Genomic DNA, 46,637 nt, shown 5'->3' with positions numbered 1-46,637 from the left:
TTCTATATAAAAAAGATTTTGGGGCCTTAGCTCAGCTGGGAGAGCGCCTGCCTTGCACGCAGGAGGTCAGCGGTTCGATCCCGCTAGGCTCCACCATACATATAAACGTATAACCTTTAAGCAATTTGCTTAAAGGTTTTTTTGTGCAGTTTCTACAAATTAGAATTGTATATATATTCAAAAAAGTGTCGAGTTGAGCCATCGCTCATTTAGCCGTTACAATAAGAGAGTAGCAACATTTGTGATGGGGGGACATATTATGAATAAGCTTTCAATTATTGGAGTACCAATGGATTTAGGTCAAACTCGCCGTGGGGTCGATATGGGGCCAAGTGCGATACGATATGCAGGTGTTATTGAACGCATCGAGAATATTGGCTATAGTGTAGAAGATAAAGGGAATATTGAAATTGCCTTAGCTGAACGAGTACATAGTGATGAAAATACAAACTTAAAGAATTTAAAAGCTGTAGCAGATGCTAGCGAGAGGCTTGCTCAGACCGTAAGTGATGTTATTACAAATAAAAGGTTTCCTTTAGTGCTAGGGGGAGATCACAGCATCGCTATCGGAACACTAGCAGGAGTAAGTCGTCATTATCAAAACTTGGGCGTGATTTGGTATGATGCACACGGAGATTTGAATACAGCAGATACGTCTCCTTCAGGAAATATTCACGGTATGCCATTGGCGGCAAGTATAGGTATAGGAGACGACGCATTGACTCGAATTGGCGGTTATACACCTAAAGTCAAGCCGAAAAATATTGTGATTATCGGAGCACGTTCTTTAGATGAAGGAGAAAAAGAGCTAATAAAGGAAAAAGGGATTAAAGTGTATACGATGCATGAGATAGATCGAATGGGTATGACAAAAGTAATGGAAGAAACAATTTTATATTTGCGTGATAAAACAGATGGGGTTCATCTATCACTCGATTTAGATGGACTAGATCCACATGATGCACCTGGAGTAGGAACGCCAGTGATTGGTGGAATAAGCTACAGAGAAAGTCATTTAGCTATGGAGATGTTGGCAGAATCTCAGCTAATCACTTCTGCGGAGTTTGTGGAAGTGAATCCTATTTTAGATGAACGGAATAAAACAGCTACTGTAGCTGTTGCATTAATGGGCTCACTTTTAGGAGAAAAATTAGTATAAAACATTAGTACCTACCAAAAGGTACATCAAACATATATGAAGATAAAAAAAAGAAGCTCTTAGTTCGGATTCGAGAGCTTCTTTATATAGAGAAAAACTTTTCATATTCATTTAATAAACCATCTAACTCTGAACTTACTCTTACCACTGTTAGTGATGATAAAGGGTTTTCTGCTGCAAGAGTGACCATGTTATTTCTGCATTCTTCAATTTGATTCAAAAGGTTCTCTTTTGTATGAGTCAAGCTTTCCACTCCTCTTCTTTTCATCTATACTAATTACATAACCTACGTACGATCTTTTTAAACATATTTGACAAATTTTTGTTAAAATAATTAAGCATAAGTGAAACTTTATGATAAAGTACACGTATATATACTATCCCGCAATGGGCGGAGGTAACCGTTACATGGATTTATTATTAAAAAGGAAAATAAAAAAAGTAAAAAAAGGTGACCAGGATGCGTTTGCTGACATAGTAGAATATCACAAGGATAAACTTTTTCATCTATGTTATCGAATGTTAGGAAACCGGGAAGAAGCGCAAGACGCTGCACAAGAGGCGTTTATTCGAGCCTATGTAAATATTCATAGCTATGACACGAGTAAAAAATTTTCCACCTGGTTATATCGAATTGCTACAAATCTTTGTATTGATCGAATTCGTAAAAAAAAGCCAGACTATTATTTAGATGCAGAAGTAGCCGGGACCGACGGGTTAAATATGTACTCTCAAATAGCTGCCGATCAGGCCTTACCAGAGGAAGAACTAGAGCAAGTAGAATTGCAAGAATTCATTCAGTCGGAAATATTAAAGCTACCTGAGAAATATCGAACTGTCATTGTCCTAAAATATATAGATGAGCTGTCGTTAAAAGAAATCAGCGATATTTTAGACCTGCCGCTTGGTACGGTAAAGACTAGAATTCACAGAGGACGTGAAGCTTTAAGAAATCGACTTCGCCACTTGTAAGGAGTGAACTAAGAATGAAATGTCCAAAAATGTATGTAAATCTCATTCATGAACATTTGGATGGAGATATTACAAAAGAAAATGAACTATTATTAAAAGAGCATTTGCATCAATGCAAAGGTTGTCAGCAGCATATGCATCAGTTAAAAAGAACCATTGCATTTGTGCAAAGCACTTCTCATATAGAATTACCTATGAACTTTACAGCAGGTGTTATGGCTGGGTTACCACGTGAGAAGAATCGAATTCGAATGAATAGATGGTTTACAAACCACCCGATTCTTAGTGCAGCCGCTGTATTTGTGCTGTTAATGTCCGGCACGGTGTTTTCAGCTTGGGAAACGGATGAAGACTTTTCTGTTTCAAAGCAGCCGAACTTGGTCATTCACGATAAAACAGTCGTTGTACCAAAAGGTGAGACCGTCGAAGGTGATATTACTGTGAGAAATGGCGATATTAAAATTGAAGGAAAAGTAGATGGAAATGTTACTGTTATACATGGTGATAAGTACCTAGCTTCTGCAGGAGAAGTGACAGGCAATATTGAAGAGTTAGACAAGATTTTTGACTGGGTGTGGTATAACGTCAAAACTCATGCCAAACAAGCTGTTGACTTTTAATAGTTGAAACATACAACCGTCCGCTTATCTTGTTAGAGAGGAATAGTGGACGGTTTTATTTATATAAAAAGAAGGCTACATTATATAGGAACAAGGATTTAAAAATAAGATGTAATTTACAGTGTAATTTTGTTTTATGGTATAATAAAACGGTTATGTTATCTTTATTACATATATAGAGGAAGTGAGAAGATGCCTATTGGAGACCTGCCAATCCTCTCATATTTAGGAAAAATTGTTGATGTTCTCCTGGTATGGTTCGTCATATATAAATTAATTATGGTCATAAGAGGTACAAAAGCAGTACAGCTTTTAAAAGGAATCACGGTGATTTTAGTTGTCCGCTTTATAAGTAACTTCCTTGGACTAAATACGCTCCAATGGTTAATGGACCAAGCGTTAACGTATGGGTTTTTAGCTATCATTATTATCTTCCAGCCAGAGCTGCGCCGAGCGCTTGAACAGCTTGGGAGAGGACGTTTGTTTTCACGCAGCAATTTGCCTGAAGAAGATGAACGTACCGTTACGATTGAGGCGATTATAAAAGCAACGCATTATATGGCTAAAAGACGCATAGGTGCATTGATCTCAATCGAAAGAGAGACGGGTATGGGTGACTATATTGAAACAGGTATACCGCTCAACTCTAATATTTCTTCTGAATTATTAATCAACTTATTTATACCGAATACACCACTTCATGATGGAGCGGTTATTTTACAGCGGGATCAAGTAGCCGCTGCAGCATGTTACTTACCTTTATCTGAAAGTCCTTTTATTTCAAAAGAATTAGGTACTCGCCATCGTGCTGCTGTAGGAATAAGTGAAGTAACGGATAGTGTGACTGTCATTGTATCTGAAGAAACTGGAGGCATTTCCGTTACCAAAAATGGTGAATTGTATCGTGAATTGACAATTGATACATTGAGAGAAATGCTCGAAAAAGAATTAGTCACAATTTCTAAAGCAACTTCTTCCACTCGTTGGCAATGGAGGTTGAAGAAGAATGGATAAATTGATGAATCGATCGTGGGTTATGAAAATTATCGCGTTGCTATTAGCCTTCATGTTATATTTATCTGTTAATTTAGATGATGGTGCCAGTTCATCAAATAAGTTTCTGAACCGAAGCAGTTCTGCCAACACCGGAGTAGAAACATTAACAGATGTTCCAGTTCAAGTATCCTATAATGAGAAGAACAGAATTGTAAGAGGTGTTCCGGATACGGTTATTATGACACTGGAAGGTCCTAAAAATATTTTGGCTCAAACAAAGCTACAAAAAGATTATCAAGCTTATATTGACCTTGATAATTTAAGCTTAGGGCAGCATAGAGTCAAGGTTCAGTATCGAAATATCTCTGATAATTTAAACGTAGTGGTTAAGCCTGATATTGTAAACGTAACAATTGAAGAACGCGATTCAAAGCAATTTTCCGTAGAGGCAAGCTATGATAAAAACAAAGTCAAGAATGGATATGAAGCAGGGGAAGCAATCGTTAGTCCAAGAGCCGTCACGGTAACGGGCGCATCAAGTCAATTAGACCAAGTTGCTTATGTGAAAGCTATTATTGATTTAGATAATGCTTCAAAAACAGTCACGAAACAAGCAACTGTTGTCGCACTAGACAAGAATTTAAATAAATTGAATTTAACAGTTCAACCAGAAACGGTCAATGTAACAATTCCAGTGAAAAATATTAGTAAAAAAGTGCCGATCGATGTGATTCAAGAAGGCACGCCAGGCGACGGTGTCAACATTACGAAGCTAGAGCCTAAAACAGATACAGTGAAAATTATCGGTCCATCTGATTCTTTAGAAAAAATCGATAAAATTGATAATATTCCAGTCGATGTTACCGGTATTACGAAATCTAAAGATATTAAGGTGAACGTCCCTGTTCCAGACGGAATAGATAGTGTAAGTCCTAAACAAATTACCGTTCATGTGGAAGTAGACAAACAAGGTGATGAGCAAGACGCAGAAGAAACGGACGCAAGTGCAGCTGAGACTAAGTCATTTAAGAATTTACCAGTTTCTTTAACTGGTCAATCCTCAAAGTACACGTATGAACTGCTTTCCCCTACTTCAGTAGATGCGGATGTAAAAGGACCAAAATCTGATTTAGATAAGTTAACGAAAAGCGGCATTACCTTGTCAGCGAATGTAGGGAATTTATCTGCCGGGGAGCACACGGTTCCTATTATAATAAATAGTCCCGACTCTGTTACATCAACTCTATCGACTAAACAGGCAAAAGTTCGTGTAACAGCGAAAAAACAATCAGAGACAAATGATGAGCAAACAGATAAAGAAACAAGTGGAAGCACGAGCGGTAAAGAAACAAAGCCAGACACGGGAACTGGATCAGGAACAGGAACAGGAACAAATCCTGGGACGGGAAATTCAGGTGATTCAGCTGATAAACCAAGCGAAGAGACCGATACACCTGAAGATAATACAGATACACCAACAGATAGTACAGAAACTGGTGACGACAGTAGTAATCAAAGTGATGAAAATTCTACACCCGTAGATGGACAGACAGATAATACATCAGGAAACTAAATGTTTTGACATAAAGGAGAGAAAATTAATGGGTAAGTATTTTGGAACAGACGGAGTACGAGGAGTTGCCAATAGTGAATTAACTCCTGAGCTTGCTTTTAAAATTGGACGCTTAGGTGGTTACGTTCTAACAAAAGATTCAGAGCGACCAAAAGTATTAATCGGACGCGATACACGCGTTTCTGGTCATATGTTAGAAGGAGCGCTTGTTGCAGGATTGCTTTCAATTGGAGCAGAAGTTATGCGACTAGGCGTTATTTCAACTCCAGGGGTAGCGTATTTAACAAAAGCACTTGGCGCACAAGCAGGAGTCATGATCTCTGCTTCGCATAACCCAGTTCAAGATAACGGAATTAAATTCTTTGGTCCAGATGGATTTAAACTTTCAGATGCCCAAGAGAATGAAATTGAAGCGTTAATGGATAGTGAAACAGATCAATTACCAAGACCTGTTGGGGGAGACTTAGGTCAGGTAAATGACTACTTTGAAGGTGGACAAAAATATCTTCAATACTTAAAACAAACGGTTGATGAAGACTTCTCAGGTATTCATGTAGCATTAGACTGTGCGCACGGGGCAACGTCATCGTTAGCAGCACATTTATTTGCGGATTTAGATGCAGATATCTCTACAATGGGAGCATCTCCAAACGGATTAAACATCAATGACGGTGTAGGATCTACACATCCGGAAGCATTAAGTGCCTTCTTAAAAGAAAAAGGAGCGGATGTTGGATTAGCATTTGATGGAGACGGAGATCGTTTAATCGCAATCGATGAAAAAGGCGAGATTGTAGACGGTGATCAAATTATGTTCATTTGTGCAAAATACTTATATGAACAAGGACGTTTAAAGAAAAACACGCTTGTTTCTACCGTTATGAGTAACTTAGGCTTCTATAAAGCACTAGAAGCTAGCGGGATTGAAAGTGCACAAACTGGTGTAGGAGACCGTTACGTAGTAGAAGAAATGAAAGCTAATCAATATAACCTAGGTGGAGAACAGTCAGGTCATATTATTTTCTTAGATTACAACACAACAGGTGACGGTATGCTTTCAGCTATTCAGCTTGTAAACATTATGCAAGCAACGAAAAAGCCTTTATCAGAACTAGCAGCTGAAATGAAGAAATATCCTCAGCTTCTTGTAAATGTAAAAGTAACAGATAAGCATCATGTTACAGATAACGAGAAGGTAAAAGTGGTTATTGAAGAAGTGGAAAAAGAAATGAACGGTAATGGCCGAGTACTTGTACGCCCTTCAGGAACAGAGCCGTTAGTACGTGTTATGGTTGAAGCACAAACACAAGAAGAATGTGAAACTTATGTAACACGTATCGTAGAAGTAGTAAAAGAAGAAATGGGCTTAGAGTAATTCATTAATTATATGCATAAGCGGTGACGTTTCAAGCTGCTTATGCATATTTTTATATTGTTGAGAAAAATTCTTGGAAATTATCTAATGCTAAAGGCTGTTTTTACAGATAGTAAAGAAGATAATTGACGTTTTCTCACTTCTTATTGTAATATTAAATCTGTTCGTCTCTTAATTTATGTAAAGGAGTGAACAATCTATTTTAAAAGTGAATACAAAGCGCCTGAACTAAGTAAAGGGACGGAAACGACTTAGTTGACGAGGAGGAGGTTTATCGAAGTATCGGCGGATGCCTCCCGGTTGTTGATTATCACGGCCGAAAACTTGATGTGAAAAACAATGAGGTGACTTATTGGACAAAAGCATTGAGATGATAATCATTGATGATGAAAAGAGACTCTCTTTTCATACATGAAGGAGGATTTTATCTATGTGCGGAATTGTAGGATATATTGGAACAGAAGATTCGAAAGAAATTTTATTACGTGGTCTTGAAAAGTTAGAATATCGTGGCTATGACTCAGCGGGTATTGCAGTTGTTAACAATGAAGGCGTACACGTATTCAAAGAAAAAGGCCGTATTGCAGAATTGCGTCAGGCAGTAGATCACAGTGTTGTAGCACCAGCAGGTATCGGTCATACGCGTTGGGCAACTCATGGTGTACCAAGCCAAGAAAATGCTCACCCGCATCAAAGTACATCTGGACGCTTCACACTTGTGCATAACGGTGTAATTGAAAACTATGCTATTTTGAAACGTGAATATTTACAAGATGTAACGTTCAAAAGCGAAACGGATACAGAAGTAATCGTTCAGTTAATTGAAAAAATCGCAGCAGAAGGCTTAGATGTAGAAGAAGCGTTCCGTAAGACAGTAAGCTTGCTTCACGGTTCTTATGCACTAGCTCTTGTTGATAACGAAGATAAAAATACAATCTACGTAGCTAAAAACAAAAGCCCGCTTCTTGTAGGTGTTGGCGAAGGATTTAACGTTGTAGCGAGTGATGCTATGGCAATGCTTCAAGTAACAGATCAGTACGTAGAATTAATGGATAAAGAAACAGTAATTGTGACAAAAGAAGGCGTAACAATTAAAACGCTTGATGGTGAAGTGGTAGAAAGAGCACCTTATACAGCAGAGCTTGATGCAAGTGATATTGAAAAAGGTACGTACCCTCACTATATGTTAAAAGAAATTGATGAGCAGCCTTTAGTTGTTCGTAAAATCATTCAAGAGTACCAAAATGAGAACAATGAACTGCACATTGATGCAGACATTTTAGGAGCAATGGATGAAGCAGACCGCATCTATATCGTAGCATGTGGAACAAGCTATCATGCAGGCCTAGTAGGTAAACAATTCATTGAAACGTGGGCGAAGGTTCCAGTAGAAGTGCACGTAGCAAGTGAATTCTCTTATAACATGCCGCTTTTATCTGAAAAGCCATTGTTTATCTTTATCTCTCAAAGTGGAGAAACAGCTGACAGCCGTGCAGTATTAGTTCAAATTAAAGAACTAGGTTACAAAGCGTTAACAATCACAAACGTTCCGGGATCAACATTATCTCGTGAATCTGATTATACGTTATTACTTCATGCAGGTCCGGAAATTGCTGTAGCATCAACAAAGGCTTATACAGCTCAATTAGCAGTCCTATCAATTCTAGCGGCTGTAACAGCAAAAAAACGCGGCATTGAATTAGAATTTGATTTAGTTCAAGAGTTAGCAATCGTAGCAAACACAATGGAAGTACTTTGCGACGACAAAGAAGAAATGGAAAGCATTGCTCTTCAATTCTTAGCAACAACTCGCAACGCATTCTTTATTGGACGTTCTGTTGATTATTATGTAGGTTTAGAAGGTGCGTTAAAACTAAAAGAAATCTCTTACATCCAAGCAGAAGGATTTGCTGGAGGAGAGCTTAAGCACGGAACAATCGCTTTAATTGAAAACAATACGCCAATTATTGCATTAGCAACACAAGAACATGTAAACTTAAGCATCCGTGGTAACGTAAAAGAAGTAGTAGCACGTGGAGCTAATCCTTGTATCATTTCAATGAAAGGATTAGAAACAGAAGAAGATCGCTACGTGATTCCGAAAGTTCATGAAACACTTTCACCACTAGCAGCGGTTATTCCTTTACAATTAATCTCTTACTACGCTGCATTGCACCGCGATTGCGATGTAGATAAACCACGTAACTTAGCAAAATCAGTTACTGTAGAATAATAAGGTTCTAGACACCCTTCTATTATAGAAGGGTGTTTTTGTATATAATTCTCATTGAGCTAAAAAATATATTTGCTTGCTCAATTTATTTTATATAATAGAGTAGGTAAATGAACGAAACTCACTTATAAAAAAGGAAGTGAAAAGTATTAGTGGAGTAGCTCAAAGTATAAAGTACGTGTTGCGAGGCATCTTTTTTGTCTTGTACTTTCCCTTTTATTTTGTATTTCAAATTTTGTGTAAGCTATGGATATATTTTATCGCTAAGCCCCTCATGTGGATAGGAACAAGAATTATTCAACCTGTCATTGATTTCATTTGGAGATACATTATACGTTTCTTGTTCTTTTATCCTATTTCTTGGCTATGGAGTGTCCTCATCTATCCTTTTATTCTCTTCGTTTGGAAACGATGTTTTTTGCCTATAACTAGATTTATATGGAAGTACGTTTTATACCCTGTGTTGTATCTAGTTTGTTACCCTTGTTATCTTTTCTGGAAATATGTTGTGCTGCCATTTTACAATGAAATTGTTATTCCTGTGGTTTCATTTTGTCAGCGTATATTCCTCTGTTTCTGGAAAGGAGTTAAGTGGATCGTAATTCATATGATCTACTATCCTTTACGGTGGATTTGGATGAGATGTATATACAAACCGCTTAAAAATGCATATACAAAAATCATTCAGCCGGTTATCAAATGGTTTTCTCATTTATTTAATTAATGAAATATACCAAAAGATTGCTTTTCTTTTTTAAGTATTAAACTCGAAAGATAAGAGGGAATTGATGTATAATAAAGACGGATATATCATTGCCTATTTATTTTATTAGATTCAATTTTGAAAGAGAGTGAAACAATATGGGCCGTAAGTGGAACAATATTAAAGAAAAGAAAGCGTCAAAAGATGCTAATACAAGTCGTATATATGCCAAGTTTGGCCGTGAGATTTACGTGGCTGCGAAACAAGGCGAGCCAGATCCAGAATCAAACCAAGCGTTAAAAGTTGTATTAGAACGCGCGAAAACATACAATGTGCCAAAAGCAATTATTGACCGTGCGATTGAAAAAGCAAAAGGCGGATCAGAAGAAAATTACGATAATCTTCGTTACGAAGGTTTTGGACCGAATGGCTCAATGGTTATCGTAGATGCTCTTACGAATAACGTAAACAGAACAGCTTCAGACGTGCGTGCTGCTTTTGGTAAAAACGGCGGTAATATGGGAGTAAGCGGATCAGTAGCGTACATGTTTGATCCAACAGCTGTTATTGGTGTAGAAGGTAAGGATGAAGAAGAGACGCTAGAACTGTTAATGGAAGCAGATGTAGACGTGCGTGACATTTTAGAGGAAGAAGATTCTGTAATTGTTTATGCTGATCCGGATCAATTCCATGCGGTACAAAAAGTGTTCAACGATGCTGGTATTACGGAATTTACAGTAGCTGAGCAAACGATGCTTGCTCAAAATGATGTAACTCTTCCTGAAGATGCACAAGCTCAGTTTGAAAAAATGATTGATGCATTAGAGGACCTAGAAGATGTGCAGCAAGTATATCACAACGTTGATTTAGGATAATAGTGAAAGAGGCAGACCTATCAAAGAGGTCTGTCTTTTTTTATAGGCCGTGTGAAAAGCATCTATTGACCCTTTCCCTTCGTTTGGAATATGGTAAGATAATGAATTAAGAATAGAAAATAGTAGAATTTTATAAGAGATAAATGGAGGGAAAGCAGTTGAAAAAATTAATGGTGGGGATGGCGTTAACAGCTACACTTGCAACGGCTGTAACGCCTGGCTTTGGCTCAATTGGGGGAAATCAAGAAAAGGCATATGCAGCGACGGTTACATATAAAGTGACGGCAAGCAAGCTAAATGTGAGAAGCGGAGCGGGAACGACTTACGGAATTATCGGCAGCGTAGTGAAAGGTCAAACGCTATCTGTGATGAGCAAAAGCGGAAGCTGGTACAAAATTAACTATAACGGTCGCACGGGCTATGTAAGCAGCGATTATGTACAAGCATCAGGAACAGCAACTCCACCAGCAGAAAGCACAACGTACACAGTAACGGCAAGCAAGCTGAATGTAAGAAGCGGAGCAGGTACCAATTATGCATCCATAGGAAGTGTGACAAAAGGCCAGAAGCTGTCTGTGGTGAGCAAAAGCGGAAGCTGGTACAAAATTAACTATAACGGCCGCACAGGCTATGTAAGCAGCGATTATGTACAAGCATCAGGAACAACAACGGCCCCAACAACGCCGCCAGCAGAAAGCACAACGTATACAGTAACGGCAAGCACGCTGAATGTAAGAAGCGGAGCAGGTACCAATTATGCATCCATAGGAAGTGTGACAAAAGGCCAGAAGCTGTCTGTGGTGAGCAAAAGCGGAAGCTGGTACAAAATTAACTATAACGGCCGCATAGGCTATGTAAGCAGTGACTATGTACAAGCATCAGGAACAACAACGGCCCCAACAACGCCACCAGCAGAAAGCACAACGTACATAGTAACGGCAAGCACGCTGAATGTAAGAAGCGGAGCAGGTACCAATTATACATCCATAGGAAGTGTGACAAAAGGCCAGAAGCTGTCTGTGGTGAGCAAAAGCGGAAGCTGGTACAAAATCAACTATAACGGCCGCACGGGCTACGTAAGCAGTGACTATGTACAGGCTTCAGCTACAGCTTCTCCAAAGCTCGTAGTCGATTCTTTTAAAACGTTAGGTAACGCTCAGCAAGTCATCTTGGTTACAGCAGATAACTACGATACGAAGTCTGCTAAAATTCAAACGTTTGAAAAAGTTGATGGGAAATGGAAGCAAGTTTTAACCGCGAACGGTGTACTTGGACAAAAAGGATTCGCTTTATCGAAAAAAGAAGGAGATATGGAATCTCCGACAGGGAAATATACAGTTGGCACAGCATTCGGACGCTATGAAAATCCTGGAACTAAGCTTCCATATCGAAAGATTACAGCAAATGATGTGTGGGTAGACGATTCAAAAAGCTCTCTATATAATACGTGGCAGCAAAAGCCGGCGAATGGCCGCTGGACGAGCGCTGAGAACATGGACATCCCCGCTTACGATTATGGGTTTGTCATTAATTATAATGAATCTAGAACGCCAGGAAAGGGAAGTGCAATCTTCTTCCATGTAGGAACAAATTATACCGCAGGATGTACGGCTACTTCTAAAGAACAAGTTGTCTCTATTTTAAAATGGTTAAATCCAGAGAAAAATCCGGTTATTATTCAATCTCCAGTAAGTGAATTAGATAAATATTAAGTTAGAAAGCAGCTGAACTTTTACAGTTCAGCTGCTTTTTTATGTAATTAAAAGCTTTGTCTGTCTGTGGTACGACAAAGTTAGTTTTCCTATTCATTGAATGAAAGCGTTTAATCTCTTACGATTAAAGTATCATCACGTAGAGAAAGGAAGAGAGCAAATGGCTCAATCTAATATAAAAGTAGCTGTACAAAAGTTTGGGAACTTTCTAAGTTCAATGGTTATGCCAAATATCGGAGCATTTATTGCATGGGGACTTATTACTGCTTTATTTATTCCAACAGGCTTTTTTCCAAATGAAAGCCTTGCCAAACTAGTGGATCCAATGGTCAAGTATTTGCTTCCGCTGCTAATCGGCTACACAGGAGGAAAGCTTGTACACGATCAGCGTGGAGGCGTTGTAGGTGCTATCGCGACCATGGGCGTCATCGTTGGATCTGATATTCCGATGTTTCTAGGCGCTATGATTATGGGACCGCTTGGCGGTTACATCATCAAGAAGTTTGATCAGTTTATTGAAGGTAAAGTCAAAACAGGATTCGAGATGTTAATTAATAACTTCTCAGCAGGTATTCTTGGAGGAATTCTATCAATTCTAGCCTTTTTAGGCGTTAGTCCAGCCGTGGACGGATTTACAGGCGCGCTTGTAGTGGGTGTAGATTGGATGGTTGCACATGGCCTTCTTCCTCTTACAAGTATTCTAATTGAGCCTGCTAAAATTTTATTCTTAAACAATGCTATTAATCACGGTATCTTATCTCCGATCGGAGCAGAACAAATTCGAACAAACGGACAGTCCATTCTATTGTTATTAGAAACAAATCCTGGTCCGGGATTAGGAATTTTGTTAGCGTATTGCTTCTTTGGAAAAGGAACAGCAAAACAGTCAGCGCCGGGAGCGGCCATCATTCATTTTATTGGCGGAATTCACGAAATTTACTTCCCTTACGTTTTAATGCGTCCGCTTCTAATCATTGCGGCTATTTTAGGAGGAATGAGCGGCGTATTTACATTTGTTCTTTTAGGCGGAGGCTTACAAGCGGTTGCTTCACCAGGAAGTATTTTGGCTATTTTAGCTGCTACACCAGGTAATACAGGCAGCTATGTTGCAAATATCTCCGGTGTTCTCGTTGCAGCCGTCGTATCGTTTATTGTAGGTTCGTTAATTTTAAAAACGGGCAAGCAAACAGAAGATTTGGATGAAGCAGCTCGCAAAATGCAAGAGATGAAAGGCAAGAAGAGCTCTGTAGCAGGAAGCTTTACAAAACAGCAAGGAGAAGTACCAGCAAGCGTTCAGAAAATTGTTTTTGCCTGTGACGCAGGTATGGGATCGAGTGCGATGGGCGCTTCTCTTCTTCGCAAGAAAGTTAAACAAGCAGATTTAAATATTTCGGTAACGAATACAGCCATCAGTAATATTCCAAGTGATGCTCAAATCGTTATTACGCAAGAAGAGCTAACGCCAAGAGCTCAAAACAAAGTTCCAGATGCGTATCATATCTCGGTTGATAATTTTCTATCTAGTCCGGAATATGACAAACTAATTGATCAACTAAAAAATGATCATACTACTTCTAAAGCCGAAGAAGAAAAAAGAGTATCTGCAGAAAATAATACAGATAGTAATGATGGTTTATTAAAAGAAGAAAACGTTTTCTTGAATCAGCACTTTTCTTCTAAGGAAGAAGCAATTCGATTTGCAGGGAGTGTGTTAGTAAAAGGCGGATATGTAGAAGAAAACTACGTTGAAGCGATGATTGATCGCGACAATATGACTTCTACTTATATGGGAAATGACGTAGCGATTCCGCACGGTACGGAAGAAGCGAAAAAGAACGTTTTAAGATCCGGTTTTACAGTGATTCAAGTGCCAGAAGGCGTTGATTTTGATGGTGAGAAAGTTCGTTTGATTTTTGGAATTGCCGGAAAAGACGGCACCCATTTAGAAATTTTATCTGGTATCGCCATTACATGTTCTGATATGGACAATATTGAAAAAATGGTTCATGCCAAATCAGCTAAAGAATTAATGGCTATTATTCAAAGTAACTAACGGGATAGAAAGGCATGGAGGTGCCTTTTTATCCTTTGTTTATAAATAAGAAAAGAGTTGATGTTCTTGTTTATTACTTCAAGAGAAAAATCAATCATTGAGTTAATTATTAAAACGGCAGGAAAACATACAGCCCTTACACTTGCTACTTTTTTGAATGTAAGTGTAAGAACTGTTCACCGAGATTTGAAGGCAATTGAATCAATACTTGAAAAATTTGATTTGAAGCTGATTCGTACACAAGATGAAGGACTAATGATTGAAGGTAAAAATGAACAAATTTTTCGTCTTATCCAAGAGCTGATGAAGATTAAAACGACGGATCAGTCTCCACAGGAAAGAAAATTAATTCTTTTAATTCTTCTTCTAGAAGAAGGAGATTCATTTAAATTACAAACGCTGGCTAAAGACTTAGAAGTAAGTATTACTACACTAACTGCTTATTTAGATGAATTAACAGAGTGGTTAACCACATTTGACGTTTTCCTTCATCGAAAAAGAGGCGTGGGAGTAGAAGTTCAAGCTACTGAAGCCAATAAACGGAAAGCATTAGCTAATTATTTTCTTGTTCACTTTAATGAAGAATTAATTGAGTGCTTGTTTTTAGCGGAAAATCAGCAGCATACGGATGAAACGATTTTGCATTATTTTTATCCGGATTATTTAGCAGAAGTAGACCGAATTGTACATCAAGCGATTAATCAGCATCATTCTAAGCTGGCTGACAGCGATTATATAGGGCTCATTGTTCATATTTGCATTATGATACAGCGAACGAAAAAGCAAATGTATCTAGAAGACGACGGCGGCCAAACGGAAGAACTGGCGAGTGAAATGTTCTTAATGAAGGATATTTGCCGCGAAATTGAACGGGTATTTTCTCTTTCTTTTACAGAAAAAGATATTCATTTCTTAGCAGTGCGGCTACGTGCAGCAAAGTTCCAAACTACTAGAGACGTATATTACGACAGCGTAGTAGTTGGGCAGATCATTAAGAATATGATTGCTCACGTTTCTGTTCAGCTTAACACCGACTTAACCGGTGATTTTTCCCTTTACCAGGGGCTGCTTGCTCATATGGAGCCGGCAATTTTTCGTCTTAAGCAAAAAATGGAGCTTTTTAATCCATTAACAGAAGAGATTAAGAAAAAGTACCCGGTTTTATTTATGGCTGTGAGAAACAGTATCGATCAAGCGCTGCCGGATTTAGTTTTTCCAGATGATGAAGTAGCATATCTTGTTTTGCATTTCGGTTCCACGCTAGTGCTAAAAGAAGAAGTCATGGAAATTCAAGCACTGATTGTCTGTCCAACTGGAATTGGCACCTCGAAAATGTTAGCTAGCCGTATTCGTAAAGAGATTCCGGAGATTAATTCAGTTGTCATTAAATCGGTAAAAGAAATCAAAGAAGCCGCGCTTGAAGGGTATGACGTAGTGATTTCAACAGTAAGACTGCCTTTTTTAAATGTCGATTACATTTTAGTCAACCCACTCTTAACCGAAGAGGATATTCAATCCGTCCAGAATTTTTTACAGAAAAACATTCAAAAGTTAACCAAAGATAAGGACTATCGCTCGTTCCAATATAAAAATAAGACCGCTTCTACAGAAAAAATGTCTTTTGAGGAAACGATGAAGCAAATTAAAGACGTGCATGGAAGTATCGAATCAATTCTTCAAAACCTTAGAATGTATCGATTTTCGGATGCAGTGAGTCACGATCAAGTGATTTCGCACGTAGTAAAAGCTGCTGAAAAAGAACGTTTAATAACCAATGCCAGCTTCGTTATTCATCAGCTTAAGGAACGAGAAAACAAAGGCGGTTTAGGCATTCCGCAAACGAGCATGGCACTGTTCCATTGCCGTGAACATCACGTGAACGAGCTGATATTTCAGGTTTCACATTTAGAACAGCCTTGCACAGTTAAAGGTATGGACGGAACAAATATGCAGGCGCGTAACCTTCTATTAATGCTCGCACCTGAAGAGTTAAGTGAAGCACAACAAGAAATTTTAAGTTTAATTAGTACCAGTTTAATTGAAGACCATGAAGCAATGATGATTTTTTCGTCCTCGAATGAAGAGATAATTCGCAAAAAGCTAGAGGATACGTTTCATGAGTACCTTCGAAATAATTTGATAAAGGAATGATTTTTGTGAAACAAGCAGTTCATTTTGGAGCAGGCAATATCGGTCGAGGATTCATTGGGGCATTGTTTTCTCAAAGCAACTATCACGTCACATTCGTAGATATTGCTGAAAAGATTATTAATCAGTTAAACACTGATGAAGGGTATAACGTAGTGACAGCTGCAGAGCATCCGGAGACATTAGCTGTTCAAAACGTATCTGGTTTAAATAATCTAACACAAGAACAAGCGGTCATTAAAGCGATTAAAGAAGCAACGTACATTACGACGGCCATCGGACCGAACGTTCTGCCTCGCATTGCTCCTTTAATTGCTAAAGGTTTGACTGAACGCGTAAAAACAAGCGACGAAAATGTATATGTGATTGCATGTGAAAATCAAATCTCTGCGACAGATTTATTAAAAGGCTATATTTTTGACGCGCTGGATGAAGAGACAAAAGCTCATGTGATAAATAAGGTCTTTTTCTTTAATTCAGCTGTAGATCGTATCGTGCCTATTCAGCATAACCAAGGTTCGCTTGATGTTTTAGTAGAATCCTATTATGAATGGGTAGTAGAGGCACCTGAAGATATTCCTTTTGTAGAAGGAATGACGATTGTGCCTGACCTTGCCCCTTTTATTGAAAGAAAGTTATTTACAGTGAATACGGGACATGCGGTGATTGCATATTTTGGTTATTTAAAAGGAAAAGAAACGATTGATCAAACGTTAAGAGATTCAGATATTTATGAACAAGTACAGCAAACGCTACAAGAAACAGGAAACTATCTAATTAAAAGATATGACTTAGATAGAGAGGAACACGAAGCCTATATTACTAAAATCATTGAACGCTTTAAAAATCCTCATTTAAATGATTCAGTTAAAAGGGTAGGAAGAGCGCCAATTCGCAAGCTGGGACCTCAGGATCGCTTGATTCGTCCAGCGCTAGAAGCAAAAAAAGTGGGCCTTTCTTATACCTACTTAGCAAAGGCTATTGCCGCTGCGCTTTTATTTGACCCGAAAGAAGATAAAGAGGCTATGAAGCTTCAAGCGAATATTCATGAGTATGGTATTGAGTATGTCTTAAAAGAGATTAGTGGTTTAGAGGCAAGTGATGATTTAACAAAAGAAATCATTGCTCAATACAATGCTTTAAAGGCGTGAATGAATTTAGTCTGTGTAAACAGTCCATTTTAAATGGGCTGTTTTTCTTTTAGCAGAAAGGGAATGTTTGTGTATAGGAGGGTGATAAAATGGTAGCTATTACGCACGTTGGATTAGCTGTGCCTGATGTAGAAAAAGCCGTGCAGTGGTATGAAAAAGTTTTAGGTTTTAAGCTGATTGCCGGACCCTATACGTTTAATGCGGAGGAAGAACAAGCTGAAAATATGACTCAAGATTTACTGGGGTCTCATATCAAAAAAATGAAAAATGCTCACATGACAGCTGACAACCAGGTAGGCATTGAACTGTTTGAATTTAATAAGCCGCAAATGCCGCTTGTCTTAAAAGACAGCGATGAGCAGTATCAAAGTTATTTTCATATGTGTTTAATAGCCGATGACGTGGAAAAATTAGCGGATAAAATTGAACAATCAGGCGGTAAAAAGCGCAGCCAAGTATGGAATACAAGACCTGGAAAACCTTATTACTTAATTTATTGCGAAGATCCGTTTGGGAATATTATTGAGCTATATTCACACAGTACGGAGCTCATGTATGGGAATAGAGAAGAATAAAAGCTTATCCAAGAAATCTGGATAAGCTTTTATTTTTTCATGGCTGCCCGTAGCCGTATACTTTTGTCAGCTCTTCAAAGGTTTTTGATGAATACGTAATAGTTACAGATGTTCCTACTTCCACTTTACTGAATAATTCTTCGACATCCGCATTATGCATTCGTACGCAGCCGTGACTTACATATTTGCCGATGCTATCTTCTGAGTTATTGCCGTGAATAGCGTATGTGTCGCCGGTTGTGCCGTTTGCATTAAGCCCTAGCCAGCGAGAGCCAAGAGGGTTATTAAAAGCTCCTCCTGCAATATGCCCTGTATAGTAAGGGCGGTTTTTAATTTTGTTAACAATCTTGAAAAAGCCTACCGGCGTATCGCTCCATGTTTTTCCCGTAGCTACTGAATACGTCTTTTCTAACTTTCCATTATGAAAATAAGCAAGCTGATTTGTTTTTTTATTAATAATAATTAAATCTCCACTTGCTTCGTTTTCACTTGCATTCGTCGCACTGGCTGTATAAGAAATGCTGATAATAGCTGCGAGGCATAAAGCAGCTGCTCGCAGTATAATTTTTCTCACGTTCTAGCCATCTCCTCTATTGTTCATTTACATATTTGATGAATTACATGCTATTAGTGTATAAAAGAAAAATGGACTGAATATGAATCTTTCCTGAATGAAAACTGAAAGTGCATTTTATTTATAAGCGAATATAAAGTAAAAATCTGGGCAGAAATACAACTAAAGGTCTGGTACATATCTCATGAAAAAGAGAAAAGTGAAAATGCACCTTGTCTGTTTAATTTAGGATGTATTATCATGAAAGTTTGAAATGAAGGGCAGGAGGTGGAACAAACAGATGCTTAAAGAATTTAAAGAGTTTGCTTTGCGTGGAAATGTATTGGATTTAGCTGTCGGTGTTATTATTGGAGCGGCATTTGGGAAAATTGTAACGTCTCTTGTAAATGATATTATTATGCCGCTGATTGGTTTGTTGTTAGCAGGGATAGACTTTAAAGATTTATCCTTCACGGTTGGAGATGCTACGGTATTATATGGATCTTTTATTCAAACAATTGTTGATTTCTTAATTGTCGCATTCTCGATTTTCTTATTTATTCGTTTCTTTAATCGTTTTAAGAGAAAAGAAGAAGAGAAAGTAGAGGAAGAAGTGGCTGTTCTGTCAAAAGAAGAAGAGATTTTAACAGAAATTCGTGATTTGCTAAAAGCACAAGCAGTGAAAGAGCGTTCATAACAGCAATTTTTTACATACGTATAAAACGGCTAAGAGGCCCGTCTTTTCATAAGAAAAGCGGGCTTTTTTCGTGTGAAATTTCTCGGGAAATGTTAGTGGTATGATTATGGGAAAATTAGGCATGAAAGCGAGAGAGATAGGAATGTTAAAATCATATTAAAAGTGTTAAGATATTGTAAATAGGAGGCTTAAGGTTATGTTTAAACATTTGTATCGTTCTTTGCCAATGCTGGCAGCGTATGGCCTGCTTAGCGTTTTTTTATACAGTGTTGTTATGTTTAATGTGTCAAATGACACAAAAATGTTGTTTGATTGGGCCCAAATCCATACAGCTGGTTTCGTAGTATTAATAGGAGGATGTTCACTTGTTTTATGGGCGCTCACTTTCTATTTGCTGCTTCGATTTAATCACATAGAGAGAATACAAGATTCGCAGTGGTATGCCATTTTTACGGCAATTGTGTTTTCAATTGCCGTAGCAGCCGTTTCTGCTATGGTTTTTGTTATCTATCATATTGATATACATAATCCAGGCAAAACAATAGAGTGGATGCAAGCATATCCCGAACGCTATCTTTTTACGGTATTTTTACTTTCGCTGTTAACACTAGCGATCATTATGCTAGTAGGGGAAGCTTATTTAGGAGCTGGAATTACCTTTGTTCTGTATTTTATTTTAGCTCTTGTAAACTATTATAAAAAAATCTTTCGAAATGAACCATTGTTCCCGAATGATTTTATTCAGGCGAGTCAGTTAAAAGAAGTTATTCCGATGATTAAAGACTCGATTTCAATTCCTATTGTAATAGGAGTTATTGGATCCATTCTCGTACTGGTCGCTCTTTGGTTTTTCTTGCCGAAAATTAAAATTCGATGGTTTCTTCGAATTATTATGATTCTGCCGCTCATCTTTTTAATGAAATCATTTTTATTCTTTGAACACTCGTTTGCTCAACAATATTATGATCAATATGCTGCGCTGATGCCTTGGAATCAGCAAAACAATTATTACTATAATGGACCTGTTATTGGCATGATTTCAAATGTTAAAACAGATGTGCTGCAAGAGCCGGATGACTACTCAGAAGAAGCTATGGCAAAAGTGGCAAAGCGTATTCAGTCAAAGGAAGAGAAAACACAAGAAAGCAAGACTGAAGTCAAACCAAACGTTGTGTTTGTGATGAACGAAACATTTTGGGACCCAACAAAGCTTAACGTGACGTTCTCTGAAGATCCAATGAAAAATACAAGAGAACTTCAAAAGAAATATCCTTCCGGATGGTCTTTAAGTCCTTCGTTTGGCGGGGAAACAGCTAATGTGGAGTTCGAAGCGCTGACGAGCTACTCTTTGTCTTTCTTTAACCCTGGAGGCCTTCCTTATCAGCATGTATTGAGTAAAAAAGAATATCCGTCTTTTGTTTCTTATTTAGAAAAGCAAGGCTATGCTACAACAGCTATGCATCCAAACAGCGGCATGCTTTATATGAGACAAAATGTATATCCAAACTTGGGATTTGATCAAGTGAAGTTTATTGATGAAATGAAGCATACACAAAAAGATAACAAAGAGTTTGTTTCTGATGAAGCGGTAGTGGATGAAGTACTCGATACGCTTCGTCAGTCGAAAAAGCCTGCATTTGTGCATGCTGTAACGATTGCAAATCATCTTCCTTATTCAGCGGATAAATATAATGGTCAGGAAACCATTAAAGTAACCGGTAAAGGGCTATCACCGGAAATGCAAAAGGAAATTGAAATTTATGCTGAAGGAATTAAACGTTCAGATGCTGCTTTAAAACGATTGAACGATGAAATTCAAAAGCTGGACGAGCCGACCATTGTAGTATTTTGGGGAGATCATTTGCCCGCGCTTGGACAAAACCTTCAAGCTTACAAAGAAACGGGTTTTGGAAACGAGAAAACGCAGCAAACATCTCAAAAATTTTATGAGACGCCGCTCTTATTTTTATCTAATTACGATACGAAAATAGATAAAAATCTCGGTACGATGAGTCCCATTTATATTGCTCCGACACTTGTTCAATCTCTTGGTTACAAAAGTAATCTGTTCTACGATCAGTTGAATCAAATGAAAACAGAAGTGCCGGCTTTTCGTTCAAATATGTATATAGATTCAAAAGGAAAGCTAGTAGATGATCAAGCAGCGCTCTCTAAAAAAGCCGCAAAAGACCTTCAAGATTACCATGAAGTTGAGTTTGATACATTATCCGGGAAACAGTACGAAACGCATAAGTTGTATAAATAAAAATAAAAACTCCTTTTAAATAAAAGGAGTTTTTATTTTTTAAGTGTTTAAGGTTGTACTAAAAAATAATTCATGTATAATATTTTAAGGTTAAAAGTAAACTTTAAGTTAAGTAAAACAAAACTTGAGTTTGGAACAGCATGAACAATCATTCATGCTGTTTGCTAATTTTAAATACAGTTGAGGATCGAGAGTATGGAAATAGGAAAGAAAATTAAAAATTTACGATTAAAAAAAGGTTTAACACAAGAAGAGCTAGGAGAACGTACTGATTTAAGCAAAGGCTATATTTCGCAGCTAGAGCGCGATTTAAGTTCACCGTCTTTAGAAACATTTTTTAGTATTTTGGAAGTGCTAGGGTGCGAACCGAAAGAATTCTTCGAAATTGATACGCATGTTCAAAAGGTTGTATACAGAGAGGAAGACTACACGAGTTATTGCGAAGATGAAAAAGGTTACCATATTCAGTGGCTTGTGCATGAATCAAATGAAAAAGAAATGGAGCCAATTCGTCTTATTCTTCATGAAAAAGGCGCATTTAAGAGATTTGAGCCTTCCCTTTCAGAAACGTTTGGCTACATTTTGCGCGGGTGTGTGAAGGTAAAGCTTGGAGGCAGAATATATGAAGCCAAACAAGGAGAAACCATCTATTTTCAAGCTTCTGAAGAACATCAGATTTTAAATGCTCATGACGGAATAACAGAGTTAATTATCGTGGCGACAGAGTCTTATTTATAGAACAAAAGAGGTGAAGTGAAATGACATCTACGAATACAATTATTCAATTTGAAAATGTGACCAAGCAATATGATAATGATTCAGTTGTATTGGATCATGTAAGCTTTGAAATTGAAAAAGGGAAATTTTATACCCTCTTAGGTCCATCGGGATGTGGAAAGACAACGATTTTACGATTAATTGCAGGCTTTACGGAAGCCTCAAGCGGAACGATTTATTTTAATGGGAAAAGAATTAATGATGTCCCGGCTAACAAACGACAGGTTAATACGGTTTTTCAAGACTACGCGCTTTTCCCCCATTTGAATGTATTTGAAAATGTAGCATTTGGTCTTCGAATCAAGAAGATGAAAAATGCTGATATTGCAATAAAAGTTAAAGAAGCCCTTCGTTTTGTTAACTTAGAAGGATATGAAAACAGAGAAATAAAGGAAATGTCGGGCGGCCAAAGACAGCGTGTAGCAATTGCACGAGCAATTGTAAACCAGCCCGAAGTCATTTTGCTGGACGAGCCGCTTTCAGCTCTTGATCTAAAATTGCGTACAGAAATGCAATACGAGTTAAGGGAATTACAGCGTCGTCTAGGTATTACGTTCATTTTTGTTACGCACGATCAAGAAGAAGCGCTTGCGATGTCCGATGAAATCTTTGTTTTGAACAAAGGAAGAATTCAGCAGAGCGGGGAACCTACAGATATTTATGATGAGCCAATTAATCGTTTTGTTGCCGATTTTATTGGTGAATCAAATATTGTACCAGGTAAAATGATTGCTGACTTTTTAGTGGAGTTTGGCGGCCAGCAATTTGAATGTGTCGATCAAGGATTAAACCAAAATGAGCAGGTTGAAATTGTGATTCGCCCTGAAGATTTAGCCATTACAAGCTCCGATCAAGGAAAGCTGCAAGTTCGTGTAGATTCACAGCTGTTTAGAGGAGTCCATTATGAAATTTTAGGCTATGACCATGCAGGGAATGAGTGGCTCGTTCACTCTACGAAAAAGGCAACGGTTGGAGAAGAAATTGGCTTGTACTTTGAACCTGAAGCTATTCATGTTATGCGATTTAACGAAACGGAAGAAGAATTCGATAAGCGACTCGAAGGTTACGAAGAGGATTACGATGCAAACTAAATCAAGAAATATTTACTTAGTCCCGTACGTGTTATGGATTTTGCTTTTTGTAGTTGCTCCCATTGTATTAGTTGTCTATTATTCTTTTTTCAACATCGATAATGAGCTGACGCTTGAAAACTATAAGAAATTTTTCACCCCAGTTTATTTACAGATGACGCTGAGTTCATTTTGGTATGCCTTTTTAATTACGTTATTTTCCTTGGTTTTTTCTTATCCTACAGCTTATTTACTAACGAAGCTTAAGCACAAGCAGCTTTGGCTTCTACTGATTATTTTACCGACGTGGATTAACCTATTATTAAAAGCTTATGCTTTTTTAGGTATATTTGGCACGTATGGTACGGTTAATAAGTTTACTGAATTTCTAGGACTTGGTACTCATCAAATTTTATTTACTGACTTTAGTTTTGTATTTGTATCGGTGTATATTTTTATCCCCTTTATGATTTTGCCGATCTTTAACTCTTTAGAAGAACTTAATCCCTCGCTTATCTACGCTTCGCGAGACTTGGGGGCATCTTCATGGGTGACATTTAAGCGCGTGGTATTTCCGCTAACGCTAGAAGGGGTTAAATCAGGTTGTCAGGCTGTTTTTATTCCAGCACTATCACTCTTTATGATTACGCGTTTAATTGCTGGAAACCGCGTCATTACACTGGGAACAGCGATTGAACAACATTTTTTAGTGACGCAGGATTGGGGCATGGGCGCCACCATAGCCGTCTTTTTAATTATTGCGATGGCCGTTATGATGCTCATAACAGGCACTGGAAAGAGAGGTGTGTAAAATGAAGAGAAAGTGGAAGTTCAGCCACCTTTATTTATTTTTTGTATTTTTCATTTTATACGCGCCCATTTTTTATTTAATGTATTACTCTTTTAACAGCGGAGGAAACATGCGTGAATTTGAAGGGTTTACGTTAGATTGGTACAAAGAAGTGTTTCAAGACACGCGTTTGCTTATTATTGTCTTGAATACCCTTATTATTGCTCTACTGTCTTCAGGTATTTCAACTATTATCGGCGTGATAGGGGCACTTGCTATCGTATACGTGAAGCGCAGACGTGTTCAAAATACGCTGTTAACATTTAATAATGTGTTAATTGTGAGTCCAGATGTTATTATTGGCGCCTCTTTTTTAATTCTATTTACCATTATCGGTGTAAAGCTCGGGTTTATATCCGTATTATTAGCGCATATTGCATTCAGTGTACCGATTGTGGTCATCATGGTTCTGCCTAAGCTGCAGGAAATGAGTCCGACACTGCTCGATGCAGCCCGTGATTTGGGCGCAAGCCGCTTTGAAGTACTTTCGAAAGTGGTATTGCCATTTATTCGTCCGGGTATCTTTGCAGGCTTTTTTATGGCTTTAACTTACTCTTTGGATGACTTTGCGGTTACGTTCTTTGTGACCGGGAACGGTTTTTCCACGCTTTCAGTAGAAATTTACTCATTAGCAAGAAGAGGGGTCTCGCTGAAAATTAATGCTCTTTCTACGCTTATTTTCATGTTTACCGTGCTGATTGTAATTGGTTATTACTTTATCAGTCAGCGATATAGCAATAAAGTGAAAGGGGTGGCGACTGGAAAATGAAGCAATTAGCAAAGCCGTTTATCTTCATCGTCATCCTTTCTTTCGTTCTCATGTATGTGGTTCATCATTTGAACAATGCCGAAGGATACTCTGGAGGAAATACGCTGACCGTCTATAATTGGGGAGATTATATTGATCCTGATTTAGTGAATCAGTTTGAAAAAGAAACCGGAATTAAAGTCATTTATCAGACCTTTGATTCGAATGAAGCAATGATGACCAAAATTGAACAAGGCGGTACGACATTTGATATTGCTGTGCCTTCTGAGTACGCGATTAGCAAGATGCATGAAGAAAATTTACTATTGCCAATTGATCGTTCGAAGCTGCCTAATTTAAAATACATTAATCCGCGTTTTTTAGACTTATCCTTTGATCCTGGCAATAAGTACTCTATTCCTTATTTTTGGGGAACTGTGGGTATTGTATATAACTCTGATATGATTCATGGCAAGAAGATAAAAAGTTGGAATGATTTATGGGATCCTAAGCTGAAAAATCAAATTTTACTTGCAGATGGCGCTAGAGAAGTGATGGGAATGGGACTAAACAGCTTAAATTATTCATTAAATGATACGAATAAGGCCCATCTTCAAGAAGCAAAAAGAAAGCTTGATACATTAACACCAAATGTCAAAGCCATTGTAGGAGACGAGATTAAGATGCTTCTAGCAAATGAAGAAGCGGCAATTGGCGTTGTTTGGTCAGGCGATGCTTCTGAGATTATGAGCGAAAACGATAAGCTGAATTACGTTGTTCCAGAAGAAGGTTCGAATTTATGGTTTGATAACATGGTTATTCCAAAAACGGCTAAAAACGTAGAAGGCGCACATAAATTCATGAATTTTATGCTAGATCCTAAACACGCTGCTCAAAATGCGGAATATGTAGGGTATTCTACGCCTAATAAAAAAGCGTTAGATTATTTGCCGAAAGAAGTAGCGGAAGATGAACGTTTTTACCCAGAGGAAGAACTAACAAAAAAGCTTGAAGTATATAATAACTTAGGCAAACGAATGCTTGCTTATTACAATGAGTTATTTTTAGAATTTAAAATGCACCGTAAATAAAAGGAACTTAATTAGGTCTTTATACGTAAGTTCTTTATGGTTTTTGTAAATTCAGTTGCATGATAACAAGAGGAAAGATAAAATACAAACGAGTAAAGCTAATAACATTTATTTTATGTTATTAGCTTTTTTATTTGTAAAACGGGAAAGATAAGAGAAAATTGAATGTTCTACTATTCATCTAGAATTCATATTTCACATTATATAGGAGAGAAAAAGTGAAGCAAAAACAAAAGCAACATATTCAATCCATTTACTTTTTACGATTATTCGCTATGATGATGGTTGTGCTCGTACATGTAACAGCAGCATATGCAACGGTACTGCCATTTGCAAGCGAAGCTTATCAGAAATATCATTTTCTTAACCGAATCGTTCGAATTGAAGCAGGAATCTTCATTGTGATCACAGGTTTAGTTTTCTTTTATAGTTATATTAACAAGCCGTTAACAAAGACTTTATGGAAAACATATTATGCTCGAAGAGTGACATATATTTTGGTTCCCTATATTATTTGGGCACTTATTTATGAATTTTATTCGTACTATGTAGGAGCAACAGAATTGAATGCATCTGATATTGTGAAACGTATTTTACGTGGAGAGTCCTACTATCAGCTTCATTTTATCTTTTTAATTGTACAAGTCTATCTCGTGCTGCCGGTTTTTGTATGGCTAGCACAAAAAGTAACCATTTTTAAAAAATACATGTGGCTGTTTGGCATTATCATTCAGCTTGGTTATTTAATGCTTAACAATACGTATCATATCACTTCATTTAATTTATTTTTAAATACAATGGCTACGTTTTTACTCGGCGGTTGGATTGGCATTTATTATCGCGAGCAAGTGGATAAAAAGTACAGTCGTTCGAATATTGTATTATTTCTAGTGACGCTCGGATCGGGAATAGCTATTTCACTGTTAAATTATCACTTGTACACAATGAAGACAATCCAAATTTCAGGCTTTACGTATGAGGCTGTTAATACGCTTTATTTGGTTGCTGGAAGTTATTTCTTCTTCCGGATTGCAGAGATATTAGCTGAAAAGCTTTCTGTGAAGTCCGTGACGATTGTTAAAAATATTGCCATGTACTCGTTTGGATTTTACTTGATTCACCCAATGGTTTTAAACTTTGTGGCAAAAGCAGTACCAATACAAGGCAACTACATGTTTCACGTTGAAATCTTGGCACGCTATATTCTAACATTAGCGGGCTGTTACCTCATCATTTGGGGATGTCATCGTCTTTTACCGTTTGCTAGCTTTTTGTTTGGTAAACTGCCAAAAGAAGCGGTGTTCATTTACCGACGTCCTGATCATAAATAGCGTTTAGTTAAAAGTTATGTCTGCTTGCAGGCATAACTTTTTTTATAAAGTATAAGAAAAGCTGATTTTAAATAATAAAGGTAAGCGATGGAATTCCTTTCACAAGCCTAGCTATTTTGACATACGTAATAATAGTTAATATTTCTGTTTACTATCTAAACGTGCATGATAAAATAGAAAAGATGAATATGTGTTAGGAGGAACATCAGTGAAAATTAAGCTTGGCCTTTTATACGGAGGAAAATCCGCTGAACATAAAGTATCTTTACAAACAGCTCTAGCAGTTTCAAAAGCAATTAATCACGATAAATATGAAGTGCATCCAATTTACATTACAGAAACAGGAAAGTGGATTCGCGGCACACAGCTGACTGGTCCGCTTGAAACAGTTGCTCAATTAGAAATTCAAGATGACGGAACAGCTATTTCACCAGTTTCATTAAATACGGAAATGTTTGCATTAACAGATTCAAAAACAGAGGATCAGCTAGATGTTATTTTCCCACTTCTTCATGGTCCAAATGGAGAAGATGGTACGGTACAAGGATTATTAGAATTATTAAATATTCCTTATGTTGGAAACGGTGTATTAGCTTCAGCAGCTGGTATGGATAAAGTTGTAATGAAGCAGCTGTTTGCACAGGCAGGTCTGCCTCAAGTAGAGTACGTATCATTTATCCGCCGCGAGTGGGAAGCAGATCGAACGGCTGCTTATGAAAAAGTAGAAACACTTGGATACCCTTGCTTTGTTAAACCGGCAAACTTAGGTTCAAGCGTTGGGATTAGCAAATGTGATAACCGCGAAGAGCTAGAAGCGGCATTTGTTGAAGCTTTCTTATTCGATCGGAAAATCATTGTAGAAGCAGCAGCAGTTGGTCGTGAAGTTGAAATTGGTGTGTTAGGGAATGATGAAGCAGCTTGTTCAGTAGTTGGAGAAATCTTACCTAAAAAAGCGTTTTACGATTACAAAGCCAAATATGAAGACGGCGATACAGGTCTTATTATTCCAGCTGAAATTACAGAAGAACAGCATCAAGAAATGTCAGCACTAGCAATCAAAGCATTTAAAGCAATTGATGGATCTGGTCTTGTACGTGCAGATTTCTTCTTAACATCAGAAGGTAAATTCATTATTAATGAAGTGAATACGATGCCTGGTTTTACACCTTTCAGTATGTTCCCGTTATTGTGGAAACACGCGGGCGTTGAATATCCAGATTTAATCGAAAAACTTGTATCACTAGCAATTGAACGTCATACCGAAAAGCAGCAAATTAAACACACAATGTAACTCACACAACACTATTCATCATGAATAGTGTTTCTGTGTTTAGTTTCAATTAAATAGGATCCATAGTTTACTTTATATCGAGAGGAGCAAACCAACAATGATTAAACGTACGCTTACACAGCTAGCTGCAATGATTCCAGGAAGTGTATTTCATAGCGGGGACAAAGCAGATGTAATTGAGGGAGTCTCAATTGATACGAGAACCATTCAGCAAGGCAATTTATATATCCCAATTAAAGGGGAACGTTTTAACGGGCATACATTTGTTCATAAAGCAATTGAAAACGGAGCGGTCGCTACTCTGTGGAACAAAGATGAAGAAAACCCACCGACAGACATTAGTGTTATTTTAGTCGATGATACGCTAGAAGCTCTTCAGCAATTAGCGAAATCCTATCGTCACGAGTTAGATATTAAAGTAGTGGGCATTACAGGAAGTAACGGAAAGACAACGGCAAAAGACATGGTAAAAGCTGTGCTTGATACAACTTACCGTGTTCTGAAAACAGATGGAAACTTTAATAATCATATTGGCATGCCGCTTACTATTTTGCGTTTAGATGAAACTCATGATATTGCAGTTTTAGAAATGGGCATGAGCAGCCGAGGGGAAATTGAGTTTCTTTCTAATTTAGCGGAGCCTGATGTGGCCATTATTACAAATATCGGAGAATCGCACCTTCAAGACTTAGGAAGCCGTGATGGAATTGCGGAGGCAAAATTAGAAATTACAAGCGGCTTAGCTCCAACAGGTCAGCTGGTCTATAACGGTGATGAGCCACTTTTAACGTCGCGCGTTGTTAATCCAGTATTTGAAACGGTGACATTTGGCAGCTCAGAACAAAACGATTTGTATCCAAGTGCTATTTCAGCTGAAGAATTAGGCACCACATTCACTGTTTCACGTGAAACAACATATTCATTCTTTATCCCGGTATTAGGTAAACATAATGTTCACAATGCGCTTTCTGCTATTGCGGTAGGTCATTATTTTGGACTAGACAATGAAACAATCGCTAAGGGATTAAAAGAATTAAAGCTAACCAATATGCGTATGGAGCTCGTGAAACGAACAGATGGCCTGACCTTCATTAATGACGCATATAACGCAAGCCCAACGTCTGTTAAAGCTGCTATTACGTTGATGCATGATTTAGAAGGCTATAAGCAAAAAATTCTTGTTCTTGGGGATATGCTTGAATTAGGCGACCAGGAAAAAGAGTTCCACAAAGAAGTGGGAGAGTTTATTCAAGCAGAAAAAATTGATTATGTTCTAACATACGGTCCCTTATCTGTTGAAATCGAGCAAGGAGCAAAAAATAATTTTGCAGAAGATAAGGTAATACACTTTGAGGAGAAAGATGAGCTTGTTAAAAAATTAACAGCGATTACAACAAGAGAAGATGTGGTTTTAGTGAAAGCATCTCGAGGGATGAAGCTTGAGGAAGTTATCTCAAAAATGATGCATAAATTACCGTGATATTAAAAAGAGTATAAGTAAGCTCTATTGCAAACGGAAAGCCATAGTGTTATGATGTAGTCTGAGTGTCTTGAGGCGCTTATACTCTAAACGTTGAATTTATTGAAGTAGTCGTTTAGAGCATTTTCCGTTTCCTCGGAGAATGCTTTTTTTTGTAAAATATAGATAGTCTAAATATAAAAGGAGTTTGAAAAACTTGGCATTATTTCAAGATTTAGGATTAAGTCAACAGCTTAACAAAGCTGTGAGTAAAATGGGTTTTGAAGAAGCAACACCAATTCAATCAGAAACTATCCCATTAGCACTAGAAGGTCACGATTTGATCGGACAAGCACAAACAGGAACAGGGAAAACAGCGGCATTTGGTATTCCTCTTATTGAAAAAGTTGATGTAAACGTAGATGCAATTCAAGGGTTAATTATTGCTCCTACTCGTGAACTTGCTGTACAGGTATCTGAAGAACTTTACAAAATTGGTCAAACAAAGCGCGTACGCGTGCTATCAATTTACGGTGGTCAAGATATCAGTCGTCAAATTCGTGCATTGAAAAAGCACCCTCATATCATCGTAGGGACACCAGGGCGTATGCTAGATCATATTAATCGTCGTACACTTCGTCTACAAGATGTTCATACGGTTATTTTAGATGAAGCAGATGAAATGTTAAACATGGGATTCATCGAAGACATTGAAAAAATCTTATCAAACGTACCTGAGAACCACCAAACACTTTTATTCTCAGCAACAATGCCTACTCCAATCCGTCGCATTGCTGAAAAATTCATGAACGAACCAAAAGTGGTAAAAGTACAAGCAAAAGAAGTAACGATGCCAAACATTACGCAGTATTATTTAGAAGTACAAGAAAAGCGTAAATTTGATATCCTTACTCGTCTTTTAGATATGCAATCACCTGAATTAGCTATCATCTTTGGTCGTACAAAGCGCCGTGTTGATGAGTTATCAGAAGCATTAAATATGCGCGGTTATTCTGCGCAAGGTATCCATGGTGACTTGACGCAATCGAAACGTCTATCTGTACTACGTCAATTTAAAGAAGGTTCTATTGATGTATTAGTTGCAACGGACGTAGCTGCACGCGGACTTGATATTTCTGGTGTTACTCATGTATACAACTTTGATATCCCTCAAGATCCAGAGAGCTATGTACACCGTATCGGACGTACAGGACGTGCTGGTAAAATGGGTGCTGCTATGACATTTGTAACGCCAAGAGAAACTGGACAGTTACACAATATTGAGCGTACAACAAAACGTAAAATGGAGCGTCTTACTCCTCCAACGCTTGATGAAGCAATGGAAGGTCAACAGCGTATTGCAGCTGACAAATTAACAGAATCTGTGACACAAGGCAACTTATCTTACTACAAACAGTTGGCAGAAGAGTTACTTGAAGAGCACGATTCAGTTTCATTAGTGGCAGCAGCAATCAAATTATTTACAAAAGAACCAAACGAATCACCAATTCAATTAACTGCTGAACCACCGGTAATTGCAAAAGGTGATAAAAACAAACGTGGAAATGGCGGAGGTCGTTCACGTTCTAACTCTAAAAACTACTCACAGCAAAATCGTCGTGGAAACTCAAAGCGTTTTGGTGACAAGCGTCGCGGTGGAAGCAACGGTAGTGATAGTAGAAATCGTAATAGCAGCAGTAATCGTAAAGATTCTCGCAGCAAAGCGTAAAATAAAAACGAGCCTTAACAGGCTCGTTTTTTTTATGTGTTAATTGCTGTTTTATTGGTGCACACTATGAGTAAAATAAAATGGGGTGTTCACTGATGTCGACCATTGTACGGTTAGGTTATGTGGCGATGAGCGTTCATTTGGAAAATAGTTCTCCTTCTCAAACAATGACTTTTGCACAATTTCAGCGTGTGAAAGACCATGAAGCGGCCATTCGCAAGCTCGAACGTATTGCAATATCCAACTTAGAAAACTGCTTACGGTTATTAAAACATAATGCGTGGAGTGAAATTGAGTTTTTTCGATTCAGTTCTAAGTTAATTCCATTAGCTAACCATGAGGCCCTAAAAGAGTGGAACTACATAGCTCCTTTAAAGGATGCTCTTCAGCGTATTTCTGTATTTTTGAAGGAACATCCAATGCGAGTAGATTTTCACCCGGATCATTTTGTTGTTTTAAACTCAACGGATAAAGAGGTTTTTAAGCATTCTATCCAAACTCTTCGCATGCATCAAAAGTTGCTGAAAGGAATGGACATTCCGCTTCAAAATCGCTGTGTTTTACATGTTGGAGGGGCTTATAATGATAAAGAAAAAGCACTGGAGCAGTTTATTCATAATTGGGGGCTTGTACCTCAATCCCTTCAGCAAATGATTATGTTAGAAAACGACGATACAACCTTTCATATAAAGGACGTCTTGTATTTATGTGAAAAACTAAATGTCCCAATCATTTTTGATCTTCATCATCATCAGGCAAACAACGACGAAACTTCATGGCAAGAGCATTGGGACCGTATCATTAGAACATGGGAACAGGAAACGCTTCCTCTAAAAATGCATATATCTAGTCCTAAAAGTGATAAAGAATTTAGAGCCCATGCAGATTATATCGATGTTCACGGGTTTTACAGCTTTTTAAAAGAAGTAAATGGAACGATACCGCAAATTGATTGCATGATTGAAGCTAAGAAAAAAGATGAAGCGCTCTTTCAGTTAGTAAGAGACTTGAAGTCTTATGAAGATGTGGAATTTATTAACTCATCCACTTTTTATATTAAATCTTAAAGCAGGCCTCATATCTGTGGCTTGTTTTTCTGTTTGAACGCGAGAAAAGCGAGAAGAAATCCAGCAATACCTCCAGCGAAATGAGCTGTGTTGTTAGTTCCTGGCGTTAGCAGACCTGAAAGTAATCCAATAATTAAAAAGACGACAATGATTTGCTGGTTGCTTTTAGAAAGCATGTGCTTTTGTTTTATTACAAGGTAGAGGTAGAACCCAAGCAGCCCGAAAATGGCACCGGATGCACCCACATGGCTGTAAAAAGAAGATTGGATTAGAAATGTAACGATATTTCCAAGCAATCCACACGTAAGGTAGAATAGAAGAAACTTATAAGAAGAAAGAATACGCTCAGCACCTGGCCCTAACAAGAACAATGAAAATGAGTTAAAAAGAAGGTGTGAAAAGCTTAGATGCAAAAAGATAGGTGTGAAAAGTCGCCAGTAGTCTCCTTGAGAAATTAAGCTATTCACACCAATAAGCTGATGTATAAAAGATTCTGCAAGGTGTGAGGGAAGAGCGGCAAGTAACCATAGCGCAATGTGGATGCAGATAAGCGTGAAGGTAACAGGATAAAAACGTTTAAATTCAGCTACATTTTCTGTGCGTACGAACATATTTGTCACTCCTTTTTATAAAGGCATTTTTATATACTATTCTGTAAGAGAGGATTAAATGAAAATGATTATAGGAACTGGAATTGATATTACAGAGTTAGAGCGGATTGAAAAAATGGTGCAGCGTCAAAGTGCTTTTGTTACTCGGATTTTAACAAAAAATGAAAAAGAACGCTATGAAAAGCTATCAAGCCGACGTAAGGTCGAATTTTTAGCAGGAAGATTTGCTGTGAAGGAAGCATATTCGAAAGCTCTTGGAACAGGAATAGGAAAAGATTTCAGCTTCCAAGATATAGAAATCGTGAATGATGAAAGAGGAAAGCCCCACATTGTTACAAAACAACCACTGGACGCGTCCGTACACGTATCTATCTCCCACAGTGCCCACTATGCGATTGCTCAAGTAATTATTGAACGCTTGTCAAGCTAGTCTGCATATTCACTATTTCTTGTTCATATATTCATAGTGTGGATAGGGGAGACAAGATATGTTCTTGCTTCTCCGTTTAGCTGTGAATATACGAAATAAAGGAGTTGGGGAAATGCATAAAAAATGGATTGGCTTATTTGTTTGCGCCTTTTTTCTCTTAGCCTTATCAGCATGCGGTGAAAAAAGTCAGCAGGATGTAACAGATGCATTGGATGCCAAGGTACAAGAAATGGCGGGTTATAAATCAGATGCTAAGATGACATTAAATACAGGGAAAGATGCTCAAGTATACGATGTAGAGATTTGGCATAGTAAGCCTATGTATTATCGAGTGAATTTGAAAAATACAAAGAAAGATCAAAGCCAAATGATTTTGCGTAATGATGAAGGGGTTTTTGTTCTAACGCCTGCCTTAAATAAAAGCTTTCGTTTTCAAAGTGACTGGCCGCAAAATAGCAGTCAAGCTTATTTGTATGAATCCCTCGTCCAAGATATTGTGAAGGATGAAAAGGCAAGCTTTAAATCAACGGATAAGCATTATATTTTTGAAACAAAAACCAACTATCAAAATAGCACGATGCTTCCTAAACAAGAAATTACGCTGAATAAAAGTGACTTAGCGCCTGTTTCGGTTAAAATTATGGATACGGATAATAAAGTGTTAATAAAAGTTGATTTCTCTAAGGTCAAATTCGATTCTAAGTTTGATAAAGGGGCTTTTGATACAAAAAGAAATATGACAAGTGCAAAGATTGACGTTCCGACATTAGCGCAGCAAAAATCATTTAGCGTTCTTTATCCTAAGGATGTTCCAAAAGGTACAAAGCTGTCCAAGGAAAAGAAAATTGAGACAGAAAATGGCGAAAGAGTCGTTTTAATGTACAAAGGAGAAAAGCCGTTTACGCTTGTACAAGAAAAAGCGCAAGTAGCTAAAACAGCGACATCTACAGTTACTGCCGGAGAGCCATTTGATTTAGGTTTTACTGTGGGAGCTTTAACGGATAAAAGTCTATCTTGGACATATAATGGAGTAGACTTTATGCTGGCTTCTGATCAGCTAACACCAGATGAATTGAGTACAGTTGCTAGATCTGTGCAAAGTCAGATGGGAAAATAAGAGAAGCTTACAAGCCTGCATATATGTAGGCTTGTTCTTGCTTAATTTGAATAAAGATCGAGATGAAGTTTGGCTATAGATGTATTATACTAACAGAGGAAAGTACGTTTAGAATGGTTCTGAAAAAAGGAAGTGTCGTAGTAATGGATGCATTTTATAGAGAAACATGGGCAGAAATTGATGTAGAAGCCATTTTTCAAAATGTGAATCATGTAAGAGAACTGATACCGGGGCATAAAACGTTAATGGCCGTAGTGAAGGCGAATGCGTACGGGCATGGAGATAAAGAAGTAGCAGAGATTGCGCTTCAAGCTGGTGCTGATATGCTAGCTGTAGCTTTTTTGGATGAAGCTATTGCTCTTCGGAAAAAAGGAATAAAGGAATCCATTTTAGTATTAGGAGCCGTGCCTACCCTACACATTCAAACCGCCTTGGACTGGAATGTAACGGTTACTGCTTATAGCAAAGCTTGGATTGAAGAAGCGGCGTCCATTCTAGGTGAAAACATTCAGCTGCATATGCATTTAAAAATAGATACAGGCATGGGTCGCTTGGGAGTTAGAACAAAAGAAGAATTACACGAAACGCTGAAAATCATCGCTTCTCATTCGGGATTCGTGCTGGATGGAGTGTTTACACACTTTGCAACAGCAGACGAGCTAAACTCATCTTATTTTGAAGAACAATATACATTCTTTGAAGAAATGGTTCAAATTGTGAAAGAATATAATTTTACACCTCCGATGATTCACTGTGCAAATAGCGCAGCCTTGCTTCGTCGTCCGAAAGATATCTTTAATGGCGTACGCTTAGGTATCTCTATGTATGGCTTGAGTCCTTCTGAGGAATTAAAAGAAGTCTTGCCAATTCCGTTAAAACAGGCTTTTTCGCTGCACAGCCGTATCGTGCATGTTAAAAAAGTCAAAAAAGGCAGTCATATCAGTTACGGAGCTACTTATGAAGCGAAAGAAGATGAATGGATTGCTACTATCCCATTAGGATACGCAGACGGCTGGATCCGTAAATTAAGTAATTTTGAAGTATTAGTAGATGGATTTAAAGTGCCAATTGTTGGTAGAATCTGCATGGACCAATTGATGATTAAATTACCTAAAATGTATAAAATGGGTACAAAAGTAACGTTTATTGGAAAACAAAAAGATGCTGAAATTACAATTGATGAAGTAGCGAAGCATCTTGAAACAATTAATTATGAAATCCCTTGCATGATTGCAGCAAGGGTTCCGAGGGTTTATACAAGAGAGTTGCAGCATATTGATGTTAATAATTATATCTTGCGCTGAATATACATCTTCCTGAGTCAACATAAAAAGTCTGCGAACAAAAGACAATAAAATAATAACTTCCATGCATAAAAGAGGGTATCAATTGACGATAATAGTGTAGAAATTGACAGAATTAACTTTCCATTAAAGCTAATCAATGTTATGATAAGGAAAGATGAGACTATTGGTGTGTGTATTGATGTTGGAGGTGTATGTTTGTGTCTGAAGCGAGCGCAACTACAGAAATCCTAGTAAGATTACCGAAAAATTTAGTATCGGAGCTCGATCTTATGGTTAAACAAGAAAATGGCAACCGAAGTGATTTTATTCACCAAGCAACAAAATTGTACCTTCGTGAGCGAAAAAAACGCCATATTCGCGAATCAATGAGACGTGGATATATGGAGATGGCAAAGATAAACTTAAATATTGCTTCCGAGGCTTTTCTAGCAGAGTATGAAGCTGATCATACTGTGGATCGTTTAGTAAGCGGGGGGTAATGACTTGGTAGTCAAACGTGGCGACGTTTATTTTGCTGACCTATCTCCTGTTGTTGGCTCAGAACAAGGAGGCGTTCGCCCTGTACTTGTCATTCAAAATGATATAGGCAATCGTTTTAGCCCAACTGTTATTGTAGCTGCGATCACTGCTCAAATTCAAAAGGCAAAGTTACCTACGCATGTTGAAATTGATGCAAAGCGCTATGGATTTGAGCGAGATTCAGTTATTTTACTAGAACAAATTCGTACTATTGATAAACAGAGGCTAACAGACAAGATTACCCATTTAGATGATGAAATGATGGACAGAGTGGATGAAGCCTTGCAAATCAGTGTAGGACTTATCGACTTTTAGAATTATACTTCCATTTATGCTAAGTTGCTCCTTTATGAGCAACTTTTTTAATTTGACTAGGAATAATCAGTAAACGTATATTGTAATAAGAAACGTTTTAAAAATGATAATATATATATAGATATAAATGAGTGTATTGACTCACAAGGAGGACCTCATGAATCAAGATTTATTCAATTATATACAAAATCATAAATCAGAAATTTTTGATCGATGGCTAGTGTTAATGAATGATGTGGAAACAGAGCGGATTAAAAACATTGTATCCGAACAAGTGTACGTAAATGTAAGCTCTGATTTTGTAAATTTACTTTTGGCAAAAGCATTCCGTGATCAGGAAAATTTTGCAGAGGAACTAGAAGAAGTAGTAGGACGAGTTGTGAGTTTAGGATGGCCTCTTGCTTATTTGACACAGGGTGTACGTAACTTGGGTCACGTAGTGGTTGAAGGGTATGTAAACAGTGAACATGTGAAGGCTGACCAAACTCATTCTGAATTATTCTATCGGTTTGACAAGTGGTTAAGCCCTATTTACAACAAAATAGTAGAACAATACTCCAACTCGTGGGAAAATACAGTTATGTTGCAAAAAGTTGCACTTCAAGAATTGTCTGCTCCATTAATACCGGTATTTGATAAAATTACAGTAATGCCGCTTGTAGGAACAATCGATACTGATCGCGCAAAGAAAATTATGGAAAACTTACTGCAAGGTGTCGTAAAGCACCGATCAGAGGTCGTATTAATAGATATTACCGGAGTACCAGTAGTGGATACGATGGTTGCCCATCATATCATTCAAGCTGCTGAAGCCGTACGTTTGGTTGGAGCCAAGTGTTTGTTAGTAGGAATTCGTCCGGAAATTGCTCAGACTATTGTGAACTTAGGTATTAACTTAAACGAAATTATTACGAAAAACTCCTTAAAAAAAGGCGTAGAGTTTGCGTTAGAAATGACTGAGCGGAAAATAGTTGATATAGAATCGGAGGAATAAACGTGAGAATACCCATTTTGAAATTGTACGACTATTTATTGGTATCCATTCAATGGGAGCTGGATGATCAAACGGCTATTCAATTCCAAGAAGATTTGCTAAGTAAAATTCATCAAACTGGAGCAAAAGGAGTGGTAATCGATTTAACTTCAATTGATATGATCGATTCATTCATCGCAAAAGTGTTAGGTGACGTGGTTAGCATGTCTAATTTGATGGGGGCTAGAGTAGTATTAACAGGTATCCAGCCTGCAGTAGCTATTACACTTGTTGAGTTAGGGATTGGCCTAAATGATGTTCTTACTGCACTCGATTTAGAAAAAGGTCTTGAGAAACTCCAATCGGAATTGGGGGATTAGTATATGGAATTCCAATCCAGCGTAAAAATCGTAACAGAATGGGACATCGTAGCGGCACGCCAATTAGGTAGAAATGTGTCGAAAGAGCTAGGGTTTGGAACAGTTGACCAAGCTCGTATTACAACCGCCATTTCTGAATTAGCTCGTAATATTTACCTATATGCGGGTAAGGGTCAAATCTATATTGAGAAATTAAATCGTGGAGGAAAAAACGGTCTTCTTGTCGTAGCAACAGATGAAGGGCCAGGTATCCCCGACGTTCGCAAAGTAATGGAAGATGGATACTCAACATCGGGTGGACTAGGAGCTGGGCTTCCTGGGGTAAAACGATTGATGGATGAGTTTGACATCGAAACAAATGTCGGAGAAGGTACTGAGATTAAAGCAGTTAAGTGGCTCCGGTAGGAGGAAATAGATAATGTCTTTTGATAAAGAGATGAGAGATTTATACAAAGATATTTTGGGGAACTATATCCAAACACAAAATGAACAAATTTTGTATCAAGGACAAAAACTAAGTAGAAAATCTTTAGAGAATGAAATATCGCCAGAAGATATTGTGAGCATTCATAAAGAAGTAATTGAAGAAATTTATTCTGATATTCCAGAAAAAGTGCTGCATTCTCTGGACTTTTTACTTGAGGTAATGATTAGCTACGGTCTTGCTCTTCGTGAGCATCAAACATTAAAAAATAAGCAGCGGGAACTTCGTTCTGAGATTGAAGTTGCTGCTAACGTCCAGCAGACGCTGTTGGGGACAAAGGTTCCGGCTAGTTCAACTTTAGAAATTGGTGCGATTAGCGTACCGGCTAAACAGATGAACGGAGATTATTTTCACTTTGTAGAAGAAGAGCACGGCGGGTTAAGTATTGCCATTGCCGATGTAATCGGAAAAGGAATTCCAGCTGCAATGTGTATGTCTATGATCAAATATGCAATGGACAGCTTACCGGACTCAAGAAAAAATCCAAGTTATGTATTAGAGAACTTGAATAATATTGTAGAGCGAAACGTAGATCCAAGTATGTTTATTACGATGTTCTACGGAAGCTATAATCCCGAGACAAACTTATTTGATTATGCTTCTGCAGGGCATGAGCCAGGTTTTTATTATGATGCCAAAGCTGATTCATTTGAAGATTTGGAGGCAAAAGGACTCGTGCTAGGAGTCGATCGCCATGTGAAATATCTTCAGTACGAGCAGCAGCTTTCAAAAGGCGATATGATTGTTCTGTTAACAGATGGCGTAACAGAATGCAGAACTGAAGAAGGATTTATTGAAAGATTGGACATCATAAAATTAATTCGAAAATACATGCATTTGTCTCCTCAAGAAATTGTAGAATCTGTATATAAAGAGCTGGAGAAATTACAGCATTTTCAATTGAGGGATGACTTTACATTGATTATTTTGAAGAGTTTAGTTTAAGTATTCTAAAAAAGGGTACAGAAAAGATAGCACAAAATTAGAGGGGGTCTACTAATACGATGAATTTAAAAATAGATATACAAAAGGACGGTCAAGCATATCGTATTAAGCTGGCTGGAGAGATTGACGCATATACAGCACCTAAGCTAAAAGAAAAGTTCATGGAAATTACTGAACATACTGAACCGGAAATTATAGTCGATTTAACCGATGTATCATACATGGATAGTACAGGACTAGGTGTATTTATTGCATTGTTAAAAGCCAATAAGAAAAATAACGGCTCTTTGAAATTTGTTGGTGTATCAGAGCGCATCAAGCGCTTATTTGATATTACGGGCCTCACAGACATTTTAAACGTGAATTCACAAGTAGAAGGTGGCGTAAAATGAAACAGCCTTATGACTTTGTTGAGATGAAGATTCCTGCTAAGCCAGACTACGTAGCGATTATTCGACTGACGCTGTCTGGTGTAGCGAACCGGATGGGTTTTTCTTATGATGAAATTGAAGATATGAAAATTGCTGTGAGTGAGGCATGTACGAATGCCGTGCAGCATGCTTACAAGAATGAAGAAAATGGTGAAGTGAGAGTAGGTTTTGGTTTATTTGATGACCGTTTAGAAATCATGGTGGTCGATAAAGGTGAAAGCTTTAATTTTGAAGAGCTTAAGGAACATATAGGACCTTATGAAACATCAAAAGAAGTTGAATTTCTTCCTGAAGGTGGACTTGGTTTATATTTAATTGAAACACTAATGGATGAAGTGAAAATGGTCAATTCAAAAGGTGTAACGCTAATGATGACTAAGTATGTGCAAAGAGAGCAGGTGGAGAGTGATGAAAACACAGTCTCAACCTATGAAATTAACTAAAGAACAGGTTCAGGAACGAATTGAGCGCTTTCAAAAAACGCAGGATGAAGAAGCACAAAGTGATCTAGTAGTACATTACAAGAACCTTGTTGAATCTATTGCACGTCGTTATTCAAAAGGCAGAAGCTTACATGAAGATATTGTGCAGGTAGGGATGCTAGGACTGTTAGGAGCTATTAGAAGGTATGATGCTTCATTTGGAAGAAGCTTTGAATCGTTTGCTGTTCCTACAATCATTGGAGAGATTAAGCGATTTTTACGCGATAAAACGTGGAGTGTTCACGTGCCGCGCCGCATCAAAGAATTAGGTCCTAAAATTAAAGCAGCTGTCGAAGAGCTAACAACCCGTTTACAGCGATCTCCTCAAGTGAAAGAAATTGCTGATCATATCGGAGTGACAGAGGAAGAAATTTTAGAAACGATGGAGATGGGGCAAAGTTATCAAGCGTTGTCTGTTGATCATTCCATTGAAGCAGACTCTGATGGAAGCACTGTGACAATCCTTGATTTAGTAGGTGAACAAGAGTCGGGTTATGAGAAAACTGATCAGCGTTTAGTGTTAGAAAAGATTCTTCATGTATTAAGCGATAGAGAAAAAGAAGTGATTCGCTATACCTTTATTGAAAATCTGAGTCAAAAAGATGCCGGTGAGAAGTTAGGGATTTCTCAAATGCATGTATCTCGACTGCAAAGAAGAGCGCTTGATAAGCTAAGGACTGCAGCTCGCTCAGATTCTAACGATTCGGAGTATATGTCGTGATGACAGTAGACCCTAATACAAAGTCGATTCAAACTCATATATACCAAGAACCAAAGCAAGGGAACGTATGTTGTGGAGATAGTTACTATGTCAAAGAAACGGATGACTATTTTCTATGTGCAGTGGCAGATGGATTAGGAAGCGGTGAACAAGCCAGAGCCGCTTCTGTAGCTGTTACGGATGTAGCGAAAGCTCATCATCATCTAGATGTGGATGAAATCATTTCTAAGTGCAACAAAGCTACTCGACATACAAGAGGCGCAGCAGTAGCTATTTTGAAAATTGATAAAAAACATAACGAATTTCATTATACAAATGTAGGTAATATCCGCTTTTATCTGTATTCTCCGGAGGGGAAATTAACGTATCCTCTGCCAATTCAAGGTTTTTTATCAGGGAAAATTCAAAAATTCCGCACACAAACCTTCCCATATGACTCCGGGTCTAAATTTTTGATTCATACAGATGGCTTAGAATTAAAAGAGATTAAATCTGTTTTTGCTAACTCGATGAATGTAGATCAATTGTCGACACGGCTACAGGCAGCTATTCGATCTCATAATGACGATATTACGTATATCGCTGGTCATCTTCCAACTGCATAGCCTTTCTTTTTAGCTCACATGTGTTATTGCATGTGAGTTTTGTTACAATAGAGACAAAGTTTCATTTAGGTAGGAGGATAAGCTGTGTCTGTTGCAACGAAATTAGATAATCAAATTGTTCAACGTGTAAGTAAAGAGGTGGAGATTTCACAGAAGCAAGTACAAAACGTAATTGCTTTAGTAGAAGACGGTAATACAGTTCCCTTTATTGCTCGATATAGAAAAGAACAAACTGGTGCTTTGGATGAAGTCCAAATCCGGAATATTTTAGATTCCTGGAACTACTTAATGAATTTAGAGGAGCGTAAAGAGGAAGTTCTTCGATTAATTGAAGAGCAAGGGAAATTAACTGAGGAACTGGCTGCTCAAATTCATCAAGCGAAGAAATTGCAGCAAGTAGAAGATTTATACCGCCCTTTTAAGCAAAAACGACGTACAAAAGCAACTGTAGCAAAAGAAAAAGGTCTTGAACCATTAGCACAGTGGCTACTAAGTTTTCCACATTCTGACGTGAAGAATGAAGCGCAAACATACATAAATGAAGAAGCGGGAGTTCAATCTTCTGAAGAAGCTATTCAGGGAGCCCTAGACATTGTAGCGGAACAAATTTCTGACGAAGCATCTTACCGTCAATGGATTCGTACGACCACTGTAAAAGATGGCATAATTATTACTTCAGTTAAAGATCCGGAAAAAGATGAAAAAAATATCTATGAAATGTACTATGAATATACAGAAGCGGTAAAGCGAATCGTTCCTCATCGTATCTTAGCTATGAATAGAGGAGAAAAAGACGGTATTTTAAAAGTGAGTATTGATGCGCCTACAGATCGTATTCTTTCATATTTACATAAACAAGTAATCAAAAAAAGGGATTCTTCAGCCGAAAGTTATATCATCTCGGCTATAGAAGATGCTTATAAACGCTTAATAGAACCATCTATTGAACGCGAAATCCGTAAAGAGCTATCAGAAAAAGCGGAAGAAAGAGCCATTCACATCTTTTCTGAAAACTTACGAAAACTGCTTCTCCAACCTCCATTGAAAGGGAAGGTGGTATTAGGAGTAGATCCAGCTTTTCGAACAGGCTGCAAATTAGCTGTAGTAGATGAAACGGGCAAGGTATTAAAAATTGATGTTATTTATCCACATCCTCCTGTGAGAAAAGCAGCTGAAGCGCAAAATAAATTAAAGAAAATGTTCGCTGAATACCCTATTGAAGTAGTAGCAATCGGAAACGGAACGGCATCTCGCGAAACGGAGCAATTTGTAGCGGATGTTCTTAAAGAAATTGAAAACCCAGTTTATTATTTGATTGTGAATGAAGCAGGAGCAAGCGTATATTCGGCTTCTAATGTTGCTAGAGAGGAATTTCCTGATTTTCAAGTAGAAGAGCGAAGCGCTGTATCGATTGCCAGAAGGCTGCAAGATCCGCTGGCTGAACTTGTGAAAATTGATCCTAAGTCCGTAGGGGTAGGGCAGTATCAGCATGATGTGTCTCAAAAGCAATTAAATGATTCACTGACTTTTATTGTAGAGACAGTAGTAAATCAGGTAGGAGTAAATGCAAACACGGCTTCTGCTTCCCTTCTACAATACGTTGCTGGTCTAAATAAGACAGTTGCTCAAAACATTGTAAAATATCGTGATGAAAACGGAAAATTCTCTAACCGAAAACAGTTAAAGAAAATTCCGCGTTTAGGTGCTAAAACGTATGAGCAGTGTATTGGGTTTTTACGTATTATAGAAGGTGAAGAACCCTTAGACAGAACGGGGATCCATCCTGAAACATATGGAGACGTTAAAAAGCTTTTAAAGAAGGCGGAAGTGAAAGAGACTGAGCTTGGAACGGAGAAAGTAAAAGAAGCATTAAAACATATCTCTTTACCCGAAATATCAGAAGAACTAAATATAGGGGAGCTTACTTTAAAAGACATTATAGAAGCGCTCGTAAGGCCCGAAAGAGATCCTCGTGATGAACTGCCAAAACCTTTGCTCCGTCAGGATATTTTGAAGCTAGAAGATCTTGCCAAAGGTATTCAGCTTGAAGGTACTGTGCGAAACGTCGTAGATTTCGGAGCGTTCATCGATATAGGAGTTAAGCAAGACGGTCTAGTCCATATTTCTAAATTAACGAATCGGTACGTTAAGCACCCCCTCGATGTCGTTTCAGTAGGAGATTTGGTGAATGTGTGGGTAGAAGAAGTAGATATGAAAAAAGGAAGAGTCGCACTGACGATGATTCCACCCCATCAATAATAAAATTGCCTTTTCAGATTTTCTGAAAAGGCAATTTTATTTGTAAAAAGAAGTGATTTAAGAAGCGGAGTTATTTTTTTGATAAAAAAACCAACATTGATTGAGCAATTTTATTTGTGCACGGTCTTTTTCAGAATAAGCGCGCCTCATTTGTTTTTGTAGCCACATTGGCATAAGGACAATCACTCCTTTTCATTTATGATAAGGTAAATAGTGAGTATGTAATGAAGTGTATGCCCAAAGAGCTAGTCAGGTGATTTCATACAGTGGAGGAGTATATAAGATGAATGATAAGGATTTACAAATACTTGTAGAAGAAATTTCATTGAAGCTGTTTCACAAACCATTTCGTCATGAAGCCACTTTTAATTCTCGTTTACGTACGACAGGTGGAAGGTATTTATTACGTACATCTAATATAGAAGTAAACTACAAATACTTTGAACAATATGGCAGACAAGAAATAGTAGCAATCATTAAACATGAGCTCTGTCACTATCATTTGCATATTGAGGGGAAAGGGTATAAGCATGGAGATCAAGACTTTAAAAGCCTAATGAAAGAAGTAGGTGCCCCCCGATTTTGTCAGGCATTGAAAAAAGAAAGTGATGGAAAGAAAAAAGAGCACATATATGTATGTATGCAGTGTGAGCAAAAATATGTTCGAAAAAGAAAAGTGAACACGGTTAAATATGTTTGTGGGAAGTGTAAAGGTAAATTAAAAAAAATGTAGAAGATGCTTGACTAAAATAGATTGATTATGATAAATTAATAAAGCCGTCTCAAATGAACGGTAAAGAAATCACAAAAACTTATTGACATTACATATAATGTCGATTACAATGTAAGAAGTCTGATAAATATTATTCCACAGTAGCTCAGTGGTAGAGCTATCGGCTGTTAACCGATCGGTCGTAGGTTCGAGTCCTACCTGTGGAGCCATATGGAGAAGTACTCAAGTGGCTGAAGAGGCGCCCCTGCTAAGGGTGTAGGTCGTGTAAGCGGCGCGAGGGTTCAAATCCCTCCTTCTCCGCCATTTTATAATGGCCCGTTGGTCAAGCGGTTAAGACACCGCCCTTTCACGGCGGTAACACGGGTTCGAATCCCGTACGGGTCACCATTGATTTTTGTTTACATATTCTGTGGAGGATTAGCTCAGCTGGGAGAGCACCTGCCTTACAAGCAGGGGGTCGGCGGTTCGATCCCGTCATCCTCCACCATTTGACTGTTTTATACATAATTTTGGATGGTCCCGTGGTGTAGCGGTTAACATGCCTGCCTGTCACGCAGGAGATCGCGGGTTCGATTCCCGTCGGGACCGCCATTTAAATTATTGGGCTATCGCCAAGCGGTAAGGCAACGGATTTTGATTCCGTCATGCGTTGGTTCGAATCCAGCTAGCCCAGCCATAAAGAGCCATTAGCTCAGTTGGTAGAGCATCTGACTTTTAATCAGAGGGTCGAAGGTTCGAGTCCTTCATGGCTCATTTTCATTTCTTGCGGGTGTGGCGGAATTGGCAGACGCGCTAGACTTAGGATCTAGTGTCTTTACGACGTGGGGGTTCAAGTCCCTTCACCCGCATCTTATTCATTTTATGTATTTAGCGGTCGTGGCGGAATGGCAGACGCGCTAGGTTGAGGGCCTAGTGGGGGCGACCCCGTGGAGGTTCAAGTCCTCTCGGCCGCACCAAAAAACTTTTTAAAAAAGTGTTGACATAAGAAAACAGAAATGATATTATAATAAAGTCGCCAAAACAACGGCGGTAAACATCATAAGAAGCGCCCGTAGCTCAATTGGATAGAGCGTTTGACTACGGATCAAAAGGTTAGGGGTTCGACTCCTCTCGGGCGCGCCATATTGCGGGTGTAGTTTAGTGGTAAAACCTCAGCCTTCCAAGCTGATGTCGTGAGTTCGATTCTCATCACCCGCTCCAAATATATTGAACTTTGAAAACTGAACAAAGCGACAAACGTCAACGTTAAAC

Annotated in this window: 44 protein-coding genes and 12 tRNA genes; 52 read left to right on the top strand and 4 right to left on the bottom strand. The window is 38.1% G+C overall.

All coding sequences use genetic code 11. The features are described from left to right. Positions 1-20 precede the first annotated feature (20 nt). Together AC2YJL_RS26630 and rocF are read left to right on the top strand one after the other, a co-directional pair. Positions 21-96: transfer RNA gene (locus AC2YJL_RS26630), tRNA-Ala, on the top strand. A 163-nt stretch (positions 97-259) separates the two neighbouring features. Further along, positions 260-1,159 carry an arginase gene (gene rocF / locus AC2YJL_RS26625; protein ID WP_050690779.1) on the top strand — a complete coding sequence of 300 codons (900 nt, stop codon included), beginning with the start codon at positions 260-262 and terminating at the stop codon, positions 1,157-1,159. 82 nt (positions 1,160-1,241) lie between these two features. On the opposite strand, the gene AC2YJL_RS26620 is transcribed toward rocF, so the two are convergent. Further along, on the bottom strand, positions 1,242-1,412 hold the full coding sequence (locus tag AC2YJL_RS26620) for an aspartyl-phosphate phosphatase Spo0E family protein (protein ID WP_223260213.1): 171 nt from the start codon (positions 1,410-1,412) through the stop codon (positions 1,242-1,244). Between the two features lie 155 nt (positions 1,413-1,567). Between AC2YJL_RS26620 and sigW the strand changes: the two genes are divergently transcribed. From sigW to AC2YJL_RS26560, 12 genes are all read left to right on the top strand, one after another. Further along, entirely contained in the window at positions 1,568-2,131 is a 564-nt protein-coding gene (gene sigW, locus AC2YJL_RS26615; protein ID WP_013054969.1) for an RNA polymerase sigma factor SigW, read from the top strand. A gap of 14 nt (positions 2,132-2,145) precedes the next feature. Beyond that, positions 2,146-2,751 carry an anti-sigma factor family protein gene (locus AC2YJL_RS26610; protein ID WP_050690780.1) on the top strand — a complete coding sequence of 202 codons (606 nt, stop codon included), beginning with the start codon at positions 2,146-2,148 and terminating at the stop codon, positions 2,749-2,751. Positions 2,752-2,943: 192 nt separating this feature from the next. After that, positions 2,944-3,765 (top strand): diadenylate cyclase CdaA, encoded by an 822-nt coding sequence (gene cdaA / locus AC2YJL_RS26605; protein WP_050690781.1) that lies wholly within the window; start codon positions 2,944-2,946, stop codon positions 3,763-3,765. Beyond that, a complete protein-coding gene (locus tag AC2YJL_RS26600; protein ID WP_251569166.1) occupies positions 3,758-5,320 on the top strand; it encodes a CdaR family protein in 1,563 nt (520 codons plus the stop codon). Before cdaA ends, AC2YJL_RS26600 begins: the two co-directional genes overlap by 8 nt. Before the next feature lie 28 nt (positions 5,321-5,348). Next, on the top strand, positions 5,349-6,695 hold the full coding sequence (glmM, locus tag AC2YJL_RS26595; protein WP_025753441.1) for a phosphoglucosamine mutase: 1,347 nt from the start codon (positions 5,349-5,351) through the stop codon (positions 6,693-6,695). 430 nt (positions 6,696-7,125) lie between these two features. Then, on the top strand, positions 7,126-8,928 hold the full coding sequence (glmS, locus tag AC2YJL_RS26590; protein ID WP_230931646.1) for a glutamine--fructose-6-phosphate transaminase (isomerizing): 1,803 nt from the start codon (positions 7,126-7,128) through the stop codon (positions 8,926-8,928). A gap of 861 nt (positions 8,929-9,789) precedes the next feature. Continuing rightward, the gene (locus AC2YJL_RS26585) at positions 9,790-10,506 is read left to right on the top strand and encodes a YebC/PmpR family DNA-binding transcriptional regulator (protein WP_050690784.1); all 717 of its coding nucleotides are present in this window, start codon (positions 9,790-9,792) and stop codon (positions 10,504-10,506) included. A 158-nt stretch (positions 10,507-10,664) separates the two neighbouring features. Further along, complete coding sequence (locus tag AC2YJL_RS26580) at positions 10,665-12,218, top strand: SH3 domain-containing protein (RefSeq protein ID WP_251569165.1); 1,554 nt, start codon at positions 10,665-10,667, stop codon at positions 12,216-12,218. Positions 12,219-12,378: 160 nt separating this feature from the next. Continuing rightward, positions 12,379-14,271: a PTS mannitol transporter subunit IICBA gene (locus tag AC2YJL_RS26575; protein WP_251569164.1), complete on the top strand. Its 1,893-nt coding sequence runs from the start codon at positions 12,379-12,381 to the stop codon at positions 14,269-14,271. Positions 14,272-14,331: 60 nt separating this feature from the next. Continuing rightward, entirely contained in the window at positions 14,332-16,422 is a 2,091-nt protein-coding gene (locus AC2YJL_RS26570; RefSeq protein ID WP_251569163.1) for a BglG family transcription antiterminator, read from the top strand. A gap of 5 nt (positions 16,423-16,427) precedes the next feature. Next, positions 16,428-17,570, top strand: coding sequence for a mannitol-1-phosphate 5-dehydrogenase (locus tag AC2YJL_RS26565; protein ID WP_369361825.1), 1,143 nt, complete (start codon positions 16,428-16,430; stop codon positions 17,568-17,570). A gap of 89 nt (positions 17,571-17,659) precedes the next feature. Beyond that, positions 17,660-18,145 carry a VOC family protein gene (locus AC2YJL_RS26560; RefSeq protein ID WP_251569160.1) on the top strand — a complete coding sequence of 162 codons (486 nt, stop codon included), beginning with the start codon at positions 17,660-17,662 and terminating at the stop codon, positions 18,143-18,145. A 37-nt stretch (positions 18,146-18,182) separates the two neighbouring features. Here AC2YJL_RS26560 and AC2YJL_RS26555 read toward each other — a convergent pair whose 3' ends face one another. After that, on the bottom strand, positions 18,183-18,719 hold the full coding sequence (locus tag AC2YJL_RS26555) for a L,D-transpeptidase (protein ID WP_251569159.1): 537 nt from the start codon (positions 18,717-18,719) through the stop codon (positions 18,183-18,185). Positions 18,720-18,999: 280 nt separating this feature from the next. Here AC2YJL_RS26555 and mscL point away from each other — a divergent pair, with 280 nt between their 5' ends. The 12 genes from mscL to uvsE all read left to right on the top strand — a co-directional run bounded on the left by mscL (position 19,000) and on the right by uvsE (position 33,074). Then, positions 19,000-19,395 (top strand): large conductance mechanosensitive channel protein MscL, encoded by a 396-nt coding sequence (mscL, locus tag AC2YJL_RS26550; protein WP_025753425.1) that lies wholly within the window; start codon positions 19,000-19,002, stop codon positions 19,393-19,395. A 196-nt stretch (positions 19,396-19,591) separates the two neighbouring features. Continuing rightward, positions 19,592-21,661: an LTA synthase family protein gene (locus tag AC2YJL_RS26545; protein ID WP_230931652.1), complete on the top strand. Its 2,070-nt coding sequence runs from the start codon at positions 19,592-19,594 to the stop codon at positions 21,659-21,661. A gap of 195 nt (positions 21,662-21,856) precedes the next feature. Continuing rightward, positions 21,857-22,399 carry a helix-turn-helix domain-containing protein gene (locus tag AC2YJL_RS26540; protein ID WP_013054985.1) on the top strand — a complete coding sequence of 181 codons (543 nt, stop codon included), beginning with the start codon at positions 21,857-21,859 and terminating at the stop codon, positions 22,397-22,399. Positions 22,400-22,419: 20 nt separating this feature from the next. Further along, the gene (locus AC2YJL_RS26535) at positions 22,420-23,529 is read left to right on the top strand and encodes an ABC transporter ATP-binding protein (protein WP_028410433.1); all 1,110 of its coding nucleotides are present in this window, start codon (positions 22,420-22,422) and stop codon (positions 23,527-23,529) included. Beyond that, entirely contained in the window at positions 23,519-24,319 is an 801-nt protein-coding gene (locus tag AC2YJL_RS26530; RefSeq protein ID WP_016762745.1) for an ABC transporter permease, read from the top strand. Before AC2YJL_RS26535 ends, AC2YJL_RS26530 begins: the two co-directional genes overlap by 11 nt. A 1-nt stretch (position 24,320) precedes the next feature. Beyond that, on the top strand, positions 24,321-25,127 hold the full coding sequence (locus tag AC2YJL_RS26525) for an ABC transporter permease (protein ID WP_043977800.1): 807 nt from the start codon (positions 24,321-24,323) through the stop codon (positions 25,125-25,127). Further along, positions 25,124-26,197 (top strand): ABC transporter substrate-binding protein, encoded by a 1,074-nt coding sequence (locus tag AC2YJL_RS26520; RefSeq protein ID WP_195695596.1) that lies wholly within the window; start codon positions 25,124-25,126, stop codon positions 26,195-26,197. Before AC2YJL_RS26525 ends, AC2YJL_RS26520 begins: the two co-directional genes overlap by 4 nt. A gap of 218 nt (positions 26,198-26,415) precedes the next feature. Further along, complete coding sequence (locus AC2YJL_RS26515) at positions 26,416-27,528, top strand: acyltransferase (protein ID WP_195695595.1); 1,113 nt, start codon at positions 26,416-26,418, stop codon at positions 27,526-27,528. A 208-nt stretch (positions 27,529-27,736) separates the two neighbouring features. Beyond that, entirely contained in the window at positions 27,737-28,819 is a 1,083-nt protein-coding gene (locus tag AC2YJL_RS26510) for a D-alanine--D-alanine ligase (protein WP_251569158.1), read from the top strand. A 97-nt stretch (positions 28,820-28,916) separates the two neighbouring features. Then, the gene (locus AC2YJL_RS26505; protein WP_230931655.1) at positions 28,917-30,299 is read left to right on the top strand and encodes a UDP-N-acetylmuramoyl-tripeptide--D-alanyl-D-alanine ligase; all 1,383 of its coding nucleotides are present in this window, start codon (positions 28,917-28,919) and stop codon (positions 30,297-30,299) included. Between the two features lie 196 nt (positions 30,300-30,495). Further along, positions 30,496-32,007, top strand: coding sequence for a degradosome RNA helicase CshA (gene cshA / locus AC2YJL_RS26500; RefSeq protein ID WP_116516916.1), 1,512 nt, complete (start codon positions 30,496-30,498; stop codon positions 32,005-32,007). Between the two features lie 95 nt (positions 32,008-32,102). Further along, positions 32,103-33,074 carry a UV DNA damage repair endonuclease UvsE gene (uvsE, locus tag AC2YJL_RS26495; RefSeq protein WP_050690798.1) on the top strand — a complete coding sequence of 324 codons (972 nt, stop codon included), beginning with the start codon at positions 32,103-32,105 and terminating at the stop codon, positions 33,072-33,074. Positions 33,075-33,082: 8 nt separating this feature from the next. On the opposite strand, the gene AC2YJL_RS26490 is transcribed toward uvsE, so the two are convergent. Then, complete coding sequence (locus AC2YJL_RS26490; RefSeq protein ID WP_195695592.1) at positions 33,083-33,685, bottom strand: rhomboid family intramembrane serine protease; 603 nt, start codon at positions 33,683-33,685, stop codon at positions 33,083-33,085. Between the two features lie 64 nt (positions 33,686-33,749). Between AC2YJL_RS26490 and acpS the strand changes: the two genes are divergently transcribed. From acpS to AC2YJL_RS26420, 14 genes are all read left to right on the top strand, one after another. Then, a complete protein-coding gene (gene acpS, locus AC2YJL_RS26485) occupies positions 33,750-34,115 on the top strand; it encodes a holo-ACP synthase (RefSeq protein WP_025753519.1) in 366 nt (121 codons plus the stop codon). Positions 34,116-34,173: 58 nt separating this feature from the next. Further along, the gene (locus AC2YJL_RS26480; protein ID WP_013055001.1) at positions 34,174-35,232 is read left to right on the top strand and encodes a LolA family protein; all 1,059 of its coding nucleotides are present in this window, start codon (positions 34,174-34,176) and stop codon (positions 35,230-35,232) included. 62 nt (positions 35,233-35,294) lie between these two features. Further along, positions 35,295-36,536 carry an alanine racemase gene (gene alr, locus AC2YJL_RS26475; RefSeq protein WP_407818541.1) on the top strand — a complete coding sequence of 414 codons (1,242 nt, stop codon included), beginning with the start codon at positions 35,295-35,297 and terminating at the stop codon, positions 36,534-36,536. Between the two features lie 200 nt (positions 36,537-36,736). Next, positions 36,737-37,018, top strand: a complete 282-nt coding sequence (locus tag AC2YJL_RS26470; protein ID WP_013055003.1) for a CopG family ribbon-helix-helix protein — start codon at positions 36,737-36,739, stop codon at positions 37,016-37,018. Between the two features lie 4 nt (positions 37,019-37,022). Beyond that, the gene (gene ndoA, locus AC2YJL_RS26465) at positions 37,023-37,373 is read left to right on the top strand and encodes a type II toxin-antitoxin system endoribonuclease NdoA (protein ID WP_013055004.1); all 351 of its coding nucleotides are present in this window, start codon (positions 37,023-37,025) and stop codon (positions 37,371-37,373) included. 157 nt (positions 37,374-37,530) lie between these two features. Continuing rightward, positions 37,531-38,367: an RsbT co-antagonist protein RsbRA gene (locus AC2YJL_RS26460; protein WP_013055005.1), complete on the top strand. Its 837-nt coding sequence runs from the start codon at positions 37,531-37,533 to the stop codon at positions 38,365-38,367. Between the two features lie 2 nt (positions 38,368-38,369). Next, the gene (locus AC2YJL_RS26455; protein WP_013055006.1) at positions 38,370-38,726 is read left to right on the top strand and encodes an STAS domain-containing protein; all 357 of its coding nucleotides are present in this window, start codon (positions 38,370-38,372) and stop codon (positions 38,724-38,726) included. A 3-nt stretch (positions 38,727-38,729) separates the two neighbouring features. Continuing rightward, complete coding sequence (locus tag AC2YJL_RS26450; protein ID WP_013055007.1) at positions 38,730-39,131, top strand: anti-sigma regulatory factor; 402 nt, start codon at positions 38,730-38,732, stop codon at positions 39,129-39,131. A 13-nt stretch (positions 39,132-39,144) separates the two neighbouring features. Further along, entirely contained in the window at positions 39,145-40,155 is a 1,011-nt protein-coding gene (locus AC2YJL_RS26445) for a PP2C family protein-serine/threonine phosphatase (protein WP_013055008.1), read from the top strand. A 59-nt stretch (positions 40,156-40,214) separates the two neighbouring features. Beyond that, the gene (locus AC2YJL_RS26440) at positions 40,215-40,547 is read left to right on the top strand and encodes an anti-sigma factor antagonist (RefSeq protein ID WP_013055009.1); all 333 of its coding nucleotides are present in this window, start codon (positions 40,215-40,217) and stop codon (positions 40,545-40,547) included. Further along, positions 40,544-41,029 (top strand): anti-sigma B factor RsbW, encoded by a 486-nt coding sequence (rsbW, locus tag AC2YJL_RS26435; RefSeq protein ID WP_013055010.1) that lies wholly within the window; start codon positions 40,544-40,546, stop codon positions 41,027-41,029. The genes AC2YJL_RS26440 and rsbW overlap by 4 nt, the downstream gene beginning before the upstream one ends. Then, on the top strand, positions 40,995-41,789 hold the full coding sequence (sigB, locus tag AC2YJL_RS26430; RefSeq protein WP_013055011.1) for an RNA polymerase sigma factor SigB: 795 nt from the start codon (positions 40,995-40,997) through the stop codon (positions 41,787-41,789). Before rsbW ends, sigB begins: the two co-directional genes overlap by 35 nt. Beyond that, entirely contained in the window at positions 41,789-42,394 is a 606-nt protein-coding gene (locus AC2YJL_RS26425) for a PP2C family serine/threonine-protein phosphatase (RefSeq protein WP_033580804.1), read from the top strand. The genes sigB and AC2YJL_RS26425 overlap by 1 nt, the downstream gene beginning before the upstream one ends. A gap of 84 nt (positions 42,395-42,478) precedes the next feature. Continuing rightward, positions 42,479-44,653 carry a Tex family protein gene (locus tag AC2YJL_RS26420; RefSeq protein WP_230931657.1) on the top strand — a complete coding sequence of 725 codons (2,175 nt, stop codon included), beginning with the start codon at positions 42,479-42,481 and terminating at the stop codon, positions 44,651-44,653. A 57-nt stretch (positions 44,654-44,710) separates the two neighbouring features. Here AC2YJL_RS26420 and cmpA read toward each other — a convergent pair whose 3' ends face one another. Then, positions 44,711-44,827, bottom strand: a complete 117-nt coding sequence (gene cmpA / locus AC2YJL_RS26415; protein WP_013055014.1) for a cortex morphogenetic protein CmpA — start codon at positions 44,825-44,827, stop codon at positions 44,711-44,713. A gap of 109 nt (positions 44,828-44,936) precedes the next feature. Between cmpA and AC2YJL_RS26410 the strand changes: the two genes are divergently transcribed. The 12 genes from AC2YJL_RS26410 to AC2YJL_RS26355 all read left to right on the top strand — a co-directional run bounded on the left by AC2YJL_RS26410 (position 44,937) and on the right by AC2YJL_RS26355 (position 46,586). Beyond that, on the top strand, positions 44,937-45,386 hold the full coding sequence (locus tag AC2YJL_RS26410) for a SprT family protein (RefSeq protein WP_153252844.1): 450 nt from the start codon (positions 44,937-44,939) through the stop codon (positions 45,384-45,386). Between the two features lie 134 nt (positions 45,387-45,520). Continuing rightward, positions 45,521-45,595: transfer RNA gene (locus AC2YJL_RS26405), tRNA-Asn, on the top strand. Between the two features lie 3 nt (positions 45,596-45,598). After that, positions 45,599-45,689: transfer RNA gene (locus tag AC2YJL_RS26400), tRNA-Ser, on the top strand. 9 nt (positions 45,690-45,698) lie between these two features. Beyond that, positions 45,699-45,773, top strand: a tRNA-Glu gene (locus tag AC2YJL_RS26395). 24 nt (positions 45,774-45,797) lie between these two features. Continuing rightward, positions 45,798-45,873: transfer RNA gene (locus AC2YJL_RS26390), tRNA-Val, on the top strand. Between the two features lie 28 nt (positions 45,874-45,901). Then, a tRNA-Asp gene (locus AC2YJL_RS26385) sits at positions 45,902-45,977 on the top strand. Between the two features lie 10 nt (positions 45,978-45,987). After that, positions 45,988-46,062: transfer RNA gene (locus AC2YJL_RS26380), tRNA-Gln, on the top strand. A gap of 4 nt (positions 46,063-46,066) precedes the next feature. Then, positions 46,067-46,139, top strand: a tRNA-Lys gene (locus AC2YJL_RS26375). Positions 46,140-46,151: 12 nt separating this feature from the next. Continuing rightward, positions 46,152-46,234 (top strand) — tRNA-Leu (locus AC2YJL_RS26370). Positions 46,235-46,256: 22 nt separating this feature from the next. Beyond that, positions 46,257-46,342, top strand: a tRNA-Leu gene (locus AC2YJL_RS26365). An 89-nt stretch (positions 46,343-46,431) separates the two neighbouring features. Beyond that, positions 46,432-46,508 (top strand) — tRNA-Arg (locus AC2YJL_RS26360). 4 nt (positions 46,509-46,512) lie between these two features. Next, positions 46,513-46,586, top strand: a tRNA-Gly gene (locus AC2YJL_RS26355). Positions 46,587-46,637 lie beyond the last annotated feature (51 nt).

It is taken from the genome of Priestia sp. SRI_019 (assembly GCF_057586255.1).
The sequence above is the reverse complement of the archived record's forward strand: the minus strand, read 5'-3'. Positions and strand labels throughout refer to the sequence as shown.

Excerpts from the sequence above, each read along its gene's own strand:
- rocF (WP_050690779.1), top strand. The coding sequence starts at position 260 with ATGAATAAGCTTTCAATTATTGGAGTACCAATGGATTTAGGTCAAACT.
- sigW (WP_013054969.1), top strand. The coding sequence starts at position 1,568 with ATGGATTTATTATTAAAAAGGAAAATAAAAAAAGTAAAAAAAGGTGAC.
- AC2YJL_RS26610 (WP_050690780.1), top strand. The coding sequence starts at position 2,146 with ATGAAATGTCCAAAAATGTATGTAAATCTCATTCATGAACATTTGGAT.
- cdaA (WP_050690781.1), top strand. The coding sequence starts at position 2,944 with ATGCCTATTGGAGACCTGCCAATCCTCTCATATTTAGGAAAAATTGTT.
- AC2YJL_RS26600 (WP_251569166.1), top strand. The coding sequence starts at position 3,758 with ATGGATAAATTGATGAATCGATCGTGGGTTATGAAAATTATCGCGTTG.
- glmM (WP_025753441.1), top strand. The coding sequence starts at position 5,349 with ATGGGTAAGTATTTTGGAACAGACGGAGTACGAGGAGTTGCCAATAGT.
- glmS (WP_230931646.1), top strand. The coding sequence starts at position 7,126 with ATGTGCGGAATTGTAGGATATATTGGAACAGAAGATTCGAAAGAAATT.
- AC2YJL_RS26585 (WP_050690784.1), top strand. The coding sequence starts at position 9,790 with ATGGGCCGTAAGTGGAACAATATTAAAGAAAAGAAAGCGTCAAAAGAT.
- AC2YJL_RS26575 (WP_251569164.1), top strand. The coding sequence starts at position 12,379 with ATGGCTCAATCTAATATAAAAGTAGCTGTACAAAAGTTTGGGAACTTT.
- AC2YJL_RS26570 (WP_251569163.1), top strand. The coding sequence starts at position 14,332 with ATGTTCTTGTTTATTACTTCAAGAGAAAAATCAATCATTGAGTTAATT.
- AC2YJL_RS26560 (WP_251569160.1), top strand. The coding sequence starts at position 17,660 with ATGGTAGCTATTACGCACGTTGGATTAGCTGTGCCTGATGTAGAAAAA.
- mscL (WP_025753425.1), top strand. The coding sequence starts at position 19,000 with ATGCTTAAAGAATTTAAAGAGTTTGCTTTGCGTGGAAATGTATTGGAT.
- AC2YJL_RS26545 (WP_230931652.1), top strand. The coding sequence starts at position 19,592 with ATGTTTAAACATTTGTATCGTTCTTTGCCAATGCTGGCAGCGTATGGC.
- AC2YJL_RS26540 (WP_013054985.1), top strand. The coding sequence starts at position 21,857 with ATGGAAATAGGAAAGAAAATTAAAAATTTACGATTAAAAAAAGGTTTA.
- AC2YJL_RS26535 (WP_028410433.1), top strand. The coding sequence starts at position 22,420 with ATGACATCTACGAATACAATTATTCAATTTGAAAATGTGACCAAGCAA.
- AC2YJL_RS26530 (WP_016762745.1), top strand. The coding sequence starts at position 23,519 with ATGCAAACTAAATCAAGAAATATTTACTTAGTCCCGTACGTGTTATGG.
- AC2YJL_RS26525 (WP_043977800.1), top strand. The coding sequence starts at position 24,321 with ATGAAGAGAAAGTGGAAGTTCAGCCACCTTTATTTATTTTTTGTATTT.
- AC2YJL_RS26520 (WP_195695596.1), top strand. The coding sequence starts at position 25,124 with ATGAAGCAATTAGCAAAGCCGTTTATCTTCATCGTCATCCTTTCTTTC.
- AC2YJL_RS26505 (WP_230931655.1), top strand. The coding sequence starts at position 28,917 with ATGATTAAACGTACGCTTACACAGCTAGCTGCAATGATTCCAGGAAGT.
- uvsE (WP_050690798.1), top strand. The coding sequence starts at position 32,103 with ATGTCGACCATTGTACGGTTAGGTTATGTGGCGATGAGCGTTCATTTG.
- AC2YJL_RS26490 (WP_195695592.1), bottom strand. The coding sequence starts at position 33,685 with ATGTTCGTACGCACAGAAAATGTAGCTGAATTTAAACGTTTTTATCCT.
- acpS (WP_025753519.1), top strand. The coding sequence starts at position 33,750 with ATGATTATAGGAACTGGAATTGATATTACAGAGTTAGAGCGGATTGAA.
- AC2YJL_RS26480 (WP_013055001.1), top strand. The coding sequence starts at position 34,174 with ATGTTCTTGCTTCTCCGTTTAGCTGTGAATATACGAAATAAAGGAGTT.
- alr (WP_407818541.1), top strand. The coding sequence starts at position 35,295 with ATGAAGTTTGGCTATAGATGTATTATACTAACAGAGGAAAGTACGTTT.
- AC2YJL_RS26460 (WP_013055005.1), top strand. The coding sequence starts at position 37,531 with ATGAATCAAGATTTATTCAATTATATACAAAATCATAAATCAGAAATT.
- AC2YJL_RS26450 (WP_013055007.1), top strand. The coding sequence starts at position 38,730 with ATGGAATTCCAATCCAGCGTAAAAATCGTAACAGAATGGGACATCGTA.
- AC2YJL_RS26445 (WP_013055008.1), top strand. The coding sequence starts at position 39,145 with ATGTCTTTTGATAAAGAGATGAGAGATTTATACAAAGATATTTTGGGG.
- AC2YJL_RS26440 (WP_013055009.1), top strand. The coding sequence starts at position 40,215 with ATGAATTTAAAAATAGATATACAAAAGGACGGTCAAGCATATCGTATT.
- rsbW (WP_013055010.1), top strand. The coding sequence starts at position 40,544 with ATGAAACAGCCTTATGACTTTGTTGAGATGAAGATTCCTGCTAAGCCA.
- sigB (WP_013055011.1), top strand. The coding sequence starts at position 40,995 with ATGAAAACACAGTCTCAACCTATGAAATTAACTAAAGAACAGGTTCAG.
- AC2YJL_RS26425 (WP_033580804.1), top strand. The coding sequence starts at position 41,789 with ATGACAGTAGACCCTAATACAAAGTCGATTCAAACTCATATATACCAA.
- cmpA (WP_013055014.1), bottom strand. The coding sequence starts at position 44,827 with ATGCCAATGTGGCTACAAAAACAAATGAGGCGCGCTTATTCTGAAAAA.
- AC2YJL_RS26410 (WP_153252844.1), top strand. The coding sequence starts at position 44,937 with ATGAATGATAAGGATTTACAAATACTTGTAGAAGAAATTTCATTGAAG.